Annotated in this window: 53 protein-coding genes and 3 tRNA genes (1 of these 56 only partly in view); 38 read left to right on the forward strand and 18 right to left on the reverse strand. The window is 60.7% G+C overall.

Going from position 1 to position 56,478, the window contains the following annotated elements; all coding sequences use genetic code 11:
- From KHQ23_RS24390 to cobT, 12 genes are all read left to right on the forward strand, one after another.
- A partial coding sequence (locus KHQ23_RS24390; RefSeq protein ID WP_211777062.1) for a cobalamin biosynthesis protein occupies positions 1-370 on the forward strand: 370 nt, incomplete at its 5' end.
- A complete protein-coding gene (locus tag KHQ23_RS24395) occupies positions 370-1,095 on the forward strand; it encodes a precorrin-3B C(17)-methyltransferase (RefSeq protein ID WP_004143930.1) in 726 nt (241 codons plus the stop codon). The genes KHQ23_RS24390 and KHQ23_RS24395, both read left to right, overlap by 1 nt.
- A complete protein-coding gene (locus KHQ23_RS24400) occupies positions 1,092-1,877 on the forward strand; it encodes a cobalt-precorrin-6A reductase (protein WP_002915627.1) in 786 nt (261 codons plus the stop codon). The genes KHQ23_RS24395 and KHQ23_RS24400 overlap by 4 nt, the downstream gene beginning before the upstream one ends.
- Before the next feature lie 10 nt (positions 1,878-1,887).
- The gene (locus KHQ23_RS24405; protein WP_004174588.1) at positions 1,888-2,682 is read left to right on the forward strand and encodes a sirohydrochlorin cobaltochelatase; all 795 of its coding nucleotides are present in this window, start codon (positions 1,888-1,890) and stop codon (positions 2,680-2,682) included.
- Entirely contained in the window at positions 2,679-3,392 is a 714-nt protein-coding gene (locus KHQ23_RS24410) for a cobalt-factor II C(20)-methyltransferase (protein WP_029602199.1), read from the forward strand. The genes KHQ23_RS24405 and KHQ23_RS24410 overlap by 4 nt, the downstream gene beginning before the upstream one ends.
- Entirely contained in the window at positions 3,389-4,126 is a 738-nt protein-coding gene (cbiM, locus tag KHQ23_RS24415) for a cobalt ECF transporter S component CbiM (RefSeq protein WP_002915621.1), read from the forward strand. Before KHQ23_RS24410 ends, cbiM begins: the two co-directional genes overlap by 4 nt.
- Before the next feature lies 1 nt (position 4,127).
- Complete coding sequence (locus KHQ23_RS24420; protein WP_002915619.1) at positions 4,128-4,409, forward strand: energy-coupling factor ABC transporter substrate-binding protein; 282 nt, start codon at positions 4,128-4,130, stop codon at positions 4,407-4,409.
- Positions 4,396-5,073, forward strand: coding sequence for an energy-coupling factor ABC transporter transmembrane protein (locus KHQ23_RS24425; protein ID WP_021312840.1), 678 nt, complete (start codon positions 4,396-4,398; stop codon positions 5,071-5,073). The genes KHQ23_RS24420 and KHQ23_RS24425 overlap by 14 nt, the downstream gene beginning before the upstream one ends.
- An 8-nt stretch (positions 5,074-5,081) precedes the next feature.
- The gene (locus KHQ23_RS24430) at positions 5,082-5,906 is read left to right on the forward strand and encodes an energy-coupling factor ABC transporter ATP-binding protein (RefSeq protein ID WP_002915614.1); all 825 of its coding nucleotides are present in this window, start codon (positions 5,082-5,084) and stop codon (positions 5,904-5,906) included.
- Positions 5,903-7,426 carry a cobyric acid synthase gene (locus KHQ23_RS24435; RefSeq protein WP_023285511.1) on the forward strand — a complete coding sequence of 508 codons (1,524 nt, stop codon included), beginning with the start codon at positions 5,903-5,905 and terminating at the stop codon, positions 7,424-7,426. Before KHQ23_RS24430 ends, KHQ23_RS24435 begins: the two co-directional genes overlap by 4 nt.
- Positions 7,420-7,965 (forward strand): bifunctional adenosylcobinamide kinase/adenosylcobinamide-phosphate guanylyltransferase, encoded by a 546-nt coding sequence (gene cobU, locus KHQ23_RS24440; RefSeq protein ID WP_004174597.1) that lies wholly within the window; start codon positions 7,420-7,422, stop codon positions 7,963-7,965. The genes KHQ23_RS24435 and cobU overlap by 7 nt, the downstream gene beginning before the upstream one ends.
- Positions 7,966-8,008: 43 nt before the next feature.
- On the forward strand, positions 8,009-9,064 hold the full coding sequence (gene cobT / locus KHQ23_RS24445) for a nicotinate-nucleotide--dimethylbenzimidazole phosphoribosyltransferase (RefSeq protein ID WP_023285510.1): 1,056 nt from the start codon (positions 8,009-8,011) through the stop codon (positions 9,062-9,064).
- A gap of 95 nt (positions 9,065-9,159) precedes the next feature.
- Here the strand turns inward: cobT and KHQ23_RS24450 are convergent.
- The 3 genes from KHQ23_RS24450 to KHQ23_RS24460 all read right to left on the reverse strand — a co-directional run bounded on the left by KHQ23_RS24450 (position 9,160) and on the right by KHQ23_RS24460 (position 9,455).
- Positions 9,160-9,236: transfer RNA gene (locus tag KHQ23_RS24450), tRNA-Met, on the reverse strand.
- Between the two features lie 32 nt (positions 9,237-9,268).
- Positions 9,269-9,345, reverse strand: a tRNA-Met gene (locus KHQ23_RS24455).
- 33 nt (positions 9,346-9,378) lie between these two features.
- Positions 9,379-9,455, reverse strand: a tRNA-Met gene (locus tag KHQ23_RS24460).
- A gap of 210 nt (positions 9,456-9,665) precedes the next feature.
- On the opposite strand from KHQ23_RS24460, the gene mltA reads away from it, so the two are divergent.
- Positions 9,666-10,763: a murein transglycosylase A gene (gene mltA, locus KHQ23_RS24465; protein WP_002915579.1), complete on the forward strand. Its 1,098-nt coding sequence runs from the start codon at positions 9,666-9,668 to the stop codon at positions 10,761-10,763.
- An 87-nt stretch (positions 10,764-10,850) separates the two neighbouring features.
- Complete coding sequence (gene tcdA, locus KHQ23_RS24470; RefSeq protein ID WP_002915577.1) at positions 10,851-11,672, forward strand: tRNA cyclic N6-threonylcarbamoyladenosine(37) synthase TcdA; 822 nt, start codon at positions 10,851-10,853, stop codon at positions 11,670-11,672.
- Between the two features lie 42 nt (positions 11,673-11,714).
- Here tcdA and csdE read toward each other — a convergent pair whose 3' ends face one another.
- The gene (gene csdE / locus KHQ23_RS24475; protein ID WP_004142894.1) at positions 11,715-12,146 is read right to left on the reverse strand and encodes a cysteine desulfurase sulfur acceptor subunit CsdE; all 432 of its coding nucleotides are present in this window, start codon (positions 12,144-12,146) and stop codon (positions 11,715-11,717) included.
- Positions 12,146-13,351 (reverse strand): cysteine desulfurase CsdA, encoded by a 1,206-nt coding sequence (gene csdA / locus KHQ23_RS24480; protein ID WP_004174604.1) that lies wholly within the window; start codon positions 13,349-13,351, stop codon positions 12,146-12,148. The genes csdE and csdA overlap by 1 nt, the downstream gene beginning before the upstream one ends.
- 197 nt (positions 13,352-13,548) lie before the next feature.
- Between csdA and KHQ23_RS24485 the strand changes: the two genes are divergently transcribed.
- The 4 genes from KHQ23_RS24485 to rlmM all read left to right on the forward strand — a co-directional run bounded on the left by KHQ23_RS24485 (position 13,549) and on the right by rlmM (position 16,550).
- Complete coding sequence (locus tag KHQ23_RS24485; protein WP_002915549.1) at positions 13,549-13,773, forward strand: YgdI/YgdR family lipoprotein; 225 nt, start codon at positions 13,549-13,551, stop codon at positions 13,771-13,773.
- A gap of 351 nt (positions 13,774-14,124) precedes the next feature.
- Positions 14,125-15,042: a glycine cleavage system transcriptional regulator GcvA gene (gene gcvA / locus KHQ23_RS24490; protein WP_002915545.1), complete on the forward strand. Its 918-nt coding sequence runs from the start codon at positions 14,125-14,127 to the stop codon at positions 15,040-15,042.
- A 19-nt stretch (positions 15,043-15,061) separates the two neighbouring features.
- Positions 15,062-15,457, forward strand: a complete 396-nt coding sequence (locus tag KHQ23_RS24495) for a DUF423 domain-containing protein (protein ID WP_002915543.1) — start codon at positions 15,062-15,064, stop codon at positions 15,455-15,457.
- Entirely contained in the window at positions 15,450-16,550 is a 1,101-nt protein-coding gene (gene rlmM, locus KHQ23_RS24500) for a 23S rRNA (cytidine(2498)-2'-O)-methyltransferase RlmM (RefSeq protein ID WP_002915541.1), read from the forward strand. Before KHQ23_RS24495 ends, rlmM begins: the two co-directional genes overlap by 8 nt.
- A 48-nt stretch (positions 16,551-16,598) precedes the next feature.
- Here the strand turns inward: rlmM and fucR are convergent, their stop codons facing one another.
- The 5 genes from fucR to fucP form a co-directional block, all read right to left on the reverse strand.
- The gene (gene fucR / locus KHQ23_RS24505) at positions 16,599-17,309 is read right to left on the reverse strand and encodes an L-fucose operon activator (RefSeq protein WP_004142883.1); all 711 of its coding nucleotides are present in this window, start codon (positions 17,307-17,309) and stop codon (positions 16,599-16,601) included.
- Positions 17,310-17,367: 58 nt separating this feature from the next.
- Complete coding sequence (fucU, locus tag KHQ23_RS24510; RefSeq protein WP_002915538.1) at positions 17,368-17,790, reverse strand: L-fucose mutarotase; 423 nt, start codon at positions 17,788-17,790, stop codon at positions 17,368-17,370.
- A gap of 1 nt (position 17,791) precedes the next feature.
- Positions 17,792-19,210, reverse strand: coding sequence for an L-fuculokinase (gene fucK / locus KHQ23_RS24515; RefSeq protein WP_023342619.1), 1,419 nt, complete (start codon positions 19,208-19,210; stop codon positions 17,792-17,794).
- A gap of 107 nt (positions 19,211-19,317) precedes the next feature.
- Positions 19,318-21,093 carry an L-fucose isomerase gene (fucI, locus tag KHQ23_RS24520; RefSeq protein WP_073553607.1) on the reverse strand — a complete coding sequence of 592 codons (1,776 nt, stop codon included), beginning with the start codon at positions 21,091-21,093 and terminating at the stop codon, positions 19,318-19,320.
- A 32-nt stretch (positions 21,094-21,125) separates the two neighbouring features.
- Positions 21,126-22,436 (reverse strand): L-fucose:H+ symporter permease, encoded by a 1,311-nt coding sequence (fucP, locus tag KHQ23_RS24525; protein WP_004151076.1) that lies wholly within the window; start codon positions 22,434-22,436, stop codon positions 21,126-21,128.
- Positions 22,437-23,002: 566 nt separating this feature from the next.
- Here fucP and fucA point away from each other — a divergent pair.
- Both fucA and fucO read left to right on the forward strand, forming a co-directional pair.
- Positions 23,003-23,650, forward strand: a complete 648-nt coding sequence (gene fucA / locus KHQ23_RS24530; RefSeq protein ID WP_002915470.1) for an L-fuculose-phosphate aldolase — start codon at positions 23,003-23,005, stop codon at positions 23,648-23,650.
- A 27-nt stretch (positions 23,651-23,677) separates the two neighbouring features.
- Positions 23,678-24,826 (forward strand): lactaldehyde reductase, encoded by a 1,149-nt coding sequence (gene fucO, locus KHQ23_RS24535; protein WP_004149581.1) that lies wholly within the window; start codon positions 23,678-23,680, stop codon positions 24,824-24,826.
- A 70-nt stretch (positions 24,827-24,896) separates the two neighbouring features.
- Here the strand turns inward: fucO and xni are convergent, their stop codons facing one another.
- Together xni and KHQ23_RS24545 are read right to left on the reverse strand one after the other, a co-directional pair.
- On the reverse strand, positions 24,897-25,652 hold the full coding sequence (gene xni, locus KHQ23_RS24540; protein ID WP_004142871.1) for a flap endonuclease Xni: 756 nt from the start codon (positions 25,650-25,652) through the stop codon (positions 24,897-24,899).
- 97 nt (positions 25,653-25,749) lie between these two features.
- Positions 25,750-27,693, reverse strand: coding sequence for a sigma-54-dependent Fis family transcriptional regulator (locus KHQ23_RS24545; protein WP_032435004.1), 1,944 nt, complete (start codon positions 27,691-27,693; stop codon positions 25,750-25,752).
- Between the two features lie 77 nt (positions 27,694-27,770).
- On the opposite strand from KHQ23_RS24545, the gene KHQ23_RS24550 reads away from it, so the two are divergent.
- The 9 genes from KHQ23_RS24550 to KHQ23_RS24590 all read left to right on the forward strand — a co-directional run bounded on the left by KHQ23_RS24550 (position 27,771) and on the right by KHQ23_RS24590 (position 37,499).
- Positions 27,771-27,887, forward strand: a complete 117-nt coding sequence (locus KHQ23_RS24550) for a hypothetical protein (protein WP_004219275.1) — start codon at positions 27,771-27,773, stop codon at positions 27,885-27,887.
- 77 nt (positions 27,888-27,964) lie between these two features.
- Entirely contained in the window at positions 27,965-29,137 is a 1,173-nt protein-coding gene (gene ssuD / locus KHQ23_RS24555) for an FMNH2-dependent alkanesulfonate monooxygenase (RefSeq protein WP_002915347.1), read from the forward strand.
- Positions 29,138-29,183: 46 nt separating this feature from the next.
- Positions 29,184-30,581: an FAD/NAD(P)-binding protein gene (locus KHQ23_RS24560; RefSeq protein ID WP_009484710.1), complete on the forward strand. Its 1,398-nt coding sequence runs from the start codon at positions 29,184-29,186 to the stop codon at positions 30,579-30,581.
- Positions 30,582-30,654: 73 nt separating this feature from the next.
- Positions 30,655-32,061 carry an LLM class flavin-dependent oxidoreductase gene (locus tag KHQ23_RS24565; protein WP_032435002.1) on the forward strand — a complete coding sequence of 469 codons (1,407 nt, stop codon included), beginning with the start codon at positions 30,655-30,657 and terminating at the stop codon, positions 32,059-32,061.
- Positions 32,058-33,080 carry a methionine ABC transporter ATP-binding protein gene (locus KHQ23_RS24570; RefSeq protein ID WP_004174621.1) on the forward strand — a complete coding sequence of 341 codons (1,023 nt, stop codon included), beginning with the start codon at positions 32,058-32,060 and terminating at the stop codon, positions 33,078-33,080. The genes KHQ23_RS24565 and KHQ23_RS24570 overlap by 4 nt, the downstream gene beginning before the upstream one ends.
- Positions 33,077-33,775 (forward strand): methionine ABC transporter permease, encoded by a 699-nt coding sequence (locus tag KHQ23_RS24575; protein WP_032434999.1) that lies wholly within the window; start codon positions 33,077-33,079, stop codon positions 33,773-33,775. Before KHQ23_RS24570 ends, KHQ23_RS24575 begins: the two co-directional genes overlap by 4 nt.
- Entirely contained in the window at positions 33,772-34,650 is an 879-nt protein-coding gene (locus KHQ23_RS24580) for a MetQ/NlpA family ABC transporter substrate-binding protein (RefSeq protein ID WP_073553609.1), read from the forward strand. Before KHQ23_RS24575 ends, KHQ23_RS24580 begins: the two co-directional genes overlap by 4 nt.
- Before the next feature lie 193 nt (positions 34,651-34,843).
- Positions 34,844-36,265 carry an MFS transporter gene (locus KHQ23_RS24585; RefSeq protein ID WP_004151071.1) on the forward strand — a complete coding sequence of 474 codons (1,422 nt, stop codon included), beginning with the start codon at positions 34,844-34,846 and terminating at the stop codon, positions 36,263-36,265.
- A gap of 10 nt (positions 36,266-36,275) precedes the next feature.
- Positions 36,276-37,499, forward strand: a complete 1,224-nt coding sequence (locus tag KHQ23_RS24590; protein ID WP_002915263.1) for an acyl-CoA dehydrogenase family protein — start codon at positions 36,276-36,278, stop codon at positions 37,497-37,499.
- 45 nt (positions 37,500-37,544) lie between these two features.
- Here the strand turns inward: KHQ23_RS24590 and KHQ23_RS24595 are convergent, their stop codons facing one another.
- The 5 genes from KHQ23_RS24595 to queF all read right to left on the reverse strand — a co-directional run bounded on the left by KHQ23_RS24595 (position 37,545) and on the right by queF (position 44,181).
- Positions 37,545-38,486, reverse strand: a complete 942-nt coding sequence (locus tag KHQ23_RS24595; RefSeq protein WP_211776869.1) for an aliphatic sulfonate ABC transporter substrate-binding protein — start codon at positions 38,484-38,486, stop codon at positions 37,545-37,547.
- Between the two features lie 138 nt (positions 38,487-38,624).
- Complete coding sequence (locus KHQ23_RS24600; RefSeq protein WP_002915259.1) at positions 38,625-39,992, reverse strand: L-serine ammonia-lyase; 1,368 nt, start codon at positions 39,990-39,992, stop codon at positions 38,625-38,627.
- A 65-nt stretch (positions 39,993-40,057) separates the two neighbouring features.
- Positions 40,058-41,347: an HAAAP family serine/threonine permease gene (locus KHQ23_RS24605; RefSeq protein WP_004151070.1), complete on the reverse strand. Its 1,290-nt coding sequence runs from the start codon at positions 41,345-41,347 to the stop codon at positions 40,058-40,060.
- Positions 41,348-41,856: 509 nt separating this feature from the next.
- Positions 41,857-43,224 carry a nucleotide 5'-monophosphate nucleosidase PpnN gene (gene ppnN / locus KHQ23_RS24610; protein ID WP_002915258.1) on the reverse strand — a complete coding sequence of 456 codons (1,368 nt, stop codon included), beginning with the start codon at positions 43,222-43,224 and terminating at the stop codon, positions 41,857-41,859.
- Between the two features lie 111 nt (positions 43,225-43,335).
- A complete protein-coding gene (queF, locus tag KHQ23_RS24615) occupies positions 43,336-44,181 on the reverse strand; it encodes an NADPH-dependent 7-cyano-7-deazaguanine reductase QueF (RefSeq protein WP_004174633.1) in 846 nt (281 codons plus the stop codon).
- A gap of 68 nt (positions 44,182-44,249) precedes the next feature.
- On the opposite strand from queF, the gene syd reads away from it, so the two are divergent.
- From syd to KHQ23_RS24655, 8 genes are all read left to right on the forward strand, one after another.
- Entirely contained in the window at positions 44,250-44,795 is a 546-nt protein-coding gene (syd, locus tag KHQ23_RS24620; RefSeq protein ID WP_032434995.1) for a SecY-interacting protein, read from the forward strand.
- 631 nt (positions 44,796-45,426) lie between these two features.
- Positions 45,427-45,756: a YqcC family protein gene (locus KHQ23_RS24625; protein WP_002915249.1), complete on the forward strand. Its 330-nt coding sequence runs from the start codon at positions 45,427-45,429 to the stop codon at positions 45,754-45,756.
- Positions 45,756-46,550, forward strand: coding sequence for a tRNA pseudouridine(65) synthase TruC (gene truC / locus KHQ23_RS24630; protein ID WP_002915236.1), 795 nt, complete (start codon positions 45,756-45,758; stop codon positions 46,548-46,550). The genes KHQ23_RS24625 and truC overlap by 1 nt, the downstream gene beginning before the upstream one ends.
- Positions 46,551-46,554: 4 nt before the next feature.
- Positions 46,555-46,998 carry a flavodoxin gene (locus KHQ23_RS24635; RefSeq protein ID WP_002915235.1) on the forward strand — a complete coding sequence of 148 codons (444 nt, stop codon included), beginning with the start codon at positions 46,555-46,557 and terminating at the stop codon, positions 46,996-46,998.
- Between the two features lie 471 nt (positions 46,999-47,469).
- The gene (locus KHQ23_RS24640) at positions 47,470-48,822 is read left to right on the forward strand and encodes an MFS transporter (RefSeq protein WP_002915225.1); all 1,353 of its coding nucleotides are present in this window, start codon (positions 47,470-47,472) and stop codon (positions 48,820-48,822) included.
- A gap of 2 nt (positions 48,823-48,824) precedes the next feature.
- Entirely contained in the window at positions 48,825-50,165 is a 1,341-nt protein-coding gene (locus KHQ23_RS24645; protein ID WP_004174637.1) for an enolase C-terminal domain-like protein, read from the forward strand.
- A 17-nt stretch (positions 50,166-50,182) separates the two neighbouring features.
- Entirely contained in the window at positions 50,183-51,523 is a 1,341-nt protein-coding gene (gene gudD / locus KHQ23_RS24650) for a glucarate dehydratase (protein WP_032434991.1), read from the forward strand.
- Between the two features lie 72 nt (positions 51,524-51,595).
- Positions 51,596-52,735: a glycerate kinase gene (locus KHQ23_RS24655; protein ID WP_032434989.1), complete on the forward strand. Its 1,140-nt coding sequence runs from the start codon at positions 51,596-51,598 to the stop codon at positions 52,733-52,735.
- Positions 52,736-52,892: 157 nt separating this feature from the next.
- On the opposite strand, the gene barA is transcribed toward KHQ23_RS24655, so the two are convergent.
- Positions 52,893-55,643 (reverse strand): two-component sensor histidine kinase BarA, encoded by a 2,751-nt coding sequence (gene barA, locus KHQ23_RS24660; protein ID WP_009308535.1) that lies wholly within the window; start codon positions 55,641-55,643, stop codon positions 52,893-52,895.
- 113 nt (positions 55,644-55,756) lie between these two features.
- Here barA and rlmD point away from each other — a divergent pair, with 113 nt between their 5' ends.
- Positions 55,757-56,478 carry the 5' portion of a 23S rRNA (uracil(1939)-C(5))-methyltransferase RlmD gene (gene rlmD / locus KHQ23_RS24665; RefSeq protein WP_004174638.1) on the forward strand. Its footprint extends 583 nt past the window's final position, so only the first 722 of its 1,305 coding nucleotides appear in the window; its start codon is at positions 55,757-55,759; its stop codon lies off the right edge, out of view.

Below are 56,478 nucleotides of genomic sequence, written 5' to 3' on the forward strand. Positions count from 1 at the left end.
GCGGGTGGTGGCGGGGATCGGCTGTCGGCGCGACACCCCCTGCGCGCTGCTCAGTAAGTTGCTGGATCGCCAGCTTGCCGCTCAGCGTCTTGACCCGCTGGCGCTGAAAGCGATCGGCAGCGTGAGCCTGAAGGCAAACGAGCCGGGGTTGCGCCAGCTGGCTCACCGCTGCCGGGTGCCGTTCGAAACCTTTAGCGCCGAGGCGCTGCGCGAGCACGAGCACCGCTTTCCGGCCTCGTCTTTTGTCCGGGAGACGGTCGGCGTCGGCAGCGTCTCCGGCCCGGTGGCCTGGCTGCTGAGTCAGGGAAACCTGTCCGGCGAAACCCTGCGTGAGCAGGGCGTGACCATTACTTTGGGAGTAACACACTGATGTTAAGCGTAATCGGAATTGGCCCTGGCTCGCAGGCGATGATGACCATGGAAGCCGTGGAGGCCCTGCAGGCGGCAGAGATCGTGGTGGGCTACAAGACCTACACCCACCTGGTAAAAGCCTTTACCGGCGACAAGCAGGTGATCAAAACCGGCATGTGCAAAGAGATTGAGCGCTGCCAGGCGGCCATCGAGCTGGCGCAGGCCGGGCACAACGTTGCGCTGATCAGCAGCGGCGACGCCGGCATCTACGGCATGGCGGGGCTGGTGCTGGAGCTGGTTAATAAGCAGCAGCTGGACATTGAGGTCCGTCTGATCCCAGGGATGACGGCCAGTATCGCCGCCGCCTCGCTGCTCGGCGCGCCGCTGATGCATGATTTCTGCCATATCAGCCTTAGCGATCTGCTGACGCCCTGGCCGGTGATTGAAAAACGCATAGTCGCCGCCGGGGAAGCGGACTTCGTTATCTGTTTCTACAACCCCCGCAGCCGCGGCCGCGAAGGACATCTGGCGCGCGCCTTTGCGCTGCTGGCGGCCAGTAAAAGCGCAGATACGCCGGTCGGCGTAGTCAAATCCGCCGGACGCAAAAAGCAGGAGAAATGGCTGACCACCCTCGGGGAGATGGATTTTGCCCCAGTGGATATGACCAGTCTGGTGATCGTTGGCAACAAAGCGACTTACATCGACAACGGCCTGATGATCACCCCGCGAGGCTACGCGCTGTGAATCACGGCGACGTGCTGGTTATCGGGGGCACCAGCGATGCGCGGGCGATCTGCCAGCAGCTGGACGCCGCCGACGTGCGCTACACCCTGTCGGTGGCGACCCCTACCGGCGAGCGGCTGGCCGGCGATATCCGCGGGCAGATACGCTGCGGGCGTATGGAGTGGCAGCAGATGGCGGAGTGGCTCAGAGCGCAGCGCACCCGCTGGGTGATCGATGCCTCTCACCCCTACGCCGAGGTGGTCAGCCAGAATATTGTGCGCGCCTGCGCCAGCGTCGGGGTTCTGCTCAGCCGCTATCAAAGGCCGGAGCAGCTGAGCGATCTGCGCCATCCGCTACTTCACGTGGTCGGCGATCTGAACGAGGCCTGCGCGGTGGCTCGTCGCCTCGGCGAGCGGATCCTGCTGACCACCGGCAGCAAAGATCTGGCGGCCTGGCGGGCGGGACTGGCGGAGAAAACGCTGCTCGCCCGGGTGCTGCCGGTGCCGGAGGTGGTTCAGCACTGTAGCGATCTGGGGTTTGGCGTCGGGGAGATCTTCGCCCTCTGCGGGCCGTTCAGCGCCGAATTTAACGCCGCCTTTTATCGCCAGTGCCGGGCCGATGTTGTGGTGACGAAAGCCTCGGGGGCGGAAGGAGGCTATCAGGAAAAAGTACAACCCTGTCTTGATGCGGGGATCCCCTGCATCGTCATTACCCGTCCGGCGCCGCTGGTGACGGGCGATGAACTACTGCAAAGCCAGGCCGATTTCACTGCGCGGCTGACGCGCTGGCTGTCGGCGACTTGAGGAAGAGGATATGAAAAAAGCACTTCTGGTGGTGAGCTTTGGCACCAGCTATCACGACACCCGCGAGAAGAACATCGCCGCCTGCGAGCGCGATCTGGCCGCCAGCTGCCCGGACCGCACGCTGTTCCGCGCCTTCACCTCGGGGATGATTATTCGCAAACTGCAGCAGCGCGATGGTATTCATATCGATACTCCGCTGCAGGCTCTGCAAAAGCTGGCCGAGCAGGGATACCAGGATGTGGCTATCCAGTCCCTGCACATTATCAACGGCGACGAGTACGAGAAGATCGTTCGCGAAGTGCAGAGTATGCGCCCGCGCTTTCAGCGTCTGACGCTGGGCGCGCCGCTGTTGAGCGGTCATGGCGATTATGTGCAGCTGATGCAGGCCCTGCGCCAGCAGATGCCGCCGCTGGCGGCGACGGAGCGAGTGGTGTTTATGGGGCACGGCGCCAGCCACCACGCCTTCGCGGCCTACGCCTGTCTGGATCATATGATGGCGGTGCAGGGTTTTCCGGCGCGGGTGGGGGCGGTGGAAAGCTATCCCGAAGTGGACATCGTCATTAACGAACTCTCCCGCCAGGGCGTGACCGGCGTGCATCTGATGCCGCTGATGCTGGTGGCCGGCGATCATGCCATTAATGATATGGCCTCCGACGAAGACGATTCGTGGAAAACCCGCTTCAATGCCGCCGGTATCCCCGCCACGCCGTGGCTTAACGGGTTAGGGGAGAATCCGGCGGTGCGGGCGATGTTTGTCGCCCATCTGCAGCAGGCGCTGAACGACACGATGGAGAAAGCAGCATGAGCGGCAAACTATACGCCCTGAGCAGCGGGCCGGGGGCGGCCGATCTGATCACCGTGCGTGCGGCGCGGATCCTCGGCCAGCTGGATGTGCTGTATGCGCCAGCCGGCCGCAAAGGCGGCGACAGCCTGGCGCTCTCCATCGTACGCGAGTACCTGGGCGCACACACGGAGGTCCGCTGCTGCCATTTTCCGATGAGCGCCGACAGCGCGGAAAAAGAGGCGGTGTGGAACGACGTTGCCGCGGCGCTGGCCCAGGAGGTGGCGGCGGGCAGGCAGGTCGGGTTTATCACCCTCGGCGACGCCATGTTGTTCAGCACCTGGGTCTTTCTGCTGCAGCGGATTGGCTGCCCGGAGTGGCTGGAGATTGTCCCTGGCGTTACCTCCTTCGCCGCCATTGCCGCGCGGGCGAAAACCCCGCTGGCCATGGAGCAGCAGTCGCTGGCGGTCATCTCCTGCACCGCGCCGGAAGCGGACATTGCTGCGGCGCTGCGCCAGCATGACAGTCTGGTGCTGATGAAAGTCTACGGCCGCTTCGCCCGCATTAAGGCGCTGCTGGCGCAGGCGGGGCTGCTGGATGCGGCGCTGATGATGTCAGAGGCCACCCTGCCGGGCGAGCAGTGCTGGCGCCGTCTGCGCGAGGTCAGCGATGACCAGCCGCTGCCCTATTTCTCGACCATCCTGGTTAACAAACAGTGGGAGGAGGCGGAATGAATCAGGTGAAATCGCTGAAGCAGCTTTCGTATGGGGGGCTGGCGGCCGCTGTTCTGCTGATCATCGTCCCGCAGGAGGCGTTCGCCATGCATATCATGGAGGGCTTTTTGCCGCCGATGTGGGCGCTGGCGTGGTGGTTGCTGTTTTTACCCTGCCTGTGGTACGGCCTGGTGCGCCTGCGGCGTATCGTCCAGGAAGAGAGCAATCAGAAGGTGCTGCTGGCCCTCTGCGGGGCGTTTATTTTTGTTCTTTCGGCGCTGAAGATCCCGTCGGTGACCGGCAGCTGCTCGCATCCGACCGGCGTCGGTCTGGCGGTGATCCTCTTCGGGCCGGGCGTGGTGGCGGTGCTGGGGGCGATCGTTCTGCTGTTCCAGGCGCTGCTGCTGGCGCATGGCGGCCTGACCACCCTTGGCGCCAACGGGATGTCGATGGCGGTAATCGGCCCGATGGTCGGCTATCTGGTGTGGAAGCTGGCCTGTCGGGCGGGGATCCGTCGCGATGTCGGGGTCTTTCTCTGCGCCATGCTGGCGGATCTGATGACCTACTTTGTCACCTCCGTCCAGCTCGGGGTGGCCTTTCCCGATCCGGCAACCGGGGCAGGCGGATCGATCGCCAAGTTTATGGGCATCTTCTGCCTGACGCAGATCCCGATCGCCATCGCGGAAGGCTTGCTCACCGTGATGATCTACGATCAGCTAACCAAACGGCGACTGATCGCCGCGGAGGCACATTAATATGAAAAAGACCCTGATCCTGTTGGCGATGGTGGCCGCCCTGATGATCCTGCCATTTTTTATTAACCACGGCGGCGAGTTTGGCGGCTCGGACGGCGAAGCGGAGAGCCAGATCCAGGTGGTGGCGCCGGATTATCAACCCTGGTTCCAGCCGCTATATGAACCGGCGAGCGGCGAGATTGAGAGCCTGCTGTTTACCCTGCAGGGCTCGCTGGGCGCGGCGGTGATTTTTTACATTCTCGGATATGCGAGGGGCAGACAGCGCCGTGATGACCGGGTTTGACCGACTCAGCTACCAGAGCCGCTGGCTGCAGGTGGAGCCAGAGCGTAAGTTTCTGCTCTGGCTGCTGCTGATGGCGCTGGCCTTTACGCTGCCGGCGTGGGGCCAGGCGCTGACGCTGGCGCTGACCGCCGCGCTGACCTGCTGGCTGCTGCGGGTCTCATTCTGGCGCTGGTGCCGCTGGATGGCGCTACCCTTTGGCTTTTTGCTGGTCGGCGTGCTGACCATTGTGTTCAGCGTCAGCCGCGATCCGCAGATGCTGTTAGCGAGCTTTCGGCTGGGCGCTTTCTCGATAGGGATTTCCGCCCAGGGGCTGGCCGTGGCCGGGGAGACCTTCTGGCGCAGCCTGGCGGCGATGGCGGCGACGCTCTGGCTGGTGCTTAATCTGCCTTTCCCGCAGTTGATTATTTTACTCAAGCGCGGTCGCGTACCGCGGCTGTTGACGGAGCAGATCCTGCTGACCTGGCGCTTCATTTTTATTCTGTTAGACGAGGCGATGGCGATTCACCGCGCGCAAACTTTGCGTTTTGGCTATGGTAGCGTGCCGCAGGGCTATCGCTCGCTGGCGATGCTGGTGGGACTGCTGTTCACCCGCGTCCTCCTGCGCTATCAACAGATGAGCACGGCGCTGGATATCAAATTGTACCAGGGTGATTTTCACCTCTAAGGATAAGTATGCTTGCCACAACCGATCTCTGGTTTCGCTATCAGGATGAGCCGGTACTTAAAGGGCTGACGCTGGATTTTTCCCGCCATGCGGTGACCGGCCTGGTGGGGGCCAACGGCTGCGGAAAGTCGACGCTGTTTATGAACCTGAGCGGCCTGCTGCGCCCGCAGCAGGGGGCGGTGCTGTGGCAGGGAGAGGCGCTGAATTACAGCAAGCGCGGTCTGCTGGCGCTGCGCCAGCAGGTGGCGACGGTGTTTCAGGATCCGGATCAGCAAATCTTCTATACCGATATCGACAGCGATATCGCTTTTAGTCTGCGTAACCTCGGGGTGGCGGAAGAGGAGATCGCCCGCCGGGTGGATGAGGCGTTGACCCTCGTCGATGCCCAGGGGTTTCGCCAGCAGCCGATCCAGTGCCTCAGCCATGGGCAGAAAAAACGGGTGGCAATCGCCGGGGCGCTGGTGCTGCAGGCGCGCTACCTGCTGCTTGACGAGCCCACCGCGGGCCTCGATCCACGCGGGCGGGCGCAGATGATCGCCATCATCCGCCGCATTGTCGGGCAGGGGCGGCGCGTGGTGATCTCCAGCCACGATATCGATCTGATCTATGAGGTGAGCGACGCCGTTTACGTGCTGCGTCACGGCGAAGTGCTGGCCGCGGGGGATCCCGGCGAGGTATTTGCCTGCGCGGAGACGATGGACCGGGCAGGATTGACCCAGCCGTGGCTGGTGAAACTTCATAGCGAACTGGGGCTGCCGCTGTGTAAAACCGAGGCGGAGTTTTTTCAGCGGATGCACAACAACGCGATAGGCGCGATAAAGGAGGCGTCATGACGCTGGCAGTGATGTTGCAGGGCACGGCTTCCGACGTTGGGAAAAGCGTGCTGGTGGCGGGACTGTGCCGCATTTTTCATCAGGATGGGCTGCGTACCGCGCCGTTTAAATCACAGAATATGGCGCTGAACTCCGGCATTACGCCGGATGGCAAAGAGATGGGCCGGGCGCAGATTTTCCAGGCCGAAGCGGCAGGGATCGCCCCGGATGTCCGCATGAACCCGATTTTGCTCAAGCCCACCAGCGACCGTCAGGCGCAGGTGGTCCTGATGGGGCAGGTGGCGACCAGCATGGACGCGGTGAGCTATCACCAGTACAAGCCGCGCCTGCGCGAGCAGATCCTCGCGGTCTACCAGAGCCTGGCCGGGGAGTATGAGGCGCTGGTGCTGGAAGGGGCCGGCAGTCCGGCGGAGATTAACCTGCGCGACCGCGATATCGTCAATATGGGCATGGCCGAGATGGCGCAATGCCCGGTGATCCTGGTGGCCGATATCGACCGCGGCGGGGTGTTTGCCGCGATTTACGGCACGCTGGCGCTGCTGCAGCCTCAGGAGCGGGCGCGGGTGAAAGGGGTGATCATCAATAAATTCCGCGGCGATGTGGCGCTCCTGCGCTCCGGGATAGAGCAAATCGAGGCGTTGACCGGGGTGCCGGTGCTGGGCGTTATGCCATGGCTTGACGTGGATCTCGAGGATGAGGACGGCGTCGCGCTGCAGGCCGGGAAATACCATCGCACCGACCGGCGCGATATCGACATCGCCGTGGTTCACCTGCCGCATATCGCCAATTTTACCGACTTTAACGCCCTGGCGGCGCAGCCAGACGTCCGGGTGCGCTATGTCCGCGATCCGCAGGCGCTGGCCGACGCCGACCTGGTCATTCTCCCGGGCAGTAAAAATACCCTCGGCGATCTGTGCTGGCTGCGCGAGAGCGGCATGGCGCACGCGGTCGAGCAGGCCCGGCAGCGCAAGGTGCCGCTGCTGGGGATCTGCGGCGGCTATCAGATGCTGGGCGAAACCATTATCGATGAGGTGGAGTCTGGCCTTGGCGCCCAGCCCGGGCTGGGGGTGCTGAAGACCGTGACCCACTTCGCCCAGCACAAAACCACCACCCAGGTGCAGGCGACCCTGGGGTCTGCGCTCCCGGATTGGTTAGCCGACGCGGCGAGGCTGCGCGTCAGTGGCTATGAAATTCATATGGGCGAGACGCGCCGCGAGGCAGGCTGCCCGCCGCTGCTGCAGCTGCATAAAGCGGGGCAGGCAGTGGACGACGGGGCGATAAGCGACGACGGCCTGGCGTTCGGCACCTATCTCCATGGCCTGTTCGACAGCGATGCCTTTACCCGGGCGCTGCTCAACGGCCTGCGCCAGCGCAAAGGGCTGGCGCCGCTGGACAGCGCCCTGGAGTATGCCCGCTATAAAACCCGGCAGTTTGATCGGCTGGCCGAGGCCATGCGCGAACATATCGCCATCGATAAAATTTACGCCATCATGCGCCAACATCAGGAGCCCCTATGCTGACTCTGGTTACCGGCGGCGCGCGCAGCGGCAAAAGTCGCCATGCCGAGGCGCTGATTGCCGATGCGCCGCAGGTGTTATATATCGCCACCTCGCAAATCTTTGACGACGAGATGGCCGCAAGGATCCAGCATCATCGCGACGGCAGGCCCGCCCACTGGCGCACCGCCGAGCGCTGGCAGCAGCTTGATGAACTGATCACCCCGGCTATCGCCCCAGAGGAGGCGATTTTGCTGGAATGCATCACCACCATGGTCACCAACCTGCTGTTCGCGCTCGGCGGCGACAGCGACCCCGACGGCTGGGATTACGCCGCCATGGAACGGGCTATTGATGACGAAATTGGCGTGCTGATTGCCGCCTGTCAGCGCTGTCCGGCGCACGTCGTGCTGGTGACCAACGAGGTGGGGATGGGCATTGTGCCGGAGAACCGCCTGGCGCGGCATTTTCGCGATATTGCCGGGCGGGTCAATCAGCGCCTGGCGGCCGCGGCGGATGCGGTCTGGCTGGTGGTCTCCGGCATCGGCGTCAAAATCAAATAACTCAATCGCTGGCTGACTGGGCCAGCCCTGGCAGGGATTCTGTATGCAAAATTTAAACACGGTTCTGCGGGCGATCCCCGCGCCGGACACCGACGCCATGGCGCGGGCACAGCAACACATCGACGGCTTACTCAAGCCCCCCGGCAGCCTCGGGCGTCTGGAGGCGCTGGCGGTGCAGCTGGCGGGAATGCCCGGCCTGGGCGGCCAGCCGCAGGTGGCGAAAAAGGCCCTGCTGGTGATGTGCGCCGACCATGGAGTGTGGGACGAAGGGGTGGCGATTTCGCCGAAGGCGGTCACCGCCATCCAGGCGGCAAATATGACCCGCGGCACCACCGGCGTCTGCGTGCTCGCCGCCCAGGCCGGGGCGAAAGTGCATGTAATTGATGTCGGTATCGATAGCGAACCGCTGCCCGGCGTGGTGAATATGCGGGTGGCGCGGGGCTGCGGCAATATTACCCGCGGCCCGGCGATGAGCCGTGAGCAGGGGCAGGAGCTGTTGCTGGAGGTGATGCGCTACACCCGCGCGCTGGCCCAGGAGGGCGTTACCCTGTTTGGCGTCGGCGAACTGGGGATGGCCAATACCACGCCGGCGGCAGCGATCGTCAGCGTTTTGACCGGCAGCGATGCGCAGGAGGTGGTCGGGATTGGCGCCAATCTGCCGCTGGCGAAGGTTGGCAACAAGGTGGAGGTGGTGCGGCGGGCTATCGCCGTCAATCAGCCCGACCCGAATGATGGCCTCGACGTACTGAGCAAAGTCGGTGGTTTCGATCTGCTGGGGATGACCGGTGTCATGCTGGGGGCGGCGTCCTGTGGGCTGCCGGTGGTGCTGGATGGCTTTCTCTCCTACGCGGCGGCGCTGGCGGCGTGTCAGATAGCGCCGGAGGTGAAACCGTATCTGATCCCGTCCCACTATTCGGCGGAGAAGGGGGCGCGTATCGCGCTGGCGCACCTGGGTCTCGAACCGTATCTCAATATGGGCATGCGTCTGGGAGAAGGCAGCGGCGCGGCGCTGGCGATGCCGATCGTCGAGGCGGCCTGCGCGATGTACCATCGCATGGGCATGCTGGCGGCAAGCAATATTGTGTTACCGAAGGGGTAAGCAGGAGATGGGGGCGGCAATGGCCGTTCCCGTTTTCGGCAGAGGTTTTGCCGGCGGCAGAAACAAAAAAACACCCTTGAGGGTGTTTGTAATGTTGGTTGCGGGGGCCGGATTTGAACCGACGACCTTCGGGTTATGAGCCCGACGAGCTACCAGGCTGCTCCACCCCGCGTCACCGTACTGCTTCACTTTGTCAAATTTGATTGGTTGCGGGGGCCGGATTTGAACCGACGACCTTCGGGTTATGAGCCCGACGAGCTACCAGGCTGCTCCACCCCGCGTCACCGTACTGCTTTACTTCATCAAATTTTAATTGGTTGCGGGGGCCGGATTTGAACCGACGACCTTCGGGTTATGAGCCCGACGAGCTACCAGGCTGCTCCACCCCGCGTCCGTGGAAGCGCACTATACTCCGCTAGCGAGATGATGCAACCTTTTTTCGACCAAATCGACATTTTTGTAAGAATTGGCTTATAAAACGCCATGTTGTGGTGTTTTTTTACACAAATCTGTGCCATCGATGAGATCGCGCATTTCAATAGCTCCGGCGCTTTGTTATCTTCAACACGCACTAAGGCTTCGCAGCAAAAGATGAGACACCATGAAAGGACGTTGGGCAAAATATGTAGCGACGGGGGCAATGCTGGCCATGCTCGCCGCCTGTTCCTCAAAACCGACCGACCGCGGTCAGCAATATAGCGATGGCAAGTTCACCCAGCCGTTTTCACTGGTAAACCAGCCGGATGCCGTCGGGGCGCCGATCAACGCCGGCGACTTCTCCGAGCAGGTTAATCAAATTCGTAACGCCTCGCCACGCCTCTATAATAGCCAGAGCAACGTCTATAACGCGCTGCAGGAGTGGCTGCGCGCCGGCGGCGACACCCGTACGCTGCGCCAGTTTGGCATCGACGCCTGGCAGATGCAGGGCGTCGACAACTATGGCAACGTCCAGTTTACCGGCTACTACACGCCGGTGGTGCAGGCGCGCCACACCCGTCAGGGCGAATTCCAGTACCCCATTTACCGTATGCCGCCAAAGCGCGGTAAGCTGCCTTCCCGCGCCAGCATCTATGCCGGCGCGCTGAGCGATAACTATGTGCTGGCGTACAGCAACTCGTTGATGGATAACTTCATCATGGACGTGCAGGGCAGCGGCTATATCGACTTTGGCGATGGTTCGCCGCTCAACTTCTTTAGCTATGCCGGGAAAAACGGCTGGCCCTATCGCAGCATCGGCAAAGTGCTGATCGACCGCGGGGAAGTGAAGAAAGAAGATATGTCGATGCAGGCGATCCGCGAGTGGGGTGAAAAGCACAGCGAAGCGGAAGTGCGCGAGCTGCTGGAGCAGAACCCGTCGTTCGTGTTCTTTAAACCGCAGTCTTTCGCGCCGGTGAAAGGGGCCAGCGCTGTGCCGCTGATCGGCCGCGCCTCGGTGGCCTCCGACCGGTCGATTATTCCGCCAGGAACCACCTTGCTGGCCGAGGTGCCTCTGCTGGATAATAACGGCAAGTTTAACGGCCAGTACGAACTGCGCCTGATGGTCGCCCTCGACGTCGGCGGGGCCATCAAAGGCCAGCATTTCGACATCTATCAGGGCATTGGGCCTGACGCGGGCCACCGTGCCGGCTGGTATAACCACTACGGCCGCGTATGGGTGCTGAAAAACGCCCCGGGCGCGGGGAATGTTTTTAGCGGCTAACTCCCCTGGCCATGCCTGTTGACCAGGGCGCCCGGATGACGCCGCTTGCGGCGGCCTCCGGGCGCTGTCATTTTGTTCTGAGGTTCTATGTCTGTTGTAATCAGCGATGCCTGGCGCCAGCGTTTTGGCGGTACGGCACGTTTATATGGTGAAAAAGCGCTGCAATGTTTTGCCGACGCCCACGTCTGCGTGGTCGGGATCGGCGGGGTCGGCTCCTGGGCGGCGGAAGCGCTGGCGCGGACCGGCATCGGGGCGATCACCCTTATCGATATGGACGATGTCTGCGTCACCAACACCAATCGTCAGATCCATGCCCTCAGCGGCAACGTCGGGCTGGCGAAAGCGGAGGTGATGGCGGAGCGTATTCGTCTCATCAACCCGGAGTGTCGGGTGACGGTGGTGGATGATTTCGTGACCCCGGAAAACGTGGCGGAATATCTTGGCGTCGGCTTTAGCTATGTTATCGACGCGATCGATAGCGTCCGGCCGAAAGCGGCGCTTATCGCCTGGTGTCGCCGCTACAAGGTGCCGCTGGTGACTACCGGCGGGGCGGGCGGTCAGATTGACCCAACGCAGATCCAGGTCGCGGACCTGGCGAAGACCATCCAGGATCCGCTGGCGGCCAAACTGCGCGAGCGGCTGAAAAGCCAGTTTGGGGTGGTGAAAAACAGCAAAGGTAAGCTCGGTGTAGACTGCGTCTTCTCTACGGAAGCGCTGGTCTACCCGCAGGCGGACGGCAGCGTCTGCGCAATGAAGAGCACGGCGGAAGGGCCGAAGCGGATGGACTGCGCTTCCGGCTTTGGCGCGGCGACGATGGTGACCGCGACCTTCGGGTTCGTCGCGGTGTCGCATGCCCTGAAGAAGATGCTGGCGAAAGCGCAGCGTGACGCTGCGGCTTCCGGAAAGTAGTTTCCCCATCGGGCGCGGCGGCGGGAAAGCGAAATCGTGAGATTACCTTTCGCGGGCGGCGGCGAGCACCGCCTCGCTCAGGGCGCTGAGGCCCTGGCTGCGCGAGGCGCTGAGCTGGCCGCGCAGCCCCAGCTCGTCGAACAGCGCCAGCGGATCCTGCGCCAGGATCCCGGCGCGGGTTTTTCCTTCCACGGCGGTTAAAAGTACCGCCAGCAGACCGCGCACAATCCTTCCTTCGCTGTCGCCAAAGAAGTGCAGCCTGCCCTCGGCGTCCTCCTCATAGCCCAGCCAGACGCGGTTCTCACAGCCGGCAATCTCATGGGCCTGCGCTTTGCGCTCGTCGGTCAGCGTCGGCAGCTTTTTGCCCAATAAAATCAGCTGACGGTATTTATCCTCCCACTGGTTCAGCGGGGCGAAGATCTGGCGCAGCGTAGCGTCGGTAATGGTTGTGCCGAAGGGGTGCAGAGTTGTCATTAATCCACCAGAATTTCCAGGGCGCGATCCACCGCGTGGACCAGCGCCGCAACATCGTCTTGGGTATTGTAGGGGGCGAAAGAGGCCCGCAGGGTGCCGCTGACCCCTAAGGCAGCCAGCAGCGGCTGGGCGCAGTGTTGTCCGGCGCGCAGGGCAATGCCGGACTCCGCCAGCAGCGTCACCAGATCGCTGTGATGAATACCCTCAAATTCAAAGGCCAGCAGGCTTGACTGCTGGCAGCGGAAAGAGCGGAAGCCCGGCCGTTTCGCCAGTTCCTCTTCCGCCAGGCTCGCCAGACTGCGGCTCCAGTTTTCCGCCTGGCCGATATCGCTCTGCGCCAGCCACTCCAGCGCGGCGCTGAGGCCGATAACCCCGGCGACATTCGGCGTACCGGCCTCGAGGCCATAGGGGGCCGGCTGCGGCGTAAAGCCGTCAAAGCTGACCTCGGCGATCATTTTCCCGCCGCCGAGCCAGGGCGACATCGCTGCCAGCAGCTCGCTTTTGCCGTACAGGGCGCCGATCCCGGTCGGGCCATACAGCTTATGGCCGGAAAAGGCGTAAAAATCGATATCCAGCGCCTGCACGTCAGCGGGGAAATGCACCGCCCCCTGGGCGCCATCAACCATCACCACCATCCCGGCGGCGTGGGCAAGGCGGATAGCCTGGGCCAGGTCCGGGCAGCCGCCGGTGACGTTGGACATCTGGCCGATGGCCAGCACCCGGCTGCGCGGGGTAATCAGCGCGCTGAGGCTGGCGATATCCGGCAGACGGTCGGCGCCAAGCGGCAGTTTGACCACTCTGGCGCCGGTCTGCCCGGCCACCATCAGCCAGGGCACGAGGTTGGCATGATGCTCGGCTTCGCTAACGATAATTTCATCGCCAGGCTGCAGGCGCGGCCGGACGTAGCTTTGCGCCACCATATTGATGGCCTCGGTGGTCCCCCGCGTCCAGACGATATCTTTGCCGGAAGGGGCGTTAAGCCACGCCGCCACGCGATCGCGGGCCGCCTCGTAGCGCTCGGTCAGCCGCTGGGCGGCGGCGAACTGGCTGCGATGGACATTGCCGGCGCTCAGGCGATAAAACTGGTCGCTGGCGTCGATCACCGCCAGCGGTTTGAGCGCTGTCGCCGCGCTGTCGAGATAGACGCCGGCATCGGCCAGAGCCGGAAACTGCGCGCGAAAGTGCGCCGGGTTGAATGCGTTCATGGAATTCCTCGTATCAATACCGCGATCGTCGCGCAATTTGCCGGGCGTGACAAGGTCTCTGCGTCCTGTGGAATTGTCCGAATGTGACTCCACGTCGGTCAAAGAGGGTTATGCTGAAAAGTGTTGGGTTTGTGTTTTAACCTATTACTTAACGAGTTACGAATAGTATAAATAGCCGTAAGGAGAGAAGAATGAAAATGACTAAGGCCGCTGCGATTATCTCTGCCTGTATGCTGACTTTAGGCCTGAGCGCCTGTTCCTCTAACTATGTGATGCATACCAACGATGGGCGGACCATCGTTACCGACGGGAAACCGCAAACCGATAATGACACTGGCATGATCTCGTATAAAGACGCGTGGGGCAACAAACAGCAGATCAATCGCTCTGACGTGAAACAACTGGGTGAACTGGACGAGTAAGGCAGTAAAAAGGCAAAAAAAAGCACCGCGCGTTGCGGTGCTACATTAAATCACTATGGACAGACAGGGTAAATGTACAGGAAGTGAAAAGGGGTAGCTTTGCTACCAGGGTCTGCAAAAACAGACCAATTGCAAACACAACAACACAACATCACAACCGTAAGCCAAAAGCTTGATGGAACACGCATTCCAAAAAAAGCTTCTCGTTCCGGCTCAGGAAGTGCCGCCACTATAGGTATTTGCTGGTAGAACCTCAACGGACAATTTATAATGGCTCAGATAAAAAAAACTAATAGGTTAATCATTGTTTCCTATTTGTTAAATTGAGTTAACATCTAAGCCAGAATAACCATGTCGAAGCGATTACCACCTCTGAATGCATTACGTGTTTTTGATGCAGCCGCACGTCATCTCAGCTTCACTCGGGCAGCCGATGAGCTTTTTGTGACGCAGGCCGCAGTCAGCCATCAAATCAAGTCTCTCGAGGATTTTCTGGGCCTTAAGCTGTTCCGTCGGCGCAATCGTTCGCTGCTGTTAACGGAAGAAGGGCAGAGCTATTTTCAGGATATTAAAGAGATTTTTTCGCAACTGACGGAAGCGACGCGTAAACTGCAGGCGCGCAGCGCCAAAGGGGCATTAACGGTCAGTTTATTGCCAAGTTTCGCCATTCAGTGGCTGGTGCCAAGACTCACAAGCTTTAACTCAGCTTATCCGGGAATCGACGTCAGGATCCAGGCGGTGGACCGTCAGGAGGATAAGCTGGCGGACGATGTCGATGTGGCGATTTTTTATGGTCGCGGCAACTGGCCGGGCCTGCGTGTGGAAAAATTGTACGCCGAGTATCTGCTGCCGGTCTGTTCCCCGCTCTTGCTCACCGGCGACAAAGCATTGAAAACGCCTGCCGATCTGGCGCAACATACCCTGCTTCACGATGCGTCCCGCCGCGACTGGCAAACTTATACCCGTCAGCTTGGTCTAAGCCATATTAATGTGCAGCAGGGGCCGATTTTCAGCCATAGCGCGATGGTGCTGCAGGCGGCCATTCACGGGCAGGGCGTGGCGCTGGCCAACAACGTCATGGCGCAGTCCGAAATTGAAGCCGGTCGTCTGGTGTGTCCGTTTAATGATGTTCTGGTCAGTAAGAATGCGTTTTACCTTGTTTGCCATGACAGTCAGGCAGAACTGGGTAAAATAGCCGCTTTCCGGCAGTGGATCCTGGCGAAAGCGGCAAGTGAACAAGAAAAATTCCGCTTTCGTTATGAACAATAATTACTTGTAGGGTAACAACATGACCAGCCGTTTTATGCTGATATTCGCCGCGATTAGCGGCTTTATCTTTGTGGCTCTGGGCGCCTTTGGCGCGCATGTCTTAAGTCAATCGCTCGGCGCGGCGGAGATGGCCTGGATCCATACCGGCCTGGAGTATCAGGCCTTCCATACCCTGGCGATTTTTGGTCTGGCGGTGGCGATGCAGCGTCGGATCAGTATCTGGTTCTACTGGAGCAGCGTATTTCTGGCGTTAGGGACCGTGCTGTTCAGCGGCAGCCTCTATTGTCTGGCGCTCTCTCATTTACGTCTGTGGGCGTTCGTGACCCCGGTGGGCGGCGTAAGCTTCCTCGCCGGTTGGGTTTTAATGTTAATTGGTGCAATTCGTCTGAAACGTAAGGGCGTTGTTCATGAATAAGGTTGTCCTCTATTGTCGCCCTGGTTTTGAGAAAGAGTGCGCAGCAGAAATTACCGATAAGGCAGCCCGCCTTGAGGTGTTTGGTTTTGCCCGGGTCAAAGAAGACTCTGGCTATGTAATTTTTGAAGGTTATCAGCAGGACGACGGCGAGAAGCTGGTGCGCGATCTGCCGTTCAGCTCGCTGATTTTCGCCCGTCAGATGTTTGTGGTCGGCGAACTGCTGCGCGACCTGCCGCCGGAGGATCGCATAACCCCGATCGTCGGCATGCTGCAGGGCGTGGTGGAGAAGGGTGGCGAGCTGCGTGTGGAAGTGGCGGATACCAACGAAAGCAAAGAGCTGATGAAGTTCTGCCGCAAGTTTACGGTGCCGTTACGCGCGGCGCTGCGCGAGGCGGGCGTGCTGACCAACTATGAAACGCCAAAGCGACCGGTGGTGCATGTGTTCTTTATCGCACCCGGCTGCTGCTATACCGGCTACTCATACAGCAACAACAACTCACCGTTCTATATGGGCATTCCGCGGCTGAAGTTTCCCTCCGACGCCCCGAGCCGTTCCACCCTCAAGCTGGAAGAGGCGTTCCACGTCTTTATTCCGGCGGACGAGTGGGACGAGCGTCTGGCGAACGGCATGTATGCCGTCGATCTCGGCGCCTGCCCGGGCGGCTGGACCTATCAGCTGGTGAAGCGCAACATGTGGGTCTCTTCGGTCGATAACGGCCCGATGGCCCAGAGCCTGATGGATACCGGCCAGGTGACCTGGCTGCGCGAAGACGGTTTCCGCTATCGTCCGAACCGCAACAACATCTCGTGGATGGTCTGCGATATGGTGGAGAAACCGGCGAAGGTGGCGGCGCTGATGGCGCAGTGGCTGGTCAACGGCTGGTGCCGGGAGACCATCTTCAACCTCAAGCTGCCGATGAAAAAGCGCTATGAAGAGGTGTCGCAGAATCTGGCCTATATTCAGGCCCAGCTGGACGAGCACGGCGTTAACGCCCAGATCCAGGCGCGTCAGCTGTATCACGATCGTGAAGAGGTGACCGTTCACGTGCGCCGCCTGTGGGCCGCCGTCGGCGGACGTCGCGACGAGCGTTAATCCTTCCCCCTCAGGCCGGAGACGCGTGCGCATCCTCCGGCCTTCCCCTTAAGGCTGCGGCGCATCCGACACAATATGCGTCACGTCATCCAGATGACCAATCCTCGCCTCGCCGGAGCGGTTGAACTTGCTTTTGTCGATCAGCAGCAGCGACTGCGCCGCCCGCTTAAGCAGGATCGATTTGAAGTCGGCATTGAACGCATTGGAGTCCCACAGCGCGCCCTGCGGGTCGATGCCTTCGCAGGAAAAAATAAACAGATCGATCTCCAGCGATTTCAGCTGGGAAATCAGCGCCGGGTTCACGTAGCAGCCATATTTCCGCTGCAGAGTGCCGCCGGAGCAGGTGAGCGTGATCTGGTCGCGTTTGGCCAGCTCCTGGCAGATGGGCTGGCTGTTGGTAAAGACGTGCAGCGGGCGGTCCGGCAGCTGGCGGGCGAGATACCAGCAGGTGGAGCTGGCATCGAGGGCGATCACCATCCCTTCGTCAATCCAGGCCAGCGCTTCGCGGGCGATGTCGGCTTTATGCGCGTAATGGCTTTTCAGGCGCATGTGGAAAGGATCGCCGCTGTCCTGGCTGCGCTGGTGGATCACTTTGGCCCGGCCGTGGTTACGCAGCACTTTGCCCTGCGCCTGCAGCTCGCTCAGATCGCGGCGAATAGTTTCCCTGCTGACGTTGAGCTGTTTTGACAACGTTTCGGTGGTCAGGCTGCTGTGGGTGATCAGGAGATCGACGATCGCCTGCTGGCGGGCTGCTTTCATTTATTCTCATCCCATCATTGATTGAGCGTCTGCATCAGGCAGAGGCTCCGGCATGAGATTACGGCGTGACTCCTTTTTTTAAAAGGATATTTCCGTACTTAGCGCACTCTCCTGTGATAACGATCGCAAAGGCTTTTTGCGCCCGGTCGTAGAAGGCAAAGCGGTCAATCCGCACGATATCCGGGCAGGGGGCCTGCGCTGAGAGCGCCTGCCGATAGCGTTGTTCCACCGTCGGGTCGAGCGCATCGCCTTCGACGGCGGCCATCATCACCACCGGCGGCGCATAGCTGTCTAATTCGAACAGCGGGATAATCGCCTGCAGCAGATCGCTGACTCGCAGGCCATCGGCGCGGATCACCTGCGGCCCCATGCTGTGCGCCGGGAAATGGGCATCGGAAAAAATGATTTCATCCCCATGGCCCATTTCGGCCAGCACTTTCAGCAGTTCCGGCGATATCAGCGGGGAAATGGTTTTGAGCATCTCAGGCTTCCTCTATCAGTTCAGGTTCAGTTTGCGGCCAGAAATAGCGGTAGCGGTACGCGACCTGCGCTCTGGCCTGTTCTGGCGAAGAGAACTCGCCCACGCCATACCAGCCAAACATCGCCGCGCCGGCCACGGTGGTTTCGGCATCGTCGAGGACTTTGATCGGTATCCCGAGTCGGTTGGCCTTGATCTGGTTCCATAGCGCGTTGCGGCTGCCGCCGCCCACCAGCAGCAGCTCTTTCGCCCTGAAGCCGCCGATTTTTTCCAGGGTTTGCAGATGCTGCGCCAGCTGATCGCTTAACCCCTCCAGCGCGGCGCGGTAAAAATGGCCGCGGGTGGTGTTGAGCGTGACGCCCTGCCAGCCGGCGTGCTGGCTGGCGAGCAGGTCGCACTGCATCCTGACGCCCTGGGCGCCGGGCGGGATCCCCTGCGCTTCGTCAATCAGCGTCTGCCATGGGGTGTCAGCGCTCCACAGCAGTTTGCGCACCCACTCGAGCACGCCGGAGGCCAGCCACTGCATCCCCGGGTTATAGCGGCCCGGCTGGCTGTCCAGCTCGCAGGTGGAGCCGCTGTAGTCACAGAGCAGCGAGGTGTCGACCTGCGCGCTGCGTACCATCAGGATCTCCCAGGTCCCGGAGGAGAGCACCGGCTCATCCTGCCCGGCGCCGGCGCCAAACAGAGCGAACTGGGTGTCATGCCCGGCCGAGATAACCGGGATCCCGACGGGAAGGCCCAGCAGCGCAGCGGCCTCCGGCAGCAGGGCGCCGATCGGCTGGCCTGCTTCAACCAGCCGCGGGAACAGGCGGCGCGGCAGGCCGGTCGCCTGCAGGATCGGCGCGCTGAAATCGCGCTGCCGGAGATCGAGCATCTGGCTGGTGCCCGCCATGGTGAGGTCGGTGGTGAACTCCCCGGTCAGCCGATGGTTGATCAGCGATGAAATAAACAGCCAGGCATGGGCCTGCGCCAGCAGCTGCGGGTGGTTCTCTTTCAGCCACACCAGCTTATACAGGGTGTTGAATGCAAACGCGCCGACGCCGGCTATCTGCTGCAGCTGGCGCGCGGGCATATACTGGCTGATTTTCTCCATCACCGCCGCGGTGCGCGGGCATTTCCAGCTGATGATCGGATACAGCAGGGCACCCTTCTCATCTACCAGCGCGCCATCGACGCCAAAGGTCGTGACGGTAATGCCGCGCACCGTGCAGGAGGCCAGCTGGTCATGGATCTGCCGACAGCAGTCGGCAAAGCGCTGCATAATGGCCTCCAGCGACCACTGGTGCCAGTCGCTTTTTTCCGCCGCGATGTCGCTGGCGTTCGCCGTTGCGGCGCGGGCGATAATGTTCCCTTGTCGATCCACGGCCATCGCCCGCACGTTCGTGGCGCCGCAGTCGAGGACCAGGATAACGTCTTGCTTCATAGTGACTCCCGAAACAACATTGCCGGATGGCGCAGCGCTTATCCGGCCTACAGACCGCGCGCGTCTGTAGGCCAGGTAAGCCTGCGCCTCCGGGCGAAACCAACCTGTTAACGCTTATACAGCGGCCCGTAGTTCTGGCAGGCGCGGTAGTCCTGGCCCTCGATATCCATGCCGTGCGCGGCCCAGGCGGAAGGGCGATAGATTTTCGCCGCTTCCACGTTGTGCATGCAGACCGGAATGCGCAGCATGGCGGCGAGGGTAATGAAATCTGCGCCAACGTGGCCGATGGTCAGCACGCCGTGGTTGGCGCCCCAGTTGGCCATCACCGAGTACACATCGCTGAACAGGCCCTTGCCGGTCAGGCGTGGGGCAAACCAGGTGGTGGGCCAGGTGGAGTTGGTGCGGGCGTCGAGCTGGTCGTGCATCGCTTTGGGCAGCGCTACGCTCCAGCCTTCGGCAATTTGCAGCACCGGCCCCAGACCTTTGATGATGTTCACCCGGGTCATGGTGAACGGCACGCCGCCTTCGGTCAGGAAGCGGGAAGAGAAGCCGCCACCGCGGAAGTATTCGTGGATCGCCGGGCACCATTCGGTCGCCGCGAGGCAGGCATCCGCCTCGCTCTGCTCAATCTCCCAGTGGGGTTTCATCGTCGGATTGCCCTGCGCGTCGCGCTGCTGGCAGGAGCCGTCCAGCGCCGCAGAGCCGGAGTTAATCAGGTGAATGATGCCGTGCTCCGCCCGCCCGGTGAGCGGCTGCCCGGTGACCCGTTCAACGGCATCCGGCGACCAGTAGGTGCGTACGTCGGCAAACACCTGGGCGGTGCCGGTGAGCTGATGGCCCATCAGCATGGCCACGCCGTTGAGGCTGTCGTTTTCGGTAGCGACGACAAACGGTTCGCGCACCCCGTTCCAGTCAAAAGAGCTGTTGAGCAGCGCTTCGGCGGTATCGCCATTGGGGTATTGATCGGTCCAGTGGCGCTGACCCTGGAAACCGGCGGCGATGGCGTTGTAGCCCAGCGACTCCTCCACCAGCCCTTTTTCTGCGAGCTTCGGGTTGCCCTGCATCATGTCGCGGATGCACATCGCCATCAGCAGGCTCTCTTTCAGCACCGCGCGGCTCTGCGTTTCATTGCGCTTATACTGCTCAGCGTTCTGATCTTCGCCGTAGCGGAAGTGTTTATCCGCCCACGCCAGCGCCATCTCCAGCTCGGTTTCATCATAGATTTTTTGATCGATTCGCCGGCGCAGCTCCGTCATGTCGACAGCCTGCACCTTCATGCCGAGCCAGGACTCAAAAAAGTTGTGGTCGACGATAGATCCGGCGATGCCCATTGAGACGCCGCCCAGCGACAGATAGCTTTTCCCTTTCATACTGGCGACAGCCAGGCCGGCGCGAGCGAAGCGCAACAGCTTTTCTTCGACATCCGCTGGGATCGACGTGTCATCGGCATCCTGCACGTCATGTCCGTAGATGGAGAACGCCGGGATCCCTTTCTGGCTATGGGCCGCCAGCGCCGCGGCCAGATAGACCGCCCCCGGACGCTCGGTGCCGTTAAAGCCCCAGATGGCCTTCGGGCGCAGCGGATCCATGTCGATGGTTTCGCTGCCGTAGCACCAGCAGGGGGTGACGGTGATGGTGACGCCGACGTTCTGGCTGCTGAATTTCTCTTCACAGGCGGCCGACTCGGCCATACCGGCGATGCAGGTATCGGCAATCACGCACTCCACCCGGGCGCCGCAGGCGTGGCGCAGTTTCTCGCTGATAAGCGCGGCGGTGGCTTTCGCCATGTTCATGGTTTGCGCTTCCAGCGACTCGCGGACCCCCATGCGACGACCATCGATTACCGGACGAATACCGATCTTCGGTAAGCTGATTTTTTTCATTACAGATCCCTCAGGTTATGCGGATAACAGGTTTAGTTCGTCGCCGCTTGTGAACGGAAACGGGCAAAAATAAAGATGATGGCGAAGCACAGCGCCGGGACCAGTTCGGCGGTCGGGATATTGCCGGCGGCGTCGCTGACAAAGCCCATCACCGGGGTAACGATCCCGCCGCCGATAATGGTCATGACGATAAATGACGAGCCATATTTGGTGTCCTGGCCCAGATGCTTAATCCCCAGCGAGAAGATGGTCGGGTACTGAATGGACATAAAGGCGCTGCACAGGGTCAGGGCCAGCAGACCGACGTGGCCGCCGCTGAAGGCGGAGAGCAAACAGAGCAGCATGGCGATAAACGCATAGATAGCGAGCACGTTGTGCGGCGCGAAGCGGCGGATAAGCCAGGTGCCGGTAAAACGGCCGATAAAGAAGCAGACCATGGTGGCGGTCAGGTAGTTGGCGGCGAAACCGGCCGTCATGCCCGGGATCTCTTCGATAGCGTAGCGAATCAGGTAGCTCCAGCAGGCGGTTTGCGCGCCGACGTAGCAGAACTGGGCCAGTACCGCCCAGCGCCAGTGGCGGATGCGCATCAGGCGCGTCAGCGAGGCGAAAAAAGTGCTCTGCGCGCTGTCGCTGTGGTCATCGCTTTGCAGGGAGGGGAAGCGGGTGCAGACGATCAGCAGGGCGACCAGCAGGACAATGGCCACGATAATCATATAGGGGGTTTGTACCGACAGGACCAGACTGTGCTTCCAGGCGCTGAGCTGTTCCGGCGTCATTTTATCCAGCACCTCCTGCGGCTGATGCGGGACGTTAGACAAAATAAGACTCTGGCCAAATACCACGGCAATAATGGCGCCGAATGAGTTAAAGGTCTGGGCCAGATTAAGGCGGAAGTGACCGCCGCTTTCCGGACCGAGGACGGTGACAAACGGGTTGGCCGCGGTTTCCAGACAGCCAAGCCCGGCAGCGATAATAAATAATCCAATGAGAAATAAGGTGTAATTCATCACTTCGGCGGCAGGCCAGAACAGCGCGGCGCCGCAGGCATATAAAAACAGACCCGTAAGGATGCCGGCTTTGTAGCTGAATTTTTTCATCAACATCCCGGCGGGGATGGGAATAATAAAATAGCCAAAGTAAAAGGCCGATTGAATTAATCCGGCCTGGAAGTTAGTCAGGGTAAAGGCCTGTTGAAATTGCGGCAATAAAATATCATTCAGATTATTAGCCACCGCCCACAGAAAAAAGAGGGAGCACAGCAGAGCGAAAGGAATAATGTAGCTCTTACTCTGCCCGCTCTCCATGGCGCGGTAACTTTGCGTTGGTATCGTTGTGTTTCCCATAGCGTCCTCATCAGTTCAGAAGCATTTACAACAGCATTCAGGGCGCAGTCTGGTGCTGCAGCAGACTGCAAAATTAAGTGAGCTCAGGTGACGCGCCGGTGAGTGAAATGAAAGTCACGGCGGAACTCATGGCTTCATTTTCAAATAAAAACCGTCTGTTAATATGATGATGGTCACACTTAACGTACTGTGGGCCATTTTATGTGATTATTGTCACTTTAATTTTTCAAAAACGCTGACCGTTTGAGAAAATAAATTCACAAAACCACAACGCTAATGACCGAATGAATATATATCGTGGAAAACGGGCAAATGTTACAAAGAAATAAAATGCCCGCTTGATGAAATATTATTAAGAACGGGCATTTTAATCTCTCTCGTAATGGGTATGGTTGCTTTATTCATGGCGGAATAATTGACGCGGCTCACAAAAAATAATCATGAAAATTCCCCTTTGAATATTCAGGTTGATGATGAAGACCATTATTCACCCTATCCCACGGTAGCCGACGATATTTCTGTTGCCCTGCCGTTGATGGATGATGAGTCACCAAAAGAGGAACGCAATGGAAAGAAACAGACTGGCCCGGCAGATTATCGATACCTGCCTGGAAATGACCCGCCTGGGGTTAAATCAGGGGACCGCCGGCAATGTCAGCGTGCGCTATCAGGGAGGAATGCTGATCACCCCTACCGGTATCCCATATGAAAAGCTGACGGAAGACAAGATCGTCTTTATTGATGCCGACGGCCAGCATGAGCAGGGAAAACTGCCCTCCAGCGAATGGCGTTTTCATCAGGCGGCCTACCAGACGCGACCCGATGCCCAGGCGGTGGTCCACAATCACGCTGTCCATTGTACGGCGGTGTCGATCCTCAACCGGCCCATCCCGGCCATCCACTATATGATCGCCGCGGCCGGCGGGAATTCGATCCCCTGCGCGCCCTATGCCACCTTCGGCACCCGCGAACTGTCTGAGCATGTCGCGGTGGCGCTGAAGCACCGCAAAGCCACGCTGCTGCAGCATCACGGCCTGATCGCCTGCGAGGCCAGCCTGGAGAAAGCGCTCTGGCTGGCGCATGAAGTGGAGGTCCTGGCCCAGCTCTACCTCAGTACGCTGGCGATTACCGACCCGGTCCCGGTGCTGGATGACGAGGCGATCGCCATCGTGCTGGAGAAGTTCAAAACCTACGGATTACGCATTGAAGAGTGATGCCGCAACGCTAACAGGAGAGCCACGATGGCAAACAGAATGATCCTCAATGAAACGGCATGGTTTGGCCGGGGGGCGATAAACGCATTAACCGATGAAGCGGTGCGGCGCGGCTATCGTAAAGCATTGATCGTCACCGACAGCACTCTCGCCCGCTGCGGCGTGGCGGCGAAAGTCACCGACAAACTGGATGCCGCCGGGCTGGCATGGGATATGTTCAGCGACGTGATCCCTAACCCGACCATCGCCGTGGTCCAGCAGGGGCTGCAGGCCTTTCAACGCAGCGGGGCGGATTACCTGATCGCCATCGGCGGCGGTTCGCCGCAGGATACCTGTAAGGCGATCGGTATTATTCAGCGTAACCCGGAATTCGCTGATGTCCGTAGCCTCGAGGGGCTGTCGCCCACCCGTCAGCCCAGCGTGCCGATCTTCGCGGTGCCGACCACCGCGGGTACCGCGGCGGAGGTGACGATTAACTATGTCATCACTGATGAAGAACAGCGGCGCAAATTCGTCTGTGTCGACCCGCACGATATTCCGCAGGTGGCCTTTATCGATGCCGATATGATGGACGCTATGCCGCCGGCGCTGAAGGCGGCTACCGGCGTGGACGCCCTGACGCATGCTATCGAAGGGTACCTCACTCGCGGCGCCTGGGCTTTGACCGATGCTCTGCACCTCAAGGCCATCGAGATCATCGCCGGCGCGCTGCGCGGCTCGGTTGCCGGCGACGCAGGCGCGGGGGAAGCTATGGCGCTCGGCCAGTATGTGGCGGGGATGGGATTTTCCAACGTCGGGCTCGGGCTGGTGCACGGCATGGCGCATCCGCTCGGCGCTTTTTACAACACGCCGCACGGCGTGGCGAATGCCATCCTGCTGCCGCACGTGATGCGCTTTAATGCTGAGGCGACCGGGGAAAAATATCGCGACATCGCCCGGGCGATGGGCGTCAGGGTGGAAGCGTTAAGCCTGACCGCCGCGCGCGAGGCGGCAGTAGAGGCGGTCTGCCAGCTTAACCGCGATGTCGGTATTCCCGGCCATCTGCGCGAGGTGGGCGTCAGGAAAGAGGATATTCCGGCGCTGGCCCAGGCGGCGCTGGCGGATGTGTGTACCGGCGGCAACCCGCGCGAGGCGAGCCTGGCGGATATCGTCGGGTTATATCAGGCGGCCTGGTGATTGCCTGGCCCGGGTAAAGCAGGCAGTGCCGGAGGCAGTCACCCTGCACCGGCGCACCTCTTAACGAAGGTCAGCGCGTCAGCCGCAGCTGCTGCAGATTGCCGTCCAGCTGGAGGTCGGTCTGCAGGCGGGCCACCTCCCGGCAGGTGAAGGCCATCTCCTGATGCGCGGCCAGCTTTTTGCGCCACTTCTCCGGGACCTCGGCCAGACGGGCGTACAGCCCCTCCAGGTCCTGAAACTCGTTCAGCAGCTGGGCGGCGCTTTTGGGTCCAATGCCCGCCACGCCCGGCACCTTCGAGCTGCTGATCCCCGCCAGCCCCCAGTAATCCGCCAGCTGCTCCGGGGTGACGCCGAACTCGCTGGCGATGAAGGGGGCGTCCAGCCAGCGCTTCTGAAAGTAGTCGCGGATGCGGATGGTGGGCGACAGCAGCTGGCAGTAGCCTTTGTCGGTGGAGACGATGGTGGCCTGATGGCCCGCCTGGGCCACCTTTACCGCCAGGGTGGCGGCGAGATCGTCCGCTTCGCTGCCCGGCGAGGCCCAGCAGCGGATCCCCCGCTGTTCGAAGGCGGCCCGCAGCGCCGGCATCTCGGCGACCAGCGTCTCCGGCATCGGCGCGCGGCCGGCTTTGTACTCCGGCAGGCGCTGGTGGCGCCAACCGTGGGCGCGATCCTCATCGTCGAACACCGCCACCGCATGGGTGGGCTGACTGTGGACGATCAGCTGCTCCAGGGCATGCAGGCAGGTATCGACGCAGGGTGAACCCTGCACCGCGTGAATGCGGCGGATTAGATTTAACGCGTCGACGATTAACAGATGAACAGCCACAGATACCCCCCTTATTCTCAGCGTCTTTAGGGTAACATCGCCATCAGATCGAGGCTATCTGCGCCTGAACAATCAGGAAGATAACGCGCAAATTTCGCTAACTGACCGTCATCAGCGGTCTGATGACGTCCGGCGCGGGTTCGCCGTACCACACCGCTTCGCGCACCGGGACCGGTTTGGCGATAAGCCCGAGGGCGTAAAAGCGATCGGCGATGGTCTGCTGGGCGCGGATCACCGACAGATCCATCGGCCGCGGGCGATGGCTGCGGCGGGCGAGGGCCATGCTCAGCGACCGGGCGTCGATCCCCAGCTCTGCCGAGAGTAAGCGGGCCGCTTCGCCGCGATGCGAGTCGATAAACTGCCCGGTGTGGGTCAGCTCCGTCAGCAGGCGGCGCATGATATCGCCATGCTGAGCGAGGTAGTCCCGTCGCGAAAGATAAAACTGATGGTTGTTGACCCGGCCTTCGCCGCTGGCGACCACCCGCAGCTCGCCGGTGTGTTCGGCGTCGCTGAGCAGCGGATCCCACATCATCCAGGCGTCAACCGCCAGATAGTCGCTGGCGGTCAGCGGATATTTCGGCGGGGTATAGACCACCCGCACATCGTTCAGACCCAGGCCGGCGTCCTCGAGGATCTGCAGCAGCAGCCAGTGGACATTCGACCCTTTATTGAGGGCGATGCGTTTACCGCGCAGATCGCTGAGCTGGCGAATGTCGCTCTCCTGCGGGACGACCATCGCCACGCTGCGCGGCGCCGGCGGCTCCCACGCCACGTACATCAGTTCGCTATTGCTGGCCTGGGCAAACACCGGCGGCGCTTCTCCGGTGGTGCCGAAGTCGATCTCGTTGCAGGCGAGGGCGTGGAGGAGCTGCGGTCCGGCAGGAAACTCACTCCACAGCACGTTGACGCCGAGGCTGGCGAAGGCGGTTTCCAGACTCTGACGGGCTTTCAGGATCCCGAGGCTGCCGAAGCGCTGGTAGCCAATGCGCAGTTCGCGATCGGCCCCGGCTGCGTTGGCGAACGCCCGCGGCGGCGCAGGCGGGCGGCGGCGGCTTTTGATCAGCCCGAGGTTAGCGAGCTGGGTGCGCAAGGTATGCCGGCTGATCCCCAACAGCGCGGCCGCCTGGCTCTGGTTATCGTCGCAATGTGCCATGGCGTGGCGAATCAGGGCGCTGGTCACTCGCTGCCACAGCGGCTCGCCGGGAAGCGCCAGCTGGTGGCGAATAAAGTCGTCCAGTTCATGATCGCTCGCCGGCCCCGGGGCGTCGTTGAGCGTCGCCAGGCGCAGCTGGGCAGGACTGATCTCCTCTTCTTTACTGAGCAGCACCGCGTTGTGCAGGGTGTTTTCCAGCTCGCGAATATTGCCCGGCCACGAATAGTCCATCAGCCGGGCCAGTGATTCCGGCGCCAGACGCAGGGTTGGCCGCCCGAGGCGCCGGGCGTAGAGTGATAAAAAGTGGTGCGCCAGCAGCGGGATATCCTGCCGACGCTGGCGCAGCGGCGGCAGCGGCACCACCGCGATATTCAGTCGATAGTAGAGATCCTCGCGAAAGCGGCGCTCGCGGATCGCCTGGGCCAGGTCAACGTGGGTGGCGGCAATCACCCGGACATTCACTTTAATCGCTTTGCGTGAGCCGACGCGGGTAATTTCACGCTCCTGCAGCACTCGCAGCAGCTTGACCTGCAGCGGCAGGCTTAATTCGCCGATCTCGTCCAGCAGCAGCGTTCCCCCTTCCGCGGCTTCAAACCAGCCGGGCTGTCCCTGCTGCGCGCCGGTGAAGGCGCCTTTCTCATGGCCGAACAGTTCGGCTTCGGCGAGGCTCTCGGTCAGCGCGCCGCAGTTAACGGCCAGAAACGGCTGCTGGCGACGGGCGCTGTGATGATGGAGATAGCGGGCCACCACCTCCTTGCCGGTGCCGGTTTCGCCCACGATCAGCACGGTCGCCTCCGTTGGCGCGAGTTTGTCCAGCAGGCTCTGGAAGGCCTTCGACGCCGGGTCGATCAGCGCGGGAGCGGTGGAAGGGGATTCTGGGTTCAGCATAGCGGGCCTCCGATCGTTGACGCTCTGAACTTATCCTGCGGCGGCCGCAGAAACCAGAGGGGGAAGGCCCGCGGCTGTTGCAAATGCGCCAGCGGATGCGCGGCGGCTGCGCGATTTGCAACAGCGCGGCGCGGCGAAGCCGTTTTCAGTGCATTGATTTTAAAAGATTAATTTTTTATTCACCATTGGCATGATTATCGCTAACACCCATATAACCAAATTAAAACATCTCTTCGATAAATATCGGATATGGTTATATAGGAAATAGATAATGACGCAGCAAGCTCCCGACAAGATCAATGTCTTCTGGTTCTTACCTACCCATGGCGATGGCCGTTATCTGGGTACCACCGAGGGTGGACGCCCGGTCGATTTACCTTATCTGCAGCAGGTGGCGCTGGCAGCCGACAGCCTGGGCTACTACGGCGTGCTGATCCCCACCGGTAAAAGCTGTGAAGATTCGTGGCTGGTGGCCTCGGCGCTGGCGCCGTTGACCCGCCGTCTGCGCTATCTGGTGGCGGTCAGACCGGGCCTGCAGCCGCCAACCCTGGCGGCGCGGATGGCGGCCACCCTCGACCGTTTATCGGAAGGTCGGCTGCTGATCAACGTCGTTACCGGCGGCGACCCGGTGGAAAACAAAGGCGACGGTATCTTCCTCAGCCACAGCGAGCGCTATCAGGTGACCCGCGAATTTCTTGATGTTTACACCCGCCTGCTGCGCGGGGAAAAAGTAGATTATCACGGCGAGCATATTCACGTGGAAGGCGCTGAGGTGTTGTTCCCGCCGGTGCAGGAGAATGGCCCGCCGCTCTATTTCGGCGGCTCTTCTGATGCGGCCATTGATGTGGCGGCCGAGCAGATCGACAGCTATCTGACGTGGGGCGAACCCCCGGAACTGGTGGCGGAGAAGCTGGCGGTGGTGCGCGAGCGCGCCGCGGCCCGCGGACGCACCCTGCAGTACGGCATTCGTCTGCACGTCATTGTGCGCGAAACGGAAGAAGAGGCATGGGCCGCCGCCGACCGGCTGATCGCCCATCTTGACGACGATACCATTGCCCAGGCGCAAAAGATCTTCGCCCGCATGGACTCGGCCGGCCAGGCGCGGATGAGCGCCCTGCATCAGGGATCGCGCGATAATCTGCGCATTGCGCCCAATCTGTGGGCCGGCGTCGGACTGGTGCGCGGCGGCGCGGGTACCGCGCTGGTAGGTAATCCGCAGCAGGTAGCGGAACGCATCCGCGAATATCAGGCGCTCGGCATCAGCAACTTTATCTTCTCCGGCTACCCACATCTGGAAGAAGCGCACCGCTTTGCTGAGCTGGTGATGCCTCTGCTGCCGCTGGAAAACGGGGCCTCGTCGAAGGCGCGTAGCGTGAACACCGGTCCGTTTGGCGAAACCATCGGCGGCGATAAGCGCCCGGTGCGCCAGGTCAGCGCCAGCTGATGGCCCGGAGCGCGACCATGAGACAGCATACCGGAGGAGGGCAGCGATGAGTGCAGAACCGCATATCGTGATTATCGGCGGCGGCTTTAGCGGCGCGGCGGTGGCGATTGAGCTGCTGCGCCTGGCGCCGAACGGGGTGCGCGTGACGCTGCTGGAGCCGCGCCAGTCCCCCGGGGCCGGGGTGGCCTACTCCACTGCGGAGCCGACGCACCGGATTAACGTTCCGGCCGCTCGCATGCAGCTGGCCGGCGACGAAGAGGGCGCCTTCGATCATTGGTACCGCCATCAGCCTGCCTTTACCGTCGATGTGCAGGCGCTGCGCCCGGACGGTTCCGTCTACCCTCAGCGCGGCCAGTTTGGTCGCTATGTGGCGCAGCGTTTTGCCGACGCCGCGGCGTCCAGCGGCGGACGGCTTCGCCACCTGCGCGATCGGGCGCTCGCTTTTCATCAGGGGACGGTGACCACCGACGGCGGCCTGCAGCTTAAGGCCGATCTGCTGGTGCTGGCGATCAGTCATCCACCGCCTTCGCTGCCGGCACAGGCCGAAGCCTGGCGTCATCATCCGGCGCTGATTGCCAACCCGTGGCAGCCAGGCGCGCTCGATGCCATCGCCCCGCACGCCCGGGTGGCGGTGATGGGCACCGGATTAACCATGGCCGATACGGTCGCGACGCTGGACCGGCTGGGCCACCGCAGCAGTATCGTCGCCTTTTCGCGCCATGGCCTGCTGTCGCGCGGCAACCTTAGCGGCGCAGGGGCAACCTGGCCTGGCGACTATCAGCAGGGCAGCCTGCGCCAGCGCCTGCGCCAGATCCGCCTCGACGTCGCGTATGCGGCGCAGCAGGGCCTGAGCTGGCAGGTGGTGCTGGATGCGGTTCGTCAGCAGGGGCAGCGGATCTGGCAGGCGCTCAGCGTCGCCGATCGCCAGCGTTTTCTGCGCCATCTGCGCCATTACTGGGATGTCCACCGCTACCGCGTGGCGCCGCAGGTCGCCGAGGTGCTGGAGGCGCGCCAGCGCACGGGCAGTCTGCAGGTGCAGGCGGCCAGGCTACTGTCGATAAGCGGTGAAGGCGAAACGCTGCGTCTGACGCTGGCGCGGCGCGGCGGCGGCGTGCAGACGCTGAGCGTCGATCACCTGATCCTGACCACCGGACCCGCACACCGCGCCCTGACCGACAGCCAGCCATTTTTACAGGACCTCGCCCGCCGCGGCCTGATTCGCGCCGATGCCCTCGGCATGGGCCTGGAGGTGGACAGCCGTTCCCGGGCAGTGGCTGAGCCGCACGTTGAGGCGCTGCCGGTGCTGGTGGCCGGTCCGGCCGCCCGCGGGCGTTTTGGCGAACTGATGGGCCTGCCGCAGGTAGCCGACCATGCCGCTGACGTGGCGGCGCAAGCGTTACTCACGCTCGGGATCCCGCAGGACTCCCGATGTCCTGCGTACTGAATACCTCTCTTTCTTTTCCCTGATTCATTTTGCCGCGTGCGCCCCGGCGACGGGCCGCGCTATGGAGATTGCTATGTCATCACAACGTGAAATTCGTCTTAACGCTTTCGATATGAACTGCGTCGGCCATCAGTCGCCGGGCCTGTGGGCGCATCCCCGGGATCGCTCCTGGCAGTATAAAGATCTGGAGTACTGGGTGGATCTGGCGCGGCTGCTGGAGCGCGGCAAGTTCGACGGGCTGTTTATCGCCGACGTGCTGGGGATCTATGACGTGCTGAACGGCAGCGGCGATGCGGCGATCCGCCAGGCGACGCAGGTTCCGGTCAACGATCCGCTGGCTCTGATCACCCCAATGGCGCTGGTGACGGAGTATCTGGGCTTCGGCCTGACCGCCTCGCTGTCGTTTGAGCATCCTTACCCCTTCGCTCGTCGTCTGTCGACGCTCGATCATCTGACCAAAGGGCGGGTGGGCTGGAATATCGTCACCTCCTATCTGGAGAGCGGGGCGCGCAATATCGGCCAGCAGACCCAGACCGACCATGACACCCGCTATGACTATGCCGATGAGTATTTGCAGGTGATCTATAAGTTGCTGGAGGGAAGCTGGGAGGATGGGGCGGTACTGCGCGACAGAGAGCGGAAGATCTTCAGCGATCCGCGGAAAATCCATCCCATTAACCATCAGGGACAGTTCTTTTCCGTGCCGGGGATCCACCTCTGCGAGCCATCCCCGCAGCGCACGCCGGTGCTGTATCAGGCGGGGGCGTCCAGCCGCGGCAAACAGTTCGCCGCCGGCCATGCCGAATGCGTCTTCGTCGCAGCGCCGTCGAAGGTGCTGCTGAAGAAGACGGTGGCGGATATTCGCCGCCGGGCAGCTGAGGCGGGGCGCGATCCGCACAGCATCCTGATCTTCAACCTGCAGACGGTAATTGTCGGCGACACCGACCGCGAGGCACAGGCGAAGTGGCAGGAATATAAGCAGTACGTCAGCTATGAAGGCGCGCTGGCGCTGCTCTCCGGCTGGACGGGGATCGATTTCGGCCAGTATCAGCCGGATCAGGTGCTGAAGTATCTGCACACCAACGCTATTCAGTCGGCGGTGGAGGCCTTTTCGACCGCTGATCCGAACCGCCAGTGGACGGTGCAGGCCCTGGCCGATTGGGCGGGGATCGGCGGCTTCGGTCCGCTGGTGGTTGGCAGCGCGCAAACCGTGGCGGACGAACTGCAGTCCTGGGTCGAAGAGACGGACGTCGATGGCTTTAACCTCGCCTATGCCGTCACTCACGAAACCTTCCGCGACGTCGTCGAGCTGCTGGTGCCTGAGCTGCAAAAGCGCGGCGTCTTTAAGCAGGAGTACCGCGAGGGGACCCTGCGCGAAAAACTGTTCGGCGCCGGCCCGCGTCTGGCCGCGCCTCACCCGGGCGCCAGCTACCGCCGCGATGCGCGCACGGCGGCATCGGTAGAGGAGAAGGTGACATGATCGCTATTGATGACCTGCATAAAAGTTACCGCACGGCGGATGGCCGGCTCAGCGCGGTGCTGAAAGGGCTGTCGCTGCAGGTGCCTGAGCGCTCCATCACCGCGGTGGTGGGGCCGAGCGGCGCCGGTAAATCAACCCTGGCGCGCTGCATCAGCCTGCTGGAGCAACCGGACAGCGGCAGCATTCGTATCAATGGCCAGGATCTGTCGGCGCTGTCCGGCGAGGCGCTGCGCCGGGAACGGCGGGCGATTGGCACCGTTTTCCAGTCTTCGGCGCTGTTGAGCCGCAGGACCGCCTGGGAGAATGTCGCCCTGCCGCTGGCGTGGCTTGGTGTGGTGGAGCGCGATATCAAGGCGCGGGTTGGCGAGCTGCTGGAGAGCGTCGGCCTGAGCCACAAAGCGGATGCCTGGCCGGCCCAGCTCTCAGGCGGCCAGCGCCAGCGGATCGGCATTGCCCGCGCGCTGGCGCTGCGCCCGTCCGTTCTGCTGGCGGATGAAGCCACCTCCGGCCTCGATCCTCAGGCCACGGCCTCGGTGCTGGCTCTGCTCAAGCGGCTGCGTGATGAGTACCAGCTGGCGATCGTCCTGATTACCCATGAAATGGACGCGGTGCGCACGGCGGCGGATGCGGTGGCGGAGATCCGCGACGGGACGATCGTCCAGTACGGGCGGATCGAAGATCTGCTGGCGCGTCCCGATTCTCTGCTCGGCCAGCAGCTGTTGCCGCTGACGCCGGCGGCAGCTACCCACAGCGATCTGCTGCTGCGTCTGAGCTACCGCTGGGATGTGCCGGTGGCCACCGACTGGATCAGCCGCCTGAGCCAGCAGTGGGCGCTGCAGATCGATCTCCTTGGCGGTCACGTCGAGGTGATTAATGGTCGGCTGGCCGGTCGCCTGCAGGCCGGAGTGCGCTTTCAGGGCGAACGCCTGTCGCCCGCGCGACTGCAGGGCCTGCTGGCGCAGCTCGGCATAACGGCGGAGATCCTCGACAGCGCGCCGTTGCTCAGGGAGGCGGTATGAAACCGACAGTCATCAGTCAGGATACCCCCTGGGGCGAAATCCCTTCGCTGCTGCTCCCCGCCTATGGCGAAACCTGGCTGATGGTGGCCATTGTGATGCTGTTTGTCGTCACGCTGGGAGGGCTGGTGGGGGTGGTGTTGTTTAATGCCTCGCCGCGGGGCTTATTTCCGCACGCACTGCTGTACCGGCTGCTGAACTGGGTGGTCAATATGGGACGTTCGCTGCCGTTTCTGGTGCTGATGGCCGCCATTATCCCGTTCACTTACTGGCTGACCGGCACCACGATTGGCATCCCCGCCGCGGTAGTGCCGATGATCGCCGCCGGCGTCCCGTTCTTTGGCCGTCTGGTGGAGAACGCGCTGCGCGAGTTGCCGGCGGAGGTCACCGCGGTGGGGGTCGTCTGCGGCGGGTCGCGCTGGCAAATCATTGTCAGCGCGCAGCTCAGTGAAGCCATGCCCGCGCTGGTGGCGGCGGTGACGCTAAACCTGGTCTCGATGATCGAGTATTCGGCTATCGCCGGGACCATCGGCGCCGGCGGCATCGGCTACCTGGCCGTGGTGTACGGCTATCAGCGCTTCGACAACCACATCATGATCGCGACGATCGTTGCCCTGATCGCCACGATCCAGTTGATTCAATTTTTGGGTGACCGTCTGGTCAACCGTTTACGCCACACGCAGGGGAACCTTGTATGACAACAGAGCAATTTGAGTTACGTAAAGCGCGGCGCTGGCCCTGGCTGGCGGCGCTGGCGGTGATTATCCTGCTCGCCATCGCCTTCTGGTGGTGGCGGGGACATACCCAAAGCCAGCAGGTGGTCTTCGGCAGCACGTTAAAAATTCACTACGAGCCGGCGATGGCCGGCGAGCAGCGGATCATTGAGTATATTAATCAGCATATTGCGCCCGATTACGGTCTGAAACTGGAGGCGGTGGGGGTGCAGGATCCGGTCCAGGCTGACCGCGCGGTAGCGGAAGGTCAGTATGCCGGGACGATCTATCAGCATCAGTGGTGGCTTAAACAGGTGGTGGACGCTAACGGCTTTGCGCTGTCGACCACGGTGCCGGTGTTCCAGTGGGCGTTTGGCATCTATTCCGACCGCTACTCGTCGGTACAGGCGTTGCCCAACGGCGCGACCATTGTCGTGCCTGACGATGGCGCCAATCAGGGGCAGGCCCTGTGGCTGCTCCAGCGCATTGGGTTGATCTCGCTCGACCCGGCGGTGGAGCCGCGCACGGCGAAGCTGAAAAATATTGTCGGTAACCCGCATCAGTTTGTCTTTAAAGAGCTGGATCTGCTGACCATGCCGCGGGCGTTAAATTCGGTGGATGCCGCCATCGGCTATGTCTCGCAATTTGACGCCGGGAAAGTGCCGCGTGAGAAAGGCATATTATTCCCGCCGGCGCCGCGCACCTTTGCTTCGCAATTAGTGATTGGTACACCGTATTTATCGCAGGAAAATATCGTCAAATTAAAACAGGCTTTTTCTGATCCGCTGATCCAGACGTGGTTAAAAACCACCGATGACCCGCTGGTAAAAGACGTATTAGTTCCAGTGTCCGCGGAATAAGCGTCCTGCACGACGTCTATTTTCGTTGTTATTTATTTCCCTTGAGGATGCGTGAAAGCGCGTCCTTTTTGTGCTGGTGATATTTATTAACTTATTGATTATATTGATTTTTATAGAATGATTTGTTGTTTTGATTCTCGTCGCGCGCGGTCTATAACAGCTGATGACCTGCACAAAATAATAAGGTGAAAAAATGAGTACATTACCAGTGGATAATCCCGGTATCGCTTCGGTACCGGTCAGTAGCGTCGGGGATGTGGCGCGGCTAATTAATTCCGGCAAGGAACAAGCGAAATATGCGCGGATGATTGTCTTCCTCGCGCTGGGGGGCGTTTTTCTCGACGCATATGACTTAACCACGCTCTCCTACGGTATTGATGACGTTGTACGTGAATTTCAGCTCTCACCGCTGCTGACCGGCCTGGTGACTTCGTCCATTATGGTCGGGACTATCGTCGGCAATATTATCGGCGGCTGGCTGACCGATAAATATGGTCGCTATTCGGTTTTTATGGCCGATATGTTCTTTTTCGTGATTTCGGCTATCGCCGCCGGGCTGGCGCCGAACGTCTGGGTGTTGATTGGCGCCCGTTTCCTGATGGGCATCGGCGTTGGCATCGACCTGCCGGTAGCGATGTCCTATCTGGCCGAGTTTTCCCGCTTTGCCGGCAAAGGCAACAAAGCGGCTCGCCTCGCGGCGTGGTGCCCGATGTGGTACGCCGCCTCAACCGTCTGCTTTCTCATTATCTTCGGCCTCTATTTCCTGCTGCCGCAGGAGCATCTTGACTGGCTGTGGCGCGCCTCCCTGCTGTTCGGCGCCGTGCCGGCACTGCTGATTATTGCCGTCCGCAGTCGATTTATGAATGAATCCCCGCTGTGGGCGGCGAACCAGGGCGATCTGACCTCTGCAGTGCGTATTTTACGCGACTCCTGGGGGATCCATGCCCATGAGGTCCCGGCGGCGAAGCCCGCGCCAGCGCCGAAAGTGAGCTTCCGCGTGCTGTTCGAAAAACCCTACCGCGAGCGGACTATCGTCGCCGGGGTGATGAATATCTGTATCTCCTTCGAGTACACGGCGATTGCCTTTTTCCTGCCGTCAATTCTTGCCCAGTTCCTCGGGGCTGGCGTCTTCGAAACTATTTCGGCATCGCTGGGGCTGAACGCCCTGTTTGCTTTTACCGGTGGGCTGCTCGGTATGCATCTGGCGTGGAAATATCCTTCGCGTCATGTGGCGATAGCCGGCTTCGCCCTGCAGTTTGTGGCGCTGATTGTGCTGGCGCTGGTGGGGCAACCGCACGCGACGGCAGGTATCGTGCTGGCTATCGCGATGCTGGGGCTGTGGCTGTTCGCCGAAGGGTTTGGCCCGGGGGCGCAGCTGATGATCTACCCGGCGCTCTCCTATCCTACTGCCATTCGCGCCACCGGGGTCGGTTTCAGCCGGGCACTCTCCGGGATCGGCAGCGCGCTGGCGTTGTTTATTCTGCCGCTGCTGCAGGCCTCCCTCGGCACGCAGATGTTCTGGGTGGTCTCGCTTGCCGCCATTATTCCCATTTTCTTCCTGCTGGCGGTCCGTCATGAACCGACGCGAGAAGATATCGACGCACTTCATGAATAAGGAACTGACAATGACCCTGCTCTCTACTGGCACCGATTATGACGCGCTGGCGGCCGCCTTCCGCCCGATATTCACCCGTATCGCCCAGGGCGCTGCGGAGCGCGAACAGCAGCGCATTCTGCCCGATGAGCCGATCCGCTGGCTGAAAGAAGCGGGCTTCGGCACGCTGCGTATCCCGCGTGAGAAGGGCGGCTGGGGCGCTTCGCTGCCGCAGCTCAGCGCGCTGCTGATCGAGCTGGCGCAAGCGGACTCTAACCTGCCGCAGGCCCTGCGCGCGCACTTTGCCTTTGTGGAAGATCAGCTGAATCAGCCGGATTCCGCCGGGCGCGACCGCTGGTTTCGTCGCTTCCTCGACGGTGAGCTGGTGGGCAGCGGCTGGACGGAGATCGGCGCGGTTAAGCTGGGAGAGGTGAACACCAGAGTGACGCCGACAGAGGGCGGCTGGCGACTCGACGGCGAGAAGTTTTACAGCACCGGCGCGCTGTACGCCGACTGGATCGATGTGTTTGCCCGGCGCAGTGATACCGCCAGCGATGTGATAGCCCTGGTCAGCACCCAGCAGACCGGCGTGGTGCGGGAAGATGACTGGGATGGCTTTGGCCAGCGGTTGACCGGCAGCGGGACCACCCGCTTTACCGGCGCTCGGGTGGAAACCGAACATGTCTATGATTTTGCCCAGCGCTTTCGCTATCAGACCGCCTTCTACCAGCATGTGCTGCTGGCGACCCTCGCGGGCATTGGCCTGGCGGTTGAGCGGGATGCCGCGCAGGGCGTCAAACATCGCTCCCGGATGTACAGCCACGGCAACGCCGCCGTGCCGCGCGATGACGCCCAGGTTCTGCAGGTCGTTGGGCAGATCAGCAGCTGGGCATGGGCGACCCGGGCCGCGGTCCTGCAGGCCGCGGAATCGCTGCAGCAGGCCTATGTGGCGCACGTCAGCGACGACGAAGCATTGATTGCCCGGCGTAACCAGCTGGCGGAAGTGGAAGCGGCGCAGGCGCAGGTGATCGCCAGCGACTGGATCCCGCGGGCGGCGACGGAGCTGTTTAATGCCCTCGGGGCGTCGGATACGCGAACTCGCCTTGCGCTGGATCGCCACTGGCGGAATGCGCGGACGGTTGCCTCGCATAATCCGGTGATTTATAAGGCACGTAATATCGGTAACTGGCTGGTGAACGGTGAAGCGCCCACCTTTATCTGGCAGATAGGCAATGGTGAGAAAACGGCGGGGTAAGCCTGTCGGCGACGGGAGGCGCAGTGCTTCCCGTCGTCAGGAAAATCAAGGTTTATCCAGCGACCAGGTGGCGCTGCGCACGTCGACTTTCACCGGCAGCAGGCCGATGCGCGTAAAGGTATCCGCCAGCGCCTGCTGTTCGTTATACACCGCCGGGGTCATGCGTTCGGCACCGTAGGGCAGGCGGGCCAGGGTCTTCAGCCAGATGGCTTTATCCAGTCCGGTTGAGGTCGACAGCAGCCCGGCGGCCTCGTCCTGATGGCTGTTCGCCCACGCGCTGAGTTTACCCAGCTCATCCACCACCTGCTTTGCTGTCTCCGGGTAGGTATCTGCAAACTTGCGGCTGGCGAGATAGAAGGTGTAGTGCGGCACCAGCCCCTCGGCATTGCGGATCTGTCGGGCTTTCGCGTTGGTTTCCACTTCTGCGAGGAACGGATCCCAGATCACCCACGCATCAATCGCCCCGCGCTGGAAAGCGGCGCGGGCTTCCGCCGGCGGCAGATAGACCGGGGTGATGTCTTTATAGCTGAGGCCCGCTTTTTCCAGTGCGGCAACCAGCAGGTAGTTGACGTCAGACCCCTTGTTCAACCCCACGCGCTTGCCCTTCAGGTCGGCCACGCTGTGGATTGCCGACTGTTCAGGCACCACAATCGCTTCCGTTTTCGGGTTAGCGGGGGAGTGGGCAAGGTAGACCAGATCGGCTTGCGCCGCCTGGGCAAAGGCCGGAGGTGCATCGCCGGTCGCGGCCAGATCGATACTACCGACGTTCAGCCCCTCCAGCATTTGCGGCCCGGCGGGGAATTCGACCCAGCGTACGGCAATGCCCTGTTTTTTCAGGCTCTCATCCAGTGTGCCGCGGTACTTCAGCAGCGCGAAGATATTCGCCTTTTGATAGCCGATGTTGACGGTTTCCGGCGCTTTGGCCAGCGCGGAGGTAGAGAGGGCGGCGAGGACCAGCAGCCAGGCGGGGCGGAATCGGTTGGACATTTTCTGTTCTCCTTAGCGGTTTTGCGTAAGGTAACAAACAGCGCTTATAACCATTAAATAACTAAAATTTTATTGATATAACAAAAAGAGTTATGCAGGACGATGGCCCGACACGCCGACGCGTGGCGGGCCAGCAGGTTAATCGCAGGCAACAATCTTCATCGCCAGACCACCGCGGGAGGTTTCCCGGTACTTGGCGTTCATGTCTTTGCCGGTTTCGTACATGGTCTCGATCACTTTATCGAGACACACGCGCGGCTCGCTGGTCCGGCGCAGCGCCATTCGCGCGGCGTTGACCGCTTTCACGGCAGCGATAGCGTTGCGTTCGATGCACGGCACCTGCACCTGGCCGGCGACCGGGTCGCAGGTCAGGCCGAGGTTATGCTCCATAGCGATCTCTGCCGCGATGCACACCTGACCCGGGCTGCCGCCCAGCAGTTCCGCCAGACCGGCCGCCGCCATCGAGCAGGCGACCCCCACTTCACCCTGGCAGCCGACTTCGGCGCCGGAGATGGAGGCGTTCATCTTATACAGCGAACCAATCGCGCTGGCGACCAGCATATAGCGGGCCAGGGAGTTGCTGTTCACCTTGCGGATAAACTTGTCGTAGTAGGCCAGCACCGCCGGCACGATACCGCAGGCGCCGTTGGTTGGCGCGGTCACCACCCGGCCGCCGGCGGCGTTCTCTTCGTTCACCGCCAGGGCGAACATATTGATCCAGTCGACCACCGCCATCGGATCGCTGTTGGTGGTGTCCTGGCTCACCAGCATACGGCGCAGCGCGGCGGCGCGGCGCGGGACGCGCAGTTTGCCCGGCAGGACGCCTTCGGTGGTGATGCCGCGCTCGATACCGGCGCTCATCACTTCCCACACCGCGGCGAAGTGTTGCTCAAGGGCTTCTTTGCTGTGCAGCGCCAGTTCGTTCTGCATCATCAGGCCGGAGAGCGACAGCCCGGTTTCACGGCAGTGACGCTGCAGGTCGGCGGCGTTTTTGTAAGGGTAAGGAACGGCAACCGGCGCCTCGGTAGTCTGGCCGAAGTGCTCCTCATCAACGATAAAGCCGCCGCCGATAGAGTAATACGTCTGGCTGTAGAGCACCTTGTCGCCGGCCAGGGCGGTGATACGCATGCCGTTCTCATGCAGCGACAGGTTGTCGGCATGGAAATTCATGCACTGATCCACCGGGAAGTCCACTTCGTGCTGACCGTTGGCCAGCATCAGGCGGCCATGGGTATTAACGTCCTGAATAAAGCCCGGAATGGCGTCGATGTCGACGGTGTCCGGCAGGTTGCCGGCGAGTCCCATGATAATCGCGATATCGGTATGGTGGCCTTTACCGGTCAGGGAGAGGGAGCCGTAGACGTCGACGACGACTTTGCTCACCTCGGCCAGCAGGCCGCGCGCGATCAGGTCGTCAGTGAATTGTTTGCCCGCTTTCATCGGTCCAACGGTATGGGAGCTGGAAGGGCCAATGCCGATTTTAAAGATATCGAATACGCTGATCATATGTATTCCCGTGCTGTCGGAAAGCGCGCCGCCGTAAAGCGGCGCGGGGGGAGGCGTTGAATGAATTAGCTGAACAGAGAGTAGAAGATCGCGGAGATGGCAATCAGGCCCATAATCACCACGAAGACGTTGCTGATATGGCCGCTGTATTTACGCATCGCCGGGACTTTCTGAATCGCGTACATCGGCATCAGGAACAGGATCATCGCGATAATCGGGCCGCCAAGGGTCTCGATCATACCGAGGATGCTCGGGTTCAGGGTTGCCACAATCCAGGTGGTGATCAGCATGAACAGCGCGGTCAGCTTGTTCAGTTTGTTGATTTCAATTGATTTGCCTTTACTGCGCAGGGATTTAATCACCATGCCGTTAAAGCCTTCGCGAGCGCCCAGATAGTGGCCAAGGAAGGATTTGGTGATGGCGATCATCGCGATGATCGGCGCCATCCAGGCAATGATTGGCGCGTTAAAGTGGTTCGCCAGGTAAGACAGAATCGAGATGTTCTGCTCTTTCGCCGCCGCCAGGTCTGCCGGAGAGAGGCTCAGAACGCAGCTGAAGACGAAGAACATCACGGTCAGCACCATCATGATGTGGGCGCGAGCGAGGATACTGGAGCATTTCTTCTCAGCGCCTTCGCCGTACTCTTCACGTTTGGCTACCGCGAAGGAAGAGATGATCGGCGAGTGGTTGAAGGAGAAGACCATCACCGGGATCGCCAGCCACAGGGTCATCAGCAGGCCGTTGCCGGTAACGGAAGCGCCGCTCAGGGAGAGCGTCTCCAGCGCCGCGCCGTTCCACTGCGGGATCAGATACAGAGCCAGCACCATCAGCGCGATAACGAACGGGAACACCAGCACACTCATTGCCTTAACGATCATCTGCTCGCCGAAACGCACAATGGTCATCATGCCGACAATCAGGATCAGCGACAGAATGGCGCGCGGCGGCGGCGTCATGTGCAGCTGATGCGCCATGAAGGTTTCGACGGTGTTAGTGATCGCCACGCTGTAAACCAGCAGGATCGGGTAGATAGCGAAGAAATAAAGCAGGGTAATCAGCTTACCTGCGCCTACGCCGAAGTGTTCTTCCACTACTTCGGTGATGTCTTCGCCCGGGTTTTTCCCGGAGAGCACGAAGCGGGTCATGCCGCGGTGGGCGAAGAAAGTCATCGGGAAGGCCAGAATCGCCATGATGATCAGGGGGATCATGCCGCCAACGCCGGCGTTGATCGGCAGGAACAAGACGCCCGCGCCAATCGCTGTACCGTACAGGCCCAGCATCCACATGGTGTCGGTTTTACGCCATCCGCTGCGGGTTTCGCCCGAAACGATGGTGCTGGTTTGAGTGGTTTCCATCTGTATCTCCTGGAGGAATCAACAAAATCTAATGAATAAATACAATTGCGTAACATGAAATTCGTTTAATTACGGTTTTTTTAGAAATTTTCTCCGTAATAATTGGGCCGGAAAGATACATTTATATGGTTTATGCATCAGTGATCGCGATCTCAAATGCAATAATCCACTTTCAATGTGCGTATTTTTAGTCCAACAGCCTGTTTCTGGTGATCAGCCAGCGATTTGTGGCGCGAAGGCTACCATTTGCAGCATATGAGATAAAAGCGGAGCGGCGTAATAACGAGGGATTTACTGTAAAAAAGAGAACTAGTCGACGTTTTTGCGCTTAAAACCATTTTTTGCAGTGATAATTGTCGCAGTTTTTACCAACGCAAACGTTTGGCTATGTAGAAATAATTCAGGTGATTGATTAGTAACAGAAAGGTTTTTAGCGCGTTCTGGAAGTCAGAGGAAGAGAGCCCGCCGGGGGCAGGCGTCAGGCGATGCCCCGGCGGGAGAGTGGGAAATCAGGCGATGATTTCGTAGCAAGGAATATAGGCGGTGCCGCCCGGAAGCTTCATGCGGTGCTGGGCGACGAAGCCCTGCAGCAGATCGTCCATACGGCGCATCATCTCCGGATCGCCGTGCAGTTTGTAAGGACCGTACTGCTCAATGGCCTGGATGCCCACCTCTTTGACGTTCCCCGCGACAATCCCGGAGAAGGCACGACGCAGGTCGGCGGCCAGCACTTCCACCGGCTGATCCGGGGAGAGTTTGAGGTTGGCCATGTTCTCGTGGGTCGGATCAAACGGCATCTGCAGGTCCGGCGAGATGCGAATCGACCAGTTAAAGCTATAGGCGTCATCGGTCTCGCGACGGCTCTCTTTCACCAGCGGCATCGCTTTTTTCATCTGCCGCGCCACTTCCGCGGGGTCGTCAATGATGATCCGGTAGTGGCGACGGGCCGATTCGCCCAGGGTATGGGTGATAAACTCGTCCAGTACGCGGAAGTAGTCGGCGCTCTCCTTCGGCCCGGTGAGGATCAGCGGCAGCACCTGCGCTTTGTTGTCGGGGTGCATCAGAATACCCAGCAGGTAGAGCAGCTCTTCGGCAGTGCCGACGCCGCCCGGGAAAATAATGATCCCGTGGGCGATACGTACGAAGGCCTCCAGACGCTTTTCGATATCCGGCATGATGATCAGTTCATTGACCAGCGGGTTCGGTGGTTCCGCAGCGATAATGGATGGTTCGGTCATGCCGATAAAGCGGCTGTCTTTGTAGCGCTGCTGCGCATGGCCGACGGCGGCGCCTTTCATCGGCGCCTCCATTGCGCCAGGCCCGCAGCCGGTGCAGATATTCAGTTCCCGCAGGCCCAGCTGCGTACCGACGCGGCGGGCGTAGAGATATTCGTTTTCGTTGATGGAGTGGCCGCCCCAGCAGACGATCATGTTCGGCGCCTCGCCGACGTGCAGCGCGCGGGCGTTGCGCAGGATCGAGAACACCAGGTTAGTGATATGAACCGAACTTTCGAGATCGAGGTTCGGGAAGCGAACGGTATTGTGGATCTGGCCGTAAACGAACAGGATATCGCGCAGCACGGCGAACAGGTTGGCCTGCAGGGAGCGGATAATCCGCCCGTCAACGAAGGCGTCTTCCGGCGGGTTGATCAGTTCCAGCTTCACGCCGCGTTCGCGCCGCAGCACGTTAATCTCGAAATTTTCGAAACGGGACAGGAGCTCCTTGCTGTTATCGGTCAGGCTCCCCGAGTTGAGCACAGCAAGCGAGCAGTTGCGAAAGAGTTGGTACAGGTCGCTGCTAGCGGTGCGCTTAAGCATATCCACTTCCAGCTGCGACAGCATATCCATTGAACCAAGCGGGCTAACATGTGTAATCAAGTGAACTCCTTACAGGACGCTTATGGTCTTCCTGTGATTACAATAGCCCTGCGAACGGCGTTTCCACAACCTTGCGCGCGCCTAAACGCACGCAAATTGTGAAATTGTTTATTATTGACGGGCGAGGCGGCCGGTGGCGGGGGAAAAGTCGCCATTGCTGCGCCAGGGGTTGATATCCAGACCGCCGCGTCGCGTATAGCGGGCGTAAACGGAAAGCGATTCCGGCTGGCAGAAACGGAGAATATCGTTAAAGATACGTTCGACGCACTGCTCATGGAATTCGTTATGGTGGCGGAACGAAACCAGATAGCGCAGGAGCTGCTCGCGGTCGATTTTCGCCCCCCGATACTGGATCTGCACCGAGCCCCAGTCCGGCTGATGAGTGATAAGGCAATTGGACTTCAGCAGGTGGCTGACCAGCGTCTCCTCCACGATTTTGCCGCTGGCGGCGCCCTGCAGGTAATCGGCGCTGAACTGATAGTTATCGATCTCGATATCCTGATCGTCGATGCAGGTGCCGTGCAGGCGGGCAATCGGCTGGCCTTCCAGTTCATCCAGGCGGTAGAGCGATACCTTCACCTTCCCCTGCGCGCAGGCGCTGAGATCGCGAGTCAGCGTCTCTGCAACGTCCTGCCAGCTGGCGAAACGGGTCTGGTTAAAGCTGTTGAGATAGAGCTTAAAGCTTTTCGACTCCACCAGATTGAGGCTGGTATCGGGCAGCTCGACGTGGCCGACAGCCACCTGCGGCAGACCTTTGCCGTTCAGCCAGGAGAGTTCGTACAGCGTCCAGATATCGGCGCCGTGAAACGGCAGATTATCGGCATGCAGGCCCAGCGGGTCGCGGTTTAAACTGCGCGGCACGCCCTGCAGCAGCGAGGCGTCATAGGTATCGCGGTAATCGGTTGATTTACCGAGCGTCAGGCCGGCCAGCGCCTGATGATTATCGTAAGAAGACATGTTTCACCATAGTAAAGCGGGTACACTATTGCTCCAGTGTATCCTGTCTAACGTGAAGAGAGAAACCGGTGGACCATCAGACAGCAGAAGCGCTACGCGCTTTTACCCAACGATATTGCGCCGTCTGGCAGCAGCAGCGCCACAGCCTGCCGCGCAGTGAAGAGCTTTACGGCGTCCCGTCGCCTTGCGTTGTCGACACCCAGGGCGAGGCCGTTTTCTGGCAGCCGCAGCCGTTTTCGCTGGCGCAAAATATCAGCGCGGTTGAACGCGCCCTCGACATTGTGGTACAACAGCCGCTTCATTCTTATTATACCACTCAGTTTGCCGGCGATATGTCCGGCCGGTTTGCCGGCGAAACCTTGACGCTGCTGCAGACCTGGAGTGAAGAGGATTTCCAGCGGGTGCAGGAAAATTTAATCGGGCACCTGGTGGTGCAGAAGCGGTTGAAGCTGTCGCCGACGCTGTTTATCGCCACCCTCGAGAGTGAAATGGATGTGATTTCCGTCTGTAATCTCAGCGGCGAGGTAGTCAAAGAGACCCTCGGCACCGCCAAACGCATTACGCTTTCTCCCTCACTTGCGGGTTTCCTCAACCACCTTGAGCCAGTTCTGTAATCCAGTCTGCCAGATCGTTTGTGAGAGATCTCTTACAAAACCTGTAAGAGATCGTCATCATTTAAGGTAAATTTAATCCATACTTTTTTATATAAGTTGTTGGTATTAAATCAGATCTTAATTTTTTCGTCCTTTTGAGTGGGGACTAATCTTAAGAGATTGTCTCAAGAAGGGTTGTAAGAAGGGGCAGAATCAGTGATCCTATGTCTGTCGACAGGACGTCGCGAAATGAAGCGAACATCAGGATGATGGCGCTTCTGCAGGACCCGCCAGGACGGCGTTGCAGGGACAGGCTTCAGGATGAAGCAAGGATAACGCAGGATCGCGTAATGGACACCTCCAGGATGGAGAACGAGAGCCGCTCAGGATGAACGGTGGATCAGGAAGATCGGGACAAACTTATGGATAAGTCATTTCGCATCGGGGTGGTGTGAAAGCAGGATGCACGTGTTTATGGATGAACATGGTCAGGAGACCTCAGGAAAAGTTTTCAAGGACGAGCAGGGAGCACCAATGTAGCGGGACTGCTGCAAAACGAACCGGGAGCACTGTTTATACAGTGCTCCCTTTTTTTATTTCTCCTGCGGATTTGCTATCCTGCGCCCGGTTTTTAACTCATCGAGGTTTCCCCATGACTCTTCACGATAGCGTGCGCGATCGCCTGCGCGCCATTGAAGCCCTGCTGCGCGAAACGGAGCACTGGCAGGAGACGGCGCCGGACAGCAGCGCCTTCGCCAGCGATAAGCCGTTTTGCCTGGATACCCTGGAGCCGCTGGAGTGGCTGCAGTGGGTCCTGATCCCGCGTATGCACCAGCTGCTGGAGAGCGGCCAGCCGCTGCCGCAAAATTTTGCCGTTGCGCCTTATTACGAAATGGCTCTGGATCAGGCCCACCCGGTCCGCGAATCCATGCTGGCGGAACTTCTGCTGTTAGACGCGCTGTTTGCCGGTGAGCAGGCCTGATGCTGGAGATTATCTACCAGGACGACTGGCTGGTGGCGGTCAACAAACCCTCGGGCTGGCTGGTGCATCGCAGCTGGCTCGATCGCGACGAGAAAGTGGTGGTGATGCAGACCGTGCGCGACCAGATTGGTCAGCACGTTTTTACCGCTCATCGTCTCGACCGGCCCACCTCCGGCGTGCTGCTGATGGGATTGTCGAGCGAGGCGGGCCGGCTGCTGGCGCAACAGTTCGAGCAGCACCAGATCCGGAAGCGCTACCATGCGATCGTCCGCGGCTGGCTGATGGAAGAGGCGCTGCTGGATTACCCGCTGGTGGAGGAGCTGGATAGAATTGCCGATAAGTTCGCCCGCGAAGATAAAGGGCCGCAGCCAGCGGTAACCCACTACCGCGGTCTGGCGACAGTGGAGATGCCAGTGGCGACTGGGCGCTATCCCACCTCGCGCTATGGGCTGGTGGAACTGGAGCCGAAAACCGGCCGCAAGCACCAGCTGCGCCGTCATCTGGCCCACCTCCGTCATCCGATCCTCGGCGACAGCAAGCACGGCGATCTGCGGCAAAACCGCAGCGCCGCGGAACATTTTGGCTGTCACCGCCTAATGCTGCACGCCAGCGAGCTGTCGTTAACCCATCCTTTTACCGGCGAGCCGCTGACCCTGCGCGCCGGTTTTGACGACGTCTGGATGCGCGCGCTGTCGCAGTTTGGCTGGCGCGGGCTTCTCCCGCTAAATGAAAGGGTTGAGTTTGCCGACGACAGCGGTCAGGATGAAGAGAATAAGGTCAATCCAGGGAGATAATAGCATGGCGGAAGTCGGAATTTTTGTCGGCACCATGTACGGCAACTCGCTGCTGGTCGCGGAAGAAGCGGAAGCGATCCTCAGCGGACTGGGACACAAGGCTACCGTGTATGAGGATCCGCAGGTCAACGACTGGGAATCCTACACGGGTAAGTATGTGCTGGTGGTCACCTCCACCACCGGGCAGGGCGATCTGCCGGACAGCATCGTCCCGCTGTATGAGGGCATCAAAGATATGTATCAGCCTCACCTGCGGTACGGCATTATCGCGCTCGGCGACAGCACCTATGCCAACTTTTGCGGCGGCGGCCTGAAGTTCGATCAGCTGCTGCAGGAGCAGGGCGCGAAGCGCATCGGCGAGATGCTGAAGATTGACGCCAGCGAAGACCCGGAGCCGGAGAGCGTCTCCAATCCGTGGGTTGAGCAGTGGGCCACCCTGCTCGCATAAAAGCGCTGCCCTCTCCCTACGCAGAGGGCGCTCTTTCAATACGTCGCGGCCAGATACGCGGACGTCAAAATAGTAGCGCTTTCCAGGCGCCACGCCTTTAGGCAAACGCCACAATATCCTTAGCAATATCATGGCTTAAGCCAGCCAGTTTCGCCGGGTCAAGTGAGGTATTTCACACTCCGGCCCTTTTTGCTGCGCTATGCGGCGCCAACGGCGCTGGCTTTTCATTTCCGTGAACTTCCCCCCATTCTTTCAGGCATTCGCCACAAACCACCTGCAATAGCGGCGTAAAAGCTGTGTGGATGCACGGTGAGCCGCGGTGTGCCTCTTCATATACTGCTCCAGCCAGTGATAAATGCAGTGCCAGATATAACGACAACTATCAAAACACGACCACGTCATTCTGATTACCCTACAGGTTGTGCTGTTCAGAATGAACGTAGCTAAACGCTATGATTCAGGAGTACAACAATGAGTTCATTAAGTCAGGCGGCGACGGCGGCTGAAAAGCGCACCAACGCCCGCTACTGGATAGTGGTGATGCTGTTTATCGTCACCTCTTTTAACTATGGCGACCGGGCGACGCTGTCGATCGCCGGTTCGGAAATGGCCAGGGATATCGGCCTTGATCCGGTGGGGATGGGGTATGTGTTCTCCGCCTTCTCATGGGCTTATGTCATCGGCCAGATCCCGGGCGGCTGGCTGCTCGACCGCTTCGGCTCGAAGCGCGTCTATTTCTGGTCGATCTTCATCTGGTCGATGTTTACCCTGCTGCAGGGCTTCGTCGATATCTTCAGCGGCTTTGGCATTATCGTTGCGCTGTTTACCCTGCGCTTCCTCGTCGGCCTTGCCGAGTCGCCGTCATTCCCCGGCAACAGCCGGATCGTCGCCGCCTGGTTCCCGGCGCAGGAGAGGGGGACAGCGGTATCGATTTTTAACTCCGCCCAGTACTTTGCCACCGTTATTTTCGCGCCGATCATGGGCTGGCTGACGCATGAGGTGGGTTGGTCGCATGTGTTCTTCTTTATGGGCGGCCTGGGGATTGTGATCAGCTTTGTGTGGCTGAAAGTGATCCACGATCCGAACAACCACCCGGGCGTGAACCAGAAAGAGCTGGACTATATCGCCGAAGGCGGGGCGCTGATCAACATGGATCAGAAGAGCAGCGCGCAGAAAGTGCCGTTTAGCGTCAAAATGGGGCAGATCAAGCAACTGATCGGCTCGCGGATGATGATCGGCATCTATATCGGTCAGTACTGCATCAACGCCTTAACCTACTTCTTTATCACCTGGTTCCCGGTTTATCTGGTGCAGGCGCGCGGCATGTCGATCCTCAAAGCCGGCTTTGTCGCCTCCATTCCGGCGGTGTGCGGCTTTGTCGGCGGGGTGCTGGGCGGGGTGATCTCCGACTGGTTAATGCGCCGCACCGGCTCGCTGAACATTGCGCGCAAAACGCCGATTGTGCTGGGGATGCTGCTCTCCATGACCATGCTGATGTGTAACTATGTCAACGTGGAGTGGATGGTGATCGGCTTTATGGCAATGGCCTTCTTCGGCAAAGGGATCGGCGCCCTCGGCTGGGCGGTGATGGCGGATACCGCGCCGAAAGAGATTAGCGGTCTCTCCGGCGGTCTGTTCAATATGTTCGGCAATATCTCCGGCATCGTCACCCCGATCGCCATCGGCTATATCGTCGGCACCACCGGCTCGTTCAACGGCGCGCTGATCTACGTCGGTATCCATGCCCTGGTGGCGGTGCTGAGCTATCTGGTGCTGGTGGGCGATATCAAACGTATCGAACTGAAACCTGTAGCGGGACGTTAATCATGACTACTCAATCCAGCCCGATTATCACAGAGATGAAGGTCATTCCGGTGGCCGGGCACGACAGCATGCTGCTGAACATCGGCGGAGCGCATAACGCCTGGTTTACCCGCAATATCGTGGTGTTAACCGATAACGCCGGCCATACCGGCGTCGGCGAAGCGCCCGGCGGAGAGGTCATCTACCAGACGCTGCTGGCGGCGATCCCGCAGGTGGTGGGCCAGGAGGTCGCCCGACTCAATCGCGTGGTGCAGCAGGTGCACAAAGGCAATCAGGCGGCGGATTTCGACACCTTCGGCAAAGGGGCGTGGACCTTCGAACTGAAGGTTAACGCGGTGGCGGCGCTGGAAGCGGCGCTGCTCGACCTGCTCGGCCAGGTGCTTAATGTGCCGGTCTGCGAGCTGCTGGGCCCGGGTAAGCAGCGTGATGCCGTCACCGTGCTGGGCTACCTGTTCTATATCGGCGATCGGCAGAAAACCGACCTTGGCTATCTGGACCATACGCCGGGCGATCACGAATGGTACCGCCTGCGCCACCAGCAGGCGTTGAGCAGCGAGGCGATAGTGCGTCTGGCGGAAGCCGCCCAGGATCGCTACGGTTTCAAAGACTTTAAGCTCAAAGGCGGCGTGCTGCCCGGCGAGCAGGAGATTGACACCGCGCGGGCGCTGAAAAAGCGTTTCCCGGATGCGCGCATCACCGTCGACCCTAACGGCGCCTGGCTGCTGGATGAGGCCATCGCGCTGTGTAAAGGGCTGCAGGATGTTCTGACCTACGCCGAAGATCCGTGCGGCGCCGAGCAGGGTTTCTCCGGCCGGGAGGTGATGGCCGAGTTCCGCCGCGCCACCGGGCTGCCGGTCGCCACCAATATGATAGCCACTAACTGGCGCGAAATGGGCCATGCGGTGATGCTCAACGCCGTCGATATCCCGCTGGCGGACCCGCACTTCTGGACGCTCTCCGGCGCGGTGCGGGTGGCGCAGCTGTGCGACGGCTGGGGGCTCACCTGGGGCTGCCATTCCAACAACCACTTTGATATTTCCCTGGCGATGTTTACCCACGTCGGCGCCGCCGCGCCGGGCAACCCCACCGCCATCGATACCCACTGGATCTGGCAGGAGGGCGACGCGCGCCTGACCAAAGATCCGCTGCAGATTATTAACGGCAGCATTGCCGTGCCAGACGCGCCGGGACTCGGCGTGGAACTTGACTGGGAGCAGGTGCGCAGAGCCCATGAGGCCTATAAAGCGCTGCCGGGCGGCGCGCGCAACGACGCGGGCCCGATGCAGTACCTGATCCCCGGCTGGACATTCGACCGCAAACGTCCCGTTTTCGGCCGCCACTAATTAAAAAGGATGATGCTATGACGACTTTCTCTTCAACGCCCGTTGTCACCACCATGCAGGTGATCCCGGTTGCCGGCCATGACAGCATGCTGATGAACCTGAGCGGCGCGCACGCCCCGTACTTCACCCGCAATATCGTAATTATCAAAGATAACGCCGGCCATACCGGCGTCGGTGAAATCCCGGGCGGTGAAAAGATTCGCCAGACCCTGGAGGATGCCATTCCGCTGGTGGTGGGCAAAACGCTGGGCGAGTATAAAAACGTGCTGGGCGCGGTGCGCAATCAGTTTGCCGACCGCGACGCCGGGGGCCGCGGCCTGCAGACCTTTGACCTGCGCACCACCATTCACGTGGTGACCGGCATCGAAGCGGCACTGCTGGATCTGCTGGGCCAGCACCTTGGGGTCAACGTCGCCTCGCTGCTAGGCGATGGCCAGCAGCGCAGCGAAGTCGAAATGCTGGGCTATCTGTTCTTTGTCGGTAATCGCCATGCGACGCCGCTGGCCTATCAGAGCCAGCCGGATGAGCAGTGCGAGTGGTATCGCCTGCGCCATGAAGAGGCGATGACGCCGGATGCGGTGGTCCGCCTGGCGGAAGCGGCGTATGAAAAATATGGTTTCAACGACTTTAAGCTGAAGGGCGGCGTGCTGGCCGGTTTTGAAGAAGCCGAAGCGATCAGCGCCCTGGCGAAGCGCTTCCCGAATGCTCGCGTCACTCTCGACCCGAATGGCGCCTGGCTGCTTGAGGAGGCCATTCAGATTGGTAAACAGCTGAAGGGCGTGCTGGCCTATGCGGAAGATCCGTGCGGCGCCGAACAGGGCTTCTCCGGCCGCGAAGCGATGGCCGAGTTCCGCCGCGCGACGGGCCTGCCGACCGCCACCAATATGATCGCCACCGACTGGCGGCAGATGGGGCATACCTTGTCCCTGCAGTCAGTGGATATCCCGCTGGCGGACCCGCACTTCTGGACCATGCAGGGGTCGGTGCGCGTAGCGCAGATGTGCCATGAGTTCGGCCTGACCTGGGGTTCGCACTCTAATAATCACTTCGACGTGTCGCTGGCGATGTTCACCCACGTCGCGGCAGCGGCGCCGGGCAAGATCACCGCTATCGATACCCACTGGATCTGGCAGGAGGGCAACCAGCGTCTGACCAAACAACCTTTTGAAATCAAAGGCGGCATGGTGCAGGTACCGAGTACCCCGGGCCTGGGGGTTGAGCTGGATATGGACCGCGTGATGCAGGCAAATGAGCTATATAAGAAACATGGTCTTGGCGCCCGCGATGATGCGATGGCGATGCAGTATCTGATCCCGGGCTGGACCTTTGACAACAAGCGTCCATGCATGGTGCGCTAAAAGTCCGCCGGCCTCTGCGGGGGCCGGCATTGCGCGACAGCGCCAGGGGTTGGCTCAGAGTAAGGACAGCAGATGAAAATAGTGATCGCACCGGATTCCTGGAAGGAGAGCCTGAGCGCGCTGGAAGTGGCCAGTGCGATAGAGCAAGGCTTTCGCGAGATTTATCCTGACGCCGAGTACGTCAAGCTGCCGGTTGCCGATGGTGGGGAAGGGACGGTGGAAGCCATGGTGGCGGCGACCGGCGGGCTTCTGGTTCCGCTGACGGTCACCGGGCCGCTGGGCGAGCCGGTTGAGGCATTTTACGGGCTGTCCGGCGATCGCCAGTGCGCCTTTATCGAAATGGCGGCGGCCAGCGGCCTGGAGAGCGTCCCGCCGGCGCAGCGTAACCCGCTGCTGACCACTTCCTGGGGTACCGGGGAGCTTATCCGCCATGCGCTGGACGCCGGGGTAAGACAGATCATTATTGGTATTGGCGGCAGTGCGACCAATGACGGCGGCGCCGGGATGGCGCAGGCGCTGGGGGCGAAACTGCTGACCGCCGAGGGCCAGCAAATCGCCTCCGGGGGCGGCGCGCTGGAGACGCTGGCGCTCATCGATCTCAGCGAACTCGATTCGCGGCTGGCAGATTGCCGGATTGACGTTGCCTGCGACGTCACCAACCCGTTGACCGGCCCGCAGGGCGCCAGCGCGGTGTTCGGCCCGCAAAAAGGGGCGACGGCGCAGATGATCGACCGGCTCGACAGCGGCCTGCGGCACTATGCCCGGATTATCGCCCGCGATTTAGATATCGACGTGCTGAGCCTTGAGGGCGGCGGCGCGGCGGGCGGCATGGGTGCGGCGCTGTATGCGTTCTGTGGTGCTCAGTTGCGTCCGGGCATTGAGATTGTCACCGATGCGCTACAGCTGGCTGAGCGGGTGGCGGATGCCGATTTAGTGATCACCGGCGAAGGGCGTATCGATAGCCAGACGATCCACGGCAAAGTGCCGGTGGGGGTGGCGAGGGTGGCGAAGCGTTTTAACGTCCCGGTGATCGGGGTTGCCGGCAGTCTTACCGCCGATGTTGGCGTCGTGCATCAGCACGGGCTGGATGCGGTATTCAGCGTGTTGTATACCATCTGTACCCTTGATGAAGCGTTGGCCAATGCCGCCGCCAACCTGCGAATGACGGCGCGTAACGTAGCCGCGGTTTTGCAGATGGGCGACAGGCGGTAACCCGGCTGGCGCAGTGGTATTTGTAGTCCGGATAAGGTGCGTAGCACCGCGATCCGGGAACCATCCCCGGTGGCGCTTACGCTTACCGGGGCTACCAACCGAATACCGGACCGTAGGGCGTAGCCCGGATGAGGCGCGTAGCGCCGCTATCCGGGGTTTACACCCCCATCCGGCATGCTTCGCGGGCCACATTATCCATCTCATCTAACAGCTCAAGCAGCTCCGGCTCCAGATCCTCGGCGGCGGTGCCTGCCCGCAGCTGACTTTCCAGGGTATAGCACAGCTTTTTGAGCCGCGGCACGCCGCTATAGCTGCAGCTGCCGTGCAGTTTATGGATCAGATCCACCAGCCCTTCCGGCTGCTCGCCCACCAGCTGCTCCTCAACTTTGTTACGCACCTCCGGCATAAAGGCGATCAGCATTTGCAGCATCTCCCGCGCCAGGTCCGGCTTCATGGCCGCCTGGCGCAGCGCCAGCTGCCAGTCGAGCGTTTGATTATGATCGACGATCGGCTCTGCGGGCGGTAGCGACGCCGGAACGACGCTGTGCAGGCCGGGCTGATAGCGCAACAGCAGTGCGTGCAGTTTCTCTTCTTCGATTGGCTTCGCCAGATAGTCGTTCATGCCGGCGCTCAGTAATTTCTCACGCTGGCCCTCCAGGGCGTGCGCGGTGACCGCAATAACCGGGGTTTGCTGATGATGAGACAGGTGATGGATAAGCTCACAGGCGCGGATGCCGTCCATATCCGGCATCTGAATATCCATCAGGATCAGATCCATCTGCAGCTGCTTGGCCTTGTCCACCGCCTGCTGGCCGCTGTCGCAGAGGATCACCTGCTGCACAAGATCATCCAGCAGGGCGCCAATCAGCTTCAGGTTAGCCGGGTTGTCGTCGACGGCCATTACCGTCATTGGCAACTTATGACTGTCGATCTGCATCAGCGGCGCGGAGGCAAGCGCGTGGCTGGTAGCCACCAGCGCCGGTAGCAGACGGGTGGTGGTGAGCGGCTTTAACAGGCAGGCGGCAACGCCGTCGCGCTTCAGGGCTTCGGCGCTGACCTGGGCATGGCACGGCAGGGCCAGCAGTACGTTATCGGACATCGCGCAGGCTTTGGCTAATTTTTCCCGATGCGGCGACAAATCGCGCATTGAAACCGGGATACCGACCAGCAGAATGTCATACTGCGCTTCCGCCAGCGAGGAGAAGGTAGGGCTGTAGATAACCTCCAGCGGCGTAGCGGCCAGCATCTCCAGGGTACACTGCGCCGCCGTCGCGTTGGCTTCCACATAGGCCAGACGTTTGCCGACAAGCCCGTCGGTGTTCAGCGTATCCGGAATGGCGTTCGGGTTGAGATCGAGGCTGATATGGAACCAGAAGGTGGAGCCGCGGTTCGGCTGGCTGTGGAACGAAATATCCCCGCCCATCTCTTTGACCAGACGCTGAGTGATCACCAGCCCGAGCCCGGTGCCGCCGTGGCGGCGTGAAATACTGGCATCGGCCTGACGGAAGGCCTGGAATAGCCGGGACTGGTCGCGCTCGGGGATGCCGATGCCGGTATCGTGGATCTGAATTTCGATCTGTACCCGGGAATTACTGATGGCCCGCTGCTCCACCAGTACGTCGATATTGCCGTGCTCGGTAAATTTGATGGCGTTGCCCACGAGGTTGGTCACAATCTGCTGCAGACGCAGCGGATCGCCAATGACGTTATCCGGTACATTGTTCTTAATATTCAGCGTCAGCTCCAGCCCTTTATCGTGCGCGGAATGCGCCAGCAGGGTGACCACTTCATCAAGCGAAGTGCGCAGCAGGAACGGAATACTCTCCAGGATCAGCTTCCCGGCTTCCAGCTTGGAAAAGTCGAGCACGTCATTGATGATCGCCAGCAGATTGTTGGCCGAACGTTCGATGGTGGTCAGGTGGTCGCGCTGCGTAGCGTTGAGATCGGTTTTCAGCGTCAGGCGGGTAAAGCCGATCACCCCATTGAGCGGGGTGCGCAGCTCGTGAGACATATTGGCCAGGAACTCAGACTTAATGCGCGCCGCCTCCTGGGCGCGCTTTTTCGCCAGGTCCAGCTCGACGTTCTGGATCTCCATCTGCTCAAGCGTTTCCCGTAGATCGGAGGTCGCCTGGTCGACGTTGTGTTGCATCTCTTCGTGGTATGCCGCCAGCGACATGGCCATCGAGTTAATGCCGTTTTTCAGCATATCCAGTTCGCCGAGCATAAAGCCTTCGACCCGGCTGTCCAGCTGTCCGCGGCGGATGCGGTCGACAGTGTTAACCATATTGCGGATTGGCCCGGTGACGTCGCGCATCAGCCTCCAGCCGAAGATTAACGCGATGCCGATACAGAACAGCATCATTACGCTGGAGATAAAAATCTCTTTGTACTGCTGGAGGCGAACCGATTTTAGATCCAGCTCCAGGGCGACGTAGCCCAGCATATTGCCCGGCATTTTAGCGTCAGATTCGGGTGATTCATCCGGAGAATAGCTTTCCGAGACAATAGGCGTGCGCAGGATCATCATGTCGCCATCGCGGATGACGCTGAGGTGACGGGGGAATGCCTCGCCTTTCGGGATCTGCAGTTCGCTGGGATTGAGCTGGTAATTGGAGGTGACAAATAAGCGGTTATGCGAATCGTACACCGAGATGGCCCGCACGATCTCCGAGTGGCGACGATGCAGAACGCTGATCAGCTGGCCGATGGATTCGCGGTTTTGCAAGTTCATGCCGTATTCGCTGGAGACCGCCAGCGGTTCGATAATACTGGCGCCAGCGTCCTCCAGCTGGCGTTGCAGGTCGTTATAACGATGAGCGACAAAGAAAATACTGAGCAACAGTCCTATCAGGACGGTTGGCGCCAGAATCAGAATCATCATGCGAGCACGCAGGCTGTAGTTGGTCATGCGGTTCCATTATGGGAGAATATAGACATCATCGTTCTGTGCAGCGTCGCTGCGCCTCGCGGCGCTGCCGCTCTGAACGAGCTCGTTTTATTTGATTGAGACAACTCTCTACGATGGCGCAATTCTACTCTGCAAAACGGCGTGTGACGACGCGCCAGATCATAACCGTTACAGTCAACGACCTCGATCCCTTTGGTCAGGGTGTTGCCCGCCACCAGGGGAAGGCGCTGTTCGTGAGCGGCGTGCTGCCCCACGAGCAGGCCGAGGTGGTGCTGGTGGAAGATAAAAAACAGTACGCCCGCGCCGAGGTGAAACGCCGACTGACCGACAGCCCGCAGCGCCAGGCGCCGCGCTGCCCCCATTTTGGCGTCTGCGGCGGATGCCAACAACAACATGCCAGCGTTCCGCTTCAGCAGCAAAGTAAACGCGCCGCGCTGGGGCGACTGATGAAGCGCGAGGTAGATGACGTCATCGCCGGCGCGCCGTGGGGCTACCGCCGTCGCGCACGCTTGAGCTTGAATTATCAGCCGAAGACCCAACAATTGCAGATGGGTTTTCGCCAGGCCAACGCCAAAGCGATCGTCGATGTGGTGCAGTGCCCTGTTTTGGTGCCCCAACTTGAGGCATTGCTGCCCGCTGTGCGCGAGTGCTTAAGCGCGCTGAGCGCATTACGCCATCTCGGCCACGTCGAGCTGGTGCAGGCGGACAACGGTCCGCTGATGGTGCTGCGCCATACCGCAGCCCTGCCGGCGACAGACAGGGAAAAACTGGAACGCTTTTCGCAAACTCACGGTCTTTCCCTGTACCTCGCGCCACAAAGCGAGATACTGGAGCA

The sequence above is a fragment of the Klebsiella sp. 64 genome, from assembly GCF_018223915.1.
Taxonomy (GTDB): Bacteria; Pseudomonadota; Gammaproteobacteria; order Enterobacterales; family Enterobacteriaceae; genus Klebsiella; species Klebsiella pneumoniae.

Excerpts from the sequence above, each read along its gene's own strand:
- KHQ23_RS24395 (WP_004143930.1), top strand. The coding sequence starts at position 370 with ATGTTAAGCGTAATCGGAATTGGCCCTGGCTCGCAGGCGATGATGACC.
- KHQ23_RS24405 (WP_004174588.1), top strand. The coding sequence starts at position 1,888 with ATGAAAAAAGCACTTCTGGTGGTGAGCTTTGGCACCAGCTATCACGAC.
- KHQ23_RS24410 (WP_029602199.1), top strand. The coding sequence starts at position 2,679 with ATGAGCGGCAAACTATACGCCCTGAGCAGCGGGCCGGGGGCGGCCGAT.
- cbiM (WP_002915621.1), top strand. The coding sequence starts at position 3,389 with ATGAATCAGGTGAAATCGCTGAAGCAGCTTTCGTATGGGGGGCTGGCG.
- KHQ23_RS24420 (WP_002915619.1), top strand. The coding sequence starts at position 4,128 with ATGAAAAAGACCCTGATCCTGTTGGCGATGGTGGCCGCCCTGATGATC.
- KHQ23_RS24425 (WP_021312840.1), top strand. The coding sequence starts at position 4,396 with ATGACCGGGTTTGACCGACTCAGCTACCAGAGCCGCTGGCTGCAGGTG.
- KHQ23_RS24430 (WP_002915614.1), top strand. The coding sequence starts at position 5,082 with ATGCTTGCCACAACCGATCTCTGGTTTCGCTATCAGGATGAGCCGGTA.
- KHQ23_RS24435 (WP_023285511.1), top strand. The coding sequence starts at position 5,903 with ATGACGCTGGCAGTGATGTTGCAGGGCACGGCTTCCGACGTTGGGAAA.
- cobU (WP_004174597.1), top strand. The coding sequence starts at position 7,420 with ATGCTGACTCTGGTTACCGGCGGCGCGCGCAGCGGCAAAAGTCGCCAT.
- cobT (WP_023285510.1), top strand. The coding sequence starts at position 8,009 with ATGCAAAATTTAAACACGGTTCTGCGGGCGATCCCCGCGCCGGACACC.
- mltA (WP_002915579.1), top strand. The coding sequence starts at position 9,666 with ATGAAAGGACGTTGGGCAAAATATGTAGCGACGGGGGCAATGCTGGCC.
- tcdA (WP_002915577.1), top strand. The coding sequence starts at position 10,851 with ATGTCTGTTGTAATCAGCGATGCCTGGCGCCAGCGTTTTGGCGGTACG.
- csdE (WP_004142894.1), bottom strand. The coding sequence starts at position 12,146 with ATGACAACTCTGCACCCCTTCGGCACAACCATTACCGACGCTACGCTG.
- csdA (WP_004174604.1), bottom strand. The coding sequence starts at position 13,351 with ATGAACGCATTCAACCCGGCGCACTTTCGCGCGCAGTTTCCGGCTCTG.
- KHQ23_RS24485 (WP_002915549.1), top strand. The coding sequence starts at position 13,549 with ATGACTAAGGCCGCTGCGATTATCTCTGCCTGTATGCTGACTTTAGGC.
- gcvA (WP_002915545.1), top strand. The coding sequence starts at position 14,125 with ATGTCGAAGCGATTACCACCTCTGAATGCATTACGTGTTTTTGATGCA.
- KHQ23_RS24495 (WP_002915543.1), top strand. The coding sequence starts at position 15,062 with ATGACCAGCCGTTTTATGCTGATATTCGCCGCGATTAGCGGCTTTATC.
- rlmM (WP_002915541.1), top strand. The coding sequence starts at position 15,450 with ATGAATAAGGTTGTCCTCTATTGTCGCCCTGGTTTTGAGAAAGAGTGC.
- fucR (WP_004142883.1), bottom strand. The coding sequence starts at position 17,309 with ATGAAAGCAGCCCGCCAGCAGGCGATCGTCGATCTCCTGATCACCCAC.
- fucU (WP_002915538.1), bottom strand. The coding sequence starts at position 17,790 with ATGCTCAAAACCATTTCCCCGCTGATATCGCCGGAACTGCTGAAAGTG.
- fucK (WP_023342619.1), bottom strand. The coding sequence starts at position 19,210 with ATGAAGCAAGACGTTATCCTGGTCCTCGACTGCGGCGCCACGAACGTG.
- fucI (WP_073553607.1), bottom strand. The coding sequence starts at position 21,093 with ATGAAAAAAATCAGCTTACCGAAGATCGGTATTCGTCCGGTAATCGAT.
- fucP (WP_004151076.1), bottom strand. The coding sequence starts at position 22,436 with ATGGGAAACACAACGATACCAACGCAAAGTTACCGCGCCATGGAGAGC.
- fucA (WP_002915470.1), top strand. The coding sequence starts at position 23,003 with ATGGAAAGAAACAGACTGGCCCGGCAGATTATCGATACCTGCCTGGAA.
- fucO (WP_004149581.1), top strand. The coding sequence starts at position 23,678 with ATGGCAAACAGAATGATCCTCAATGAAACGGCATGGTTTGGCCGGGGG.
- KHQ23_RS24545 (WP_032435004.1), bottom strand. The coding sequence starts at position 27,693 with ATGCTGAACCCAGAATCCCCTTCCACCGCTCCCGCGCTGATCGACCCG.
- ssuD (WP_002915347.1), top strand. The coding sequence starts at position 27,965 with ATGACGCAGCAAGCTCCCGACAAGATCAATGTCTTCTGGTTCTTACCT.
- KHQ23_RS24560 (WP_009484710.1), top strand. The coding sequence starts at position 29,184 with ATGAGTGCAGAACCGCATATCGTGATTATCGGCGGCGGCTTTAGCGGC.
- KHQ23_RS24565 (WP_032435002.1), top strand. The coding sequence starts at position 30,655 with ATGTCATCACAACGTGAAATTCGTCTTAACGCTTTCGATATGAACTGC.
- KHQ23_RS24570 (WP_004174621.1), top strand. The coding sequence starts at position 32,058 with ATGATCGCTATTGATGACCTGCATAAAAGTTACCGCACGGCGGATGGC.
- KHQ23_RS24575 (WP_032434999.1), top strand. The coding sequence starts at position 33,077 with ATGAAACCGACAGTCATCAGTCAGGATACCCCCTGGGGCGAAATCCCT.
- KHQ23_RS24580 (WP_073553609.1), top strand. The coding sequence starts at position 33,772 with ATGACAACAGAGCAATTTGAGTTACGTAAAGCGCGGCGCTGGCCCTGG.
- KHQ23_RS24585 (WP_004151071.1), top strand. The coding sequence starts at position 34,844 with ATGAGTACATTACCAGTGGATAATCCCGGTATCGCTTCGGTACCGGTC.
- KHQ23_RS24590 (WP_002915263.1), top strand. The coding sequence starts at position 36,276 with ATGACCCTGCTCTCTACTGGCACCGATTATGACGCGCTGGCGGCCGCC.
- KHQ23_RS24595 (WP_211776869.1), bottom strand. The coding sequence starts at position 38,486 with ATGTCCAACCGATTCCGCCCCGCCTGGCTGCTGGTCCTCGCCGCCCTC.
- KHQ23_RS24600 (WP_002915259.1), bottom strand. The coding sequence starts at position 39,992 with ATGATCAGCGTATTCGATATCTTTAAAATCGGCATTGGCCCTTCCAGC.
- KHQ23_RS24605 (WP_004151070.1), bottom strand. The coding sequence starts at position 41,347 with ATGGAAACCACTCAAACCAGCACCATCGTTTCGGGCGAAACCCGCAGC.
- queF (WP_004174633.1), bottom strand. The coding sequence starts at position 44,181 with ATGTCTTCTTACGATAATCATCAGGCGCTGGCCGGCCTGACGCTCGGT.
- KHQ23_RS24625 (WP_002915249.1), top strand. The coding sequence starts at position 45,427 with ATGACTCTTCACGATAGCGTGCGCGATCGCCTGCGCGCCATTGAAGCC.
- truC (WP_002915236.1), top strand. The coding sequence starts at position 45,756 with ATGCTGGAGATTATCTACCAGGACGACTGGCTGGTGGCGGTCAACAAA.
- KHQ23_RS24635 (WP_002915235.1), top strand. The coding sequence starts at position 46,555 with ATGGCGGAAGTCGGAATTTTTGTCGGCACCATGTACGGCAACTCGCTG.
- KHQ23_RS24640 (WP_002915225.1), top strand. The coding sequence starts at position 47,470 with ATGAGTTCATTAAGTCAGGCGGCGACGGCGGCTGAAAAGCGCACCAAC.
- KHQ23_RS24645 (WP_004174637.1), top strand. The coding sequence starts at position 48,825 with ATGACTACTCAATCCAGCCCGATTATCACAGAGATGAAGGTCATTCCG.
- gudD (WP_032434991.1), top strand. The coding sequence starts at position 50,183 with ATGACGACTTTCTCTTCAACGCCCGTTGTCACCACCATGCAGGTGATC.
- KHQ23_RS24655 (WP_032434989.1), top strand. The coding sequence starts at position 51,596 with ATGAAAATAGTGATCGCACCGGATTCCTGGAAGGAGAGCCTGAGCGCG.
- barA (WP_009308535.1), bottom strand. The coding sequence starts at position 55,643 with ATGACCAACTACAGCCTGCGTGCTCGCATGATGATTCTGATTCTGGCG.